Genomic DNA, 56,615 nt, shown 5'->3' with positions numbered 1-56,615 from the left:
CTGACCCGCCTGTACGCCGCCCGTGGTGTGCAAAGTGCTGCAGAGCTGGATAAAAGCCTGGCGCGGTTGCTGCCTTTTCAGGAACTCAAAGGCATCGACGCGGCGGTTGACCTGCTGGTCGACGCCCTGGCCGAGCGCCAGCGTATTCTGATCGTTGGCGACTTCGATGCCGATGGCGCCACCGCCAGTACCGTGGGGATGCTGGGTTTGCGCCTGTTGGGCGCGGCGCATGTCGATTACTTGGTGCCCAACCGCTTCGAATACGGCTACGGCCTGACACCTGAAATTGTTCAGGTTGCGCTTGAGCGCCAACCCCAGTTGTTGATCACCGTCGATAACGGCATTTCCAGCGTCGAGGGTGTGGCGGCGGCCAAGGCTGCCGGGCTCAAGGTGCTGGTGACTGATCACCACTTACCGGGGCATGAGTTGCCGTTGGCTGATGCCATCGTCAACCCCAACCAGCCGGGGTGCGCCTTCCCAAGCAAGGCGCTGGCGGGCGTTGGGGTGATTTTCTATGTGTTGATGGCCTTGCGTGCGCGTTTACGCAGCCTCGGGCACTACGACAACAGACCACAACCCAACATCGGCGAATTGCTCGACCTGGTGGCCTTGGGCAGCGTGGCGGATGTGGTGCCATTGGACGCCAACAACCGCATTCTGGTGCATCAGGGCCTTGAGCGGATCAGGGCAGGGCGGGCGCGGCCCGGGCTCAAGGCAATCCTTGAAGTAGCCCGCCGCGACCATTCGCGGATCACTTCCACCGACCTGGGCTTTATTCTCGGGCCGCGGCTCAATGCCGCCGGGCGCCTGGACGACATGAGCCTGGGCATTGAGTGTCTGCTCAGTGACGACCCGAATCTGGCGCGGGAAATGGCCGGGCAACTGGATGAGTTGAACCAGGACCGTAAATCCATCGAGCAGGGCATGCAGCGCGAGGCGCTGGCCCAGCTCAAGGACCTGCCCGTGGAGTCGATGCCGTTCGGCCTGTGCCTGTTCGAGCCAGACTGGCATCAGGGAGTGATCGGCATTCTTGCTTCGCGCCTGAAGGAACGCTATCACCGGCCGACCATTGCTTTTGCCGATGCCGGCGAAGGCATGCTCAAGGGCTCGGCCCGATCGGTGCCAGGCTTTCATATCCGTGATGCCCTGGATGCCGTAGCGGCACGTCACCCGCAGCTGATCAGCAAGTTCGGTGGCCATGCCATGGCCGCTGGCCTGTCGCTGCCTGCCGACAACTTCCCGGCCTTTGCCCAGGCCTTCGATGAAGAAGTACGCAGGCAATTGCGTGAAGACGACCTGACCGGGCGGCTGTTGTCTGATGGCACGCTGGCGGTTGAAGAGTTTCACCTGGAGCTGGCGCGTGCCCTGCGCCATGCCGGCCCCTGGGGGCAGCACTTCCCCGAGCCTTTGTTTCATGGGGTGTTCCAGTTGGTCGAGCAACGAGTGGTGGGCGAGCGGCACCTGAAAGTGGTACTTAAAAGCGAGTGTGGCTCGGTCAAACTCGATGGCATTGCCTTCGGTGTTGATCGGGAAGTGTGGCCCAACCCGACCGTGCGTTGGGTCGAGCTGGCGTACAAGCTCGACGTTAACGAGTTCCGTGGTCAGGAAAGCGTACAACTGATGATCGCGCATATGGAGCCGCGCTGAACCCCGGGGGCAAAGTGGTCTAGGCTCAGAATGATTGGTCGATGAACCTGCGGGGAAGATTCTGTGGTCGGCCGGTCAACCATCTGGAGCCTTACCACTTGATTTGAGAGGTGCCCCATGAGCCTGCTGCTTGCGCCTTACACCCTGCGCCACCTGACCCTGCCCAATCGAATTGCCGTTTCACCCATGTGCCAATATTCCAGTGTCGACGGCTTGGCCAACGACTGGCACCTGGTTCACCTGGGCAGCCGCGCGGTAGGCGGTGCCGGGCTGATTTTCACTGAAGCGACGGCGGTCGTCGCCGAGGGGCGGATCACCGCCCAGGATCTGGGTTTGTGGAACGACGCACAGATCGCGCCGTTGCAACGTATCACCCGCTTCATTACTGCCCAGGGCGCTGTCCCTGGTATTCAACTGGCCCATGCCGGACGCAAGGCCAGCACCCATCGGCCCTGGTTGGGCAAGCCTGGCAGCGTCAAGCCCGACGAGGGCGGCTGGGTGCCGGTAGGGCCTTCAAAAATCGCCTTTGACCCGCAGCACACAGCGCCTGTGGAAATGACCAAGGCCCAGATCGATGAGGTCATCCAGGCCTTTGTCGCTGCTGCGCAGCGTGCGTTGAAAGCGGGCTTCAAAGTGGTTGAAGTGCATGCGGCGCATGGCTATTTGCTGCATCAGTTCCTGTCGCCGTTGAGTAACCAGCGCCGGGATGAGTACGGCAGCAGCTTCGAAAACCGCATTCGCTTGACCTTGCAGGTCACTGAGGCAGTGCGGGAAGTCTGGCCCGAGGAGTTGCCAGTGTTTGTGCGGCTGTCGGCGACAGATTGGGTCGAAGATGGCTGGAACCCAGAGGAGACCGTAGCGCTGGCCAAGCGCTTGAGAACACTGGGTGTGGATCTGATCGATGTGTCTTCTGGTGGTACCTCGGTGAACGCCGAGATTCCGACCGGGCCGGGTTACCAGACGCAGTTCGCCGCCAAAGTACGCGAAGAAGCGGGCATAGCGACCGGAACGGTTGGCATGATCACTGACCCGATGCAGGCCGAAACCATCTTGCGCACGGCGCAGGCCGATATCATCTTCCTGGCGCGTGAATTACTGCGTGACCCTTACTGGCCGTTGCATGCCGATGATGACCTGGGCGGCAACAAGGCGACCTGGCCGGCGCAATATCAGCGTGCGACCAGCCGGGCCAACCCCATTCACGAGTCCGACTTGCGCGATTAACTTTAGAAGCAGGCTTGCTGTGGGAGCGGGCTTGCCCCGCGATTGCGATCCGTCAGGCATATCGCATCGCGGGGCAAACCCGCTCCTACCACCCATCAGGCCGCGTCTGCGTCGTTAATGTTTGAACATCACATGCCGGACGCAGGTGTAGTCCTCCAGCCCGTACATCGACATATCCTTGCCATAGCCAGACAGCTTCTGACCGCCGTGGGGCATTTCGCTGACCAGCATAAAATGCGTGTTCACCCAGGTACAGCCGTACTGCAGGCGTGCAGAAAGCCGGTGAGCGCGCCCGACATCACGGGTCCAGAGTGAAGAGGCAAGGCCATAATCGGAATCATTGGCCCAGCTCAGCGCTTGCTCTTCATCGTCAAAACGGGTGACCGAAACCACCGGGCCGAACACTTCACGGCGGACGATTTCGTCGTCCTGTTGGGCGTCAGCCAGTACGGTTGGCTCGAAGAAGAAACCGTCACCAGGTACCGCCTTGCCGCCGGTGATCAAGCGGATATGCGGCTGGGCAATCGCGCGCTCGACCATGGCAGCCACGCGGTCACGGTGCTGGGCGGTGATCAGCGGCCCGAGTTCGGTGTTCGGATCGTTCTGCAGCCCGTGCCGGATACTGGCCACGGCTTTGCCGAGTTTTTCCACGAACTGATCGTAGATGCCGCTCTGGGCATAAATGCGGCATGCGGCGGTGCAGTCTTGCCCGGCATTGTAGAAGCCGAAGGTGCGGATCCCTTCGACTGCGGCATCAATGTCGGCGTCGTCGAAGATAATCACTGGTGCCTTGCCACCGAGCTCCATGTGCATGCGTTTTACACTGTCGGCGGTGCTGGCAATGATGTTGGCGCCAGTGGGAATCGAGCCGGTCAACGACACCATGCGTACTTTCGGGTGTGTGACCAACGGGGTGCCGACACTCGGGCCACGACCGAAGAGAATGTTGAGTACGCCAGCAGGAAAGATGTCCGCGGCCAGCTGCGCCAGGCGTAACGCGGTCAGCGGTGTTTGTTCTGACGGTTTGAGCACCACGGTGTTGCCGGCCGCCAGGGCCGGGGCGATTTTCCAGGCAACCATCATCAGCGGGTAGTTCCACGGTGCAATCGAGGCGACCACGCCCAAGGGGTCGCGGCGAATCATTGAGGTGTGCCCGTGCAAGTACTCGCCCGCGGCCGAGGACCCCAAGCAGCGGGTGGCTCCAGCGAAAAAGCGGAACACATCGGCAATCGCCGGGATTTCGTCGTTAAGCGCAGCGGCAAAGGGTTTGCCGCAGTTGTCTGACTCCAACCGGGCCAATTCCTCGCCGTGGGCTTCGATGCTGTCTGCCAGTTTCAGCAGCAACAGTGAGCGGTCTTTGGGGGTGGTCTGCGACCAGCTGTCGAAAGCCTGGTCAGCGGCGCGCACTGCAGCATCGACCTGCGACTCACTGGCTTCCTTGACTTCCACCAGCACATTGCCCAGCGCCGGGTTCAGTACCGCCAACGCGTCGCCTTCGCCTGCAACCAGTTGGCCATTAATCAGCAGTCGGGTTTGCATCATTAATTCCTCCTAATGTTATTTGCCGCTGCCGGCAACGCTCTCGCCGCCGCGGGTCAGGTAATAAGCGCCGAGAATCGGCAGCATGGTCACCAGCATCACCAACATGGCGACCACATTGGTCACCGGCACATCCCGCGGCCGGCTGAGTTGGTTGAGCAACCAGATCGGCAGGGTGCGTTCGTGGCCGGCGGTAAAGGTGGTGACGATAATTTCATCGAACGACAAGGCAAAGGCCAGCATGCCGCCAGCCAGCAGTGCCGAACCGAGGTTGGGCAGAATGATGTAGCGAAAGGTTTGCCAGCCATCAGCGCCGAGGTCCATCGACGCTTCGATCAGGCTGTGAGATGTGCGGCGCAGTCGGGCGATGACGTTGTTGTAGACGATCACCACGCAGAACGTCGCGTGGCCCACCACAATGGTGAAAATGCCCGGTTCGATGCCCAGGGTTTTGAACGCTGACAGCAGGGCGATACCGGTGATGATCCCTGGTAGGGCAATCGGCAGGATCAGCATCAGCGAAATGCTTTCTTTGCCAAAAAAACTGCGCCGATACAGCGCTGCCGACGCCAGAGTGCCCAGCACCAGGGCGATCAAGGTTGCAAGGCAGGCTACTTGCAGCGACAGCTTGATGGCTTCCAGTACATCAGGCCGGGAGAAGGCCACGCTGAACCACTTCAGGGTAAATCCCTGGGGTGGGAAGCTGAACGCCGCGTCCTGGGTGTTGAAGGCATACAGAAAGATGATCAGGATCGGGAAGTGCAGGAACACCAATCCGCCCCAGGCCGCCAGGCGCAGGCCCCAGGATGCTTGCTCAGAGTGCATCGAAAGCCCCCAGGCGTTTGACGATGGACAGGTAAATGGCGATCAGCACGATCGGCACCAGGGTAAAGGCGGCGGCCATCGGCATGTTGCCGATGGCGCCTTGCTGGGCGTAGACCATGCTGCCAATGAAGTAGCCGGGTGGGCCAACCAGTTGCGGCACGATGAAATCGCCCAGGGTCAGCGAGAAGGTGAAGATCGAACCCGCAGCAATGCCCGGCACCGACAGCGGCAAAATGACCTGTATGAAGGTTTGCCGGGGCGTGGCGCCGAGGTCTGCCGAGGCCTGCAGCAATGAGGGCGGCAGGCGCTCCAGCGAAGCCTGGATCGGCAGGATCATAAATGGCAGCCAGATGTAGACAAACACCATGAAACGCCCCAGATGCGAGGTCGAAAGGGTGCTGCCGCCGACGCCCGGAATCCCCAGAATGAACTGCAGCACAGGCTCCAGATGGAATTGCTGGACAAACCACTGCGCCACGCCGCCTTTGGCCAGTAGCAAGGTCCAGGCATAAGCTTTGACGATGTAGCTGGCCCACATCGGCATCATTACCGCGATGTAGAAGAAGGCCTTGGTGTTGCCGGTGGTGTAGCGGGCCATGTAGTAGGCAATCGGGAAGGCCAGCATGGCGCTGGCGATTGACACGGCGATGGCCATGCTCAGGGTGCGCAGAATGATGTCGAAGTTCGCTGGGTTGAACAGGGCGGCGAAGTTGGCCAGGGTCAGCGTCGGAGTGACCGCCATGGTGAAGTCGTCAAAGGTGTAGAAACCCTGCCACAGCAGGCTCAGCAACGAGCCCAGGTAAATCGCCCCGAACCAGATCAACGGTGGAATCAACAGTAGCGCCAGGTACAGATTGGGCCGGCGGTACAGTACGTTGGAGAAGTGTCGCAGTGCGAGGCTCATGTTACAGCCCCTCAGCCATGACGGTTTCCTGTAGCGGTGTCATGGCTTCGCGTGCCCAGCGTGCCTGCAAACGTTGCCCGGTTTGCCAGGGCGTAGCCTGGGCCTGCCACTGATTATTGGCCTGGCTGACGCTGAGCAGTTGGCCGTTATCCAGTTTCAGTTCGTAGCGGGTTGCGCTGCCCTGGTACTGGATGTCGTGCAGCAGGCCGCTGACCTGTACGTCGCCGCTGGCCGCATCGTGCTCGCCAAGCAGGATGTGTTCCGGGCGGATCGAGAAAGGTTGCTGGCTGCCGTTCAGCTGGGCCGCCAGTTCACCGCGCAGGACGTTGGAGGTGCCGACGAATTCGGCGACAAAGGTGGTTGCCGGTTTCATGTACAGATTGCGCGGCGTATCGACCTGCTCGATGCGACCGCGGTTGAACACGGCGACGCGGTCAGACATCGACAGTGCTTCGGTCTGATCATGGGTAACGAAGATGAAGGTGATGCCCAATTGGCGTTGCAACTTCTTCAGTTCGCTTTGCATTTGTTCTCGCAGCTTCAGGTCGAGTGCGCCCAATGGCTCGTCGAGCAGCAACACCCGCGGGCGGTTGACCAAAGCGCGGGCCAGGGCCACGCGTTGGCGTTGGCCACCCGACAACTGCACCGGTTTGCGCTGCCCATAGCCTTCCAGGGCCACCATCGCCAAGGCTTCCTCGGCGCGGGCCAGGCGCTCCTGTTTGCCTACTCCCTTGACCTTCAGGCCATAGGCAACGTTGTCGCGCACGTTCATGTGCGGAAACAGGGCGTAATCCTGGAACACCGTATTTACGTCACGTTGGTACGGCGGCAGCCCGGCAGCTTCCGCGCCGTGGATGCGAATGGAGCCAGCGCTGGGTTGTTCAAACCCGGCAATCAAGCGCAGGCAGGTGGTCTTGCCTGAGCCGGATGGGCCGAGCATGGAGAAAAATTCGCCGTCACGGATGTCGATCGACACCCGGTCAACGGCCTTGACCTCACCAAAGCTGCGAGACACTTCGGTGAACTGGACGGCAAGGGTCATGGTGCAATGCTCCCGATGGTGAAATGCATCGCGGGGCAAGCCCGCTCCTACAGTGGGAGCGGGCTTGCCCCGCGAAAGGGCCCTTAACGTCCCCCCATGATCGCAATGTAATCCTGGGTCCAACGGCTATAGGGCACGAACTTGCCACCCTCGGCCTGCGGGGTTTTCCAGAAGGCAATCTTGTCGAAGTTGTCGAAACCATTGGTCTTGCAGCCCTCGGCACCGAGCAACTCGCTGCCGGTGCATGCCGCCGGGACCGCAGGCAGTGAGCCGAACCAGGCCGCTACATCACCCTGGACCTTGGGTTGCAACGACCAGTCCATCCATTTGTAGGCGCAGTTAGGGTGCTTGGCCTCGGCATGCAGCATGGTGGTGTCAGCCCAGCCCGTAGCACCTTCTTTTGGAATGACCGATGACACCGGCTGTTTGTCGGCTTTGAGGGTATTGACCATATAGCCCCAGGAGCTGGAGGCGACCACGCCTTCGTTTTTCACATCGCTCATCTGCACCGTGGCGTCATGCCAGTAACGGTGGATCAGTGGCTGTTGCTGGCGCAGCAGTTCAAGCACGGCTTTGTATTGGGTCTCATTGAGCTCGTAGGGGTTCTGAATACCCAGCTCAGGTTTGGCCGATTTCAGGTACAGCGCGGCGTCGGCGATGTAGATTGGCCCGTCATAAGCTTGAACCCGGCCTTTGTTCGGCTTGCCGTCGGGCAGGTCTTGCGGTTCGAACACCACGCTCCAGCTGGTGGGCGGCTCTTTGAACACGTTGGTGTTGTACAGCAAGACATTGGGGCCCCATTGGTAAGGCGTGCCGTACACCTGATTGTCCACGACATACCAGGCGCCGTCTTTCAGGCGCGGGTCGAGGTTCTTCCAGTTCGGGATCAGCGCGGTGTTGATCGGTTGAATGCGTTTGCCAACGATCAGGCGCAGCGAGGCGTCGCCCGAAGCGGTGACCAGGTCGTAACCGCCTTTGGTCATCAGGCTGACCATCTCGTCGGAGGTGGCTGCCGTTTTGACGCTGACTTTGCAGCCGGTTTCCTTCTCGAAGCCGCTGACCCAATCGTATGCCTTGTCGCTTTCCCCGCGTTCGATGTAGCCAGGCCAGGCAACGATGTCCAGTTGGCCTTCTCCCTCTCCTACAGCCTTCAACGGCTCAGCGGCCTGCAGGCTGGCGCTGGCCAGCAAGACGGTACTCAGGGTGCTGAGCAAGGCGGTTTTGTTCACGAGCATGGTGTTCCCTCTTGTTCAAATTATCATCGGGGGCAGTCATGAAAGCGGTGGCATATCGCTTTAAGCGTAGTGCTGATCTTCGGATCTATTCCAGTTGCTGACCTAGCCATGTCGTTTTTCGTACGTATCGAGCAACATCTGGAAGCAAATGCATTCAGCTTAGCTTCAGCTTGCGGCAGTACTCTTGCGGTTTATTTCCCTGTCCTAGGAGGTGCCCGATGAACACCCGTGGCTTGCTTGATCAACTGCTCAAATCCGGTCAGGAGCTGCTGCAAAACCAGTCTGCTAAAACGTCTTCCGGCAAGTCGGGTGGCAGCGGCGGGCTGGGTGACCTGCTGGGTGGCAAAAGTGGCGGTGGGCTGGGCAGTCTGCTGTCGGGTGCCGGGGGCGGGGCGTTGGCGGCCGGGGCGATGGGGCTGCTGATGGGCAGCAAGAAGGCCCGTAAATACGGTGGCAAAGCCCTGACCTACGGTGGCCTGGCGGCACTTGGCGTGCTGGCATATAAGGCTTACGGCAATTGGCAGGCCAAGCAGGGCGCAGCAGTGCAAGGCGAACCGCAGACCCTCGATCGCCTGCCACCTGCGCAGGTCGAGCAGCATAGCCAGGCGATCCTCAAAGCGCTGGTGGCGGCTGCCAAGTCCGATGGCCATGTCGATGAGCGCGAGCGAGCGCTGATCGAAGGTGAATTCGTCAAGCTGTCCAACGACCAGGAACTGCAGCACTGGCTGCACGCTGAACTTAACAAGCCGCTGGATCCCGCCGACGTCGCGCGCGCCGCAAGAACCCCGGAAATGGCGGCTGAAATGTACATCGCCAGTGTCATGATCGTAGACGAAGAGCATTTCATGGAGCGCGCCTACCTGGATGAACTGGCGCGTCAGCTCAAGCTCGACCCAGCGTTGAAAGTCGAACTGGAAAATCAGGTAAAACAAGCCATCGGCCAATGATTGCGGGCCAGTGGCCAGAGTGCTGGCCATTTGGCCTGATCGAGCCTGCAAGTCAGCCGCAAAACCCCACAGTCCCTAGGCTATACTCTGCGCATTTTTCTGCGCGCGTAGAACACTTGAGGGCTGACTGTGAAAAACTGGACCTTGCGCCAACGGATTCTGGCGAGCTTCGCCGTGATTATCGCCATCATGCTGTTGATGGTGGTGGCCGCCTATTCAAGGCTGGTGACGATCGAAGCCGGTGAGGAAGAAGTTCGTACCGACAGCATTCCCGGGGTCTACTACAGTTCGATGATTCGCAGTGCCTGGGTCGACAGTTACGTGTTGACCCAGCAACTGGTGGGTTTGAGCGACGACCGTGAACTCACCTCGGCCGACATGGAGCTTTACAAGAGCTACGAAGCGCGCTTGAAGCAGCACATGGCCAGCTATCAGAGGACTATTCGCGACCCGCAGGATCAAGCCAGTTTCGTTGAGTTCGAACGTTTCGAAGAAGGTTACATCAAGGCCATCGAAACCGTTCTCGATGCTTACCGCCAAAAGCAGTACAGCGAAGCCGATCGGCTGATCAAAGAAGTGCTGACTCCGGCCTGGACAGCTGGGCGCAATCACTTGAACAGTGTGATCGAACGTAACCGGCAAGCGGCAACCGCAGCAGCAGATTCGATTTCTGAAGCCGTGGTCACGGCTAAATTCAGCATGATCATTTCGTTGGTTCTGGCCGTCATCGCTGCCGCCATTTGCGGCCTGCTGCTGATGCGCGCCATTACTGAACCGATGCAACGTATCGTGCATGCTCTGGACAAACTCAGTGGCGGCGACCTCAGCGTGCGCATGAACCTGGAGCGCAAAGATGAATTCGGCGCGGTGGAGACCGGTTTCAACGACATGATGGGCGAACTGACCAGCCTGGTGTCTCAGGCCCAGCGCTCTTCGGTACAGGTCACCACCTCGGTGACCGAGATCGCAGCCACCTCCAAGCAGCAGCAAGCGACCGCCACGGAAACCGCCGCTACTACCACGGAAATCGGCGCTACCTCGCGGGAAATCGCAGCCACTTCGCGTGACCTGGTGCGGACCATGACCGAAGTGACCTCCGCCGCCGATCAGGCCTCGATCCTCGCCGGCTCCGGCCAGCAGGGCCTGGCACGCATGGAAGAAACCATGCATCAGGTGATGGGCGCTGCCGACCTGGTCAACAACAAGCTGGCGATCCTCAATGAGAAGGCCGGCAACATCAATCAGGTGGTGGTCACCATCGTCAAGGTGGCCGACCAGACCAACCTGCTGTCGCTCAACGCGGCCATCGAGGCAGAGAAAGCTGGTGAATACGGCCGCGGGTTCGCCGTGGTTGCCACTGAAGTCCGACGCCTTGCCGACCAGACCGCAGTGGCCACTTATGACATTGAGCAGATGGTTCGTGAAATTCAGTCGGCGGTGTCTGCTGGGGTCATGGGCATGGACAAATTCTCCGAAGAAGTGCGCCGGGGCATGTTCGAGGTGCAGCAGGTCGGTGAGCAACTGAGCCAGATCATCCATCAGGTTCAAGCTCTGGCGCCGCGGGTGTTGATGGTCAACGAGGGCATGCAGGCCCAGGCCACCGGTGCCGAGCAAATCAACCACGCCCTGGCGCAGTTGGGTGATGCCAGCAGCCAAACGGTGGAATCGCTGCGCCAGGCCAGCTTTGCCATCGACGAATTGAGCCAGGTCGCCAGCGGCCTGCGTGGCGGCGTGTCGCGGTTCAAAGTCTGATCCACCGATGAACGACCTTCAGCCCCGCTACAGCCAGCGCACAAGTTCCCATGGGATCTTGCACCTGTTGTTCAGAATCGCTGAGCAGCGCTTCGCCCTTGACGTTCATGAAGTCGCCGAGGTGCTGCCGCGCTTGCCGCTCAAACCCATCGCCCAGACGCCAGAGTGGGTGGCCGGGGTGTTGGCGCATCGCGGTGCGTTGGTGCCGGTGATTGATATCGGTGCCTTGAGTTTTGGTTTGCCGGCCCCCGTGCGCACCAGCACACGGTTGGTGTTGGTGCATTATCGGGTGGATCCGCAGCGGCCGGATTTGTTGTTGGGGCTGATTCTGGAGCAGGCCACTGACACCTTGCGTTGCCAGCCCGATGAATTTCAGCCGTATGGTTTGGACAATCAGCAGGCGCCGTACCTGGGGCCGGTGCGTGAGGATGCCCATGGCCTGGTGCAGCGCATCCGCGTGCAGGATCTGCTCAGCGAACCGGTGCGAGCGCTGCTGTATCCCTTGCCTGAAGAACCGGCTGAAGGTGTGGCGCAGCCATGAGCAGTCAACAGCGATTTTTTCGTTTCTTGCAAGAGCGTATCGGCCTGGATGTCGCTTCGATCGGTGCGCCAATGGTTGAGCGCGCGTTGCGCCAACGCTGCACCGCAGTGGATGCCTTCGACCTGGATGACTATTGGCTGCGCTTGCAGCAATCGGCTGAAGAACAACAGGCGCTCATCGAAGCCGTGATTGTTCCCGAGACGTGGTTCTTTCGCTATCCGGAGTCGTTCACAGCCCTGGCGGGCCTGGCCAGCAAGCGTCTGGCCGAGCTGGCAGGGTCACGTCCCCTGCGCATTCTCAGTTTGCCGTGCTCGACCGGTGAAGAACCTTATTCCATTGCCATGACCTTGCTGGATGCCGGTATTGCCGGGCAGTCGTTTCGCGTCGAAGGTATCGATATCAGCCCGATTTCCATCCATCGTGCTGAACAAGGGCGGTATGGGCGCAACTCCTTCCGGGGTGCGCACCTGGCGTTTCGTCAGCAGCATTTTGACCTCGTTGATGACGGCCATGTGGTGCACGAGCGAGTCCGCCAGCAGGTCAAACTGCAGGTCGGTAACGTGCTAGACCCGGCACTGAAAGAGCGTGCAGGCAGTTATGATTTTGTCTTCTGCCGCAATCTGCTGATCTACTTCGATGTACCGACCCAGCAACGGGTGTTCGAGGTACTCAAGAGCTTGATCCATGAGCAGGGTGTGCTGTTTATCGGGCCGGCCGAAGGCAGTCTGCTGGCGCGCATGGGCATGCGCCCGTTGGGTGTTCCCCAGTCGTTTGCCTATGTACGCCAGACCGACGCGGAACCTGTTTTTGTCAGTAAGCCACTGGGCATGGCACCCATACCGCCGGCGCCCAGCCCTGCGCCGCGGCCGATGCCAGTACCGCTGCGTAAACCCCGGGTGGCTTCACCACCTCGTGCTGTCGCCGACGCTCAGGACACCAGTGCCGAACTGCTGGCGCAAATCGCCCAGTTGGCCAACGCCGGCAACAGCGCCGAGGCCAAGGCGGCCTGCGCGCGTTACTTGCAGCAGTACCCGCCCCATGCCCAGGTCTTCTATTGGCAAGGGCTACTCAGTGACATTGCGGGCCAGTCCAGTGAGGCGCTCAGCCATTACCGCAAAGCCTTGTACCTTGAGCCGCAACACGCCGAAGCCTTGGCGCACCTCGCGGCCCTGCTTGAGGCGCAGGGCGATAGCGCAGGTGCTCGGCGCTTGCAGGAGCGCGCTGCACGTCAAGCTGATCGGGGGGCTGAACAATGATCGCAGATGATCGGGTGAGCGTGGTTGCCACGGATGCCACCAGCATTGATGACTGCTGGAACCGCATTGGAATCCGCGGTGACAAAAGCTGCCCGTTGCTGGTTGAACACATACATTGCCGCAATTGCGATACCTATGCACATGCCGCCACGCGTCTGCTGGATCGTTATGCACTGGCTCAGGATGCACACGAGCAGGCGCAGGTTCAGCAGGAGCGATCAGGTCGTTCGATGTTGCTGTTTCGCCTGGGTGAGGAGTGGTTGGCGCTGGCCACCCGCTGCCTGGTAGAAGTCGCTACGCTGCAGTCGGTTCACTCTTTGCCTCATCAACGTTCGCGAGTACTGCAAGGTGTCGCCAATGTACGTGGGGCGCTGGTGCCGTGCTTGTCGCTGAGCGAACTGCTCGGCCTGGAAACGTCCGTCACGGGCAGCACCTCGAACCGGGTTACGCCGCGCATGCTGATTCTGGCGGCCCCCGGTGGGTCGGTGGTGGTACGCGTCGATGAAGTCGATGGTATTCACGGCCTGGAGCCTGAGCGCCTGCTGCATGAGCAGGGGGAAGCGCAGTTCACCGCTGCGGTGTTGCAGTGGCGTGGGCGCAATGTGCGCGTACTGAATGAAGAACAGCTGCTGGCGGCTGTGAACCGGAGCCTTTCATGACCCCAGAGCAAATGCGGGATGCGTCGTTGCTCGAATTGTTCGGTTTGGAGGCTGAGGCTCAGACCCAGGTGCTCAGTGCGGGCTTGCTGGCGCTGGAGCGCAACCCGACCCAGGCCGATCAGTTGGAAGCCTGCATGCGTGCCGCCCATTCCCTGAAGGGGGCGGCGCGGATCGTGGGCGTCGATGCCGGGGTGAGTGTTGCCCATGTGATGGAAGATTGCCTGGTAGGTGCCCAGGAGGGTCGGATACTGCTGCGTGCGGAGCATATCGACGCGCTGCTGCAAGGCACTGATTTGCTGATGCGTATCGCCACACCGGGAGATGCATCACTGGAGCCTGCCGTTCAGGCATTTCTATTACAGATGGCCACGCTGCTGGACACTGCCGCGACGCCGGCAGCAGGCGGCTCTCGTGCCCCTGCGCCGCTACCGGTCAGCGAGCCTTTGCCGGTGATGGCAGAGCCGGTGATTGAGCCTGTCGTACCGGACGTCGAGCCCGAAGCACCCACGCCGCGCAAAGGGGCGCGCAAAAAAGAGGGCGGCGAGCGCGTTTTGCGGGTAACCGCCGAGCGCTTGAACAGTTTGCTTGACCTGTCGAGTAAGGCCTTGGTCGAAACGCAGCGTTTCAAGCCCTACCTGGCCACCTTGCAGCGTCTCAAACGCATGCACAATCAAAGCATTCAGGCGCTCGACGGGCTGCAGGGGCAACTGCAAGCCAGTGCTCAGAGCCCGGAAGTTCATGAAGCCCTGGCCCAGGCTCAACAGTTGTTGCGCCAGACCCAACAGATGCTGCTGCAACAGGTCAGCGAGCTTGATGAGTTCGGCTGGCAGGCGAGTCAGCGTGCGCAATTGCTGTACGACACTGCACTGGCGTGCCGTATGCGGCCGTTTGCCGATGTGTTGACCGGGCAAAGCCGCATGGTCCGCGACTTGGGCCGTTCGTTGGGCAAACAGGTGCGCCTGGAGATTGAAGGCGAGAACACTCAGGTGGATCGCGATGTCCTGGAAAAGCTCGAAGCACCGCTGACCCACTTGCTGCGCAATGCCGTCGACCATGGCATCGAACTGTCCGAGCGCCGTTTGTTGGCGGGTAAGCCACTGGAGGGGCAGATCCGCTTGCGTGCATCGCATCAGGCCGGCCTGCTGGTGTTGGAACTGAGCGATGATGGCGCTGGTGTCGACCTGCAGCGGGTACGCCAAAGCATCATCGAGCGCCAGCTGTCGCCTGCAGAAACCGTGGCCCAGATGAGCGAAGCTGAGTTACTGACGTTCCTCTTCCTGCCCGGCTTCAGCTTGCGCGATCAAGTCACCGAGGTGTCTGGTCGCGGTGTTGGCCTGGATGCTGTGCAGCATATGATTCGCCAGTTGCGCGGCTCTATCGTTATGTCCCAGGCCCGTGGCCAAGGCAGCAGTTTCCACCTGGAGGTGCCGCTGACACTGTCGGTGGTGCGCAGTCTGGTGGTTGAAGTCGCTGACGAGGCTTATGCCTTTCCGCTGGCGCATATTGAACGCACGCTGGAGCTGTCGACGGACGCCATTGTGCAGATCGAGGGGCGTCAGCACTTCTGGCATGAAGGCCGGCACATCGGCCTGGTCGCCGCGAGCCAGTTGCTCAATCGCCCCCCGCGTGAGGCTGCCGGCCAGTCAATCAAGGTAGTGGTCATCCGCGAGCGCGACATGCTCTACGGCGTGGCGGTCGAGCGCTTGATCGGTGAGCGAGTGCTGGTGGTGATGCCGCTGGACCCGAGGCTGGGCAAGGTGCAGGACATCTCCTCGGGGGCATTGCTCGATGATGGCAGCGTCGTATTGATCATCGACGTTGAAGACTTGCTGCGCTCGGTCGATAAACTGCTTAGTACCGGGCGCCTGGAGCGCATCGAACGTGGCCAGCGTAATGTCCGTGAGGCGGCGCGCAAACGCATTCTGGTGGTCGATGATTCGCTCACCGTGCGCGAGCTGCAGCGCAAGTTGCTCAGCAACCGTGGGTATGACGTTGCGGTCGCTGTCGATGGTATGGACGGTTGGAACGCCTTGCGTGGAGAGGATTTCGACTTGTTGATCACCGATATTGATATGCCGCGCATGGATGGTATTGAGTTGGTCACCTTGTTACGCCGTGACAGCCGCTTGCAAACCTTGCCGGTCATGGTGGTTTCCTACAAGGATCGGGAAGAAGATCGTCGTCGTGGACTAGACGCCGGAGCCGACTACTATTTGGCCAAGGCCAGTTTCCATGATGACGCCTTGCTGGATGCTGTGGTCGAGTTGATCGGGGGAGCGCAGGGATGAAGATCGCTATCGTCAACGACATGCCCATGGCTGTGGAGGCGTTGCGTCGCGCGTTGGCATTCGAGCCAGCGCATCAGGTGGTCTGGGTGGCCAGCAATGGCGCCGAGGCAGTAAAACGTTGCGCTGAACAGACACCTGACCTGATCCTCATGGATCTGATCATGCCGGTCATGGACGGTGTCGAGGCCACGCGCCGGATCATGGCCGAGACGCCTTGCGCCATCGTGATCGTGACGGTGGACCGCCAGCAGAATGTTCACCGTGTGTTCGAAGCCATGGGCTACGGCGCGCTGGACGTGGTCGATACACCGACCCTGGGCGCGGGCGACCCGAAAGAGGCGTCTGCACCGTTGTTACGCAAGATCCTCAACATCGGCTGGTTGATTGGCCAGCAGCGCAGCAATGCCCCGCGCCCGATTGCGGCGCCGTTGCGTGAGGTGGCGCAACGTCAGGGCCTGGTGGCCATCGGCTCATCTGCCGGTGGTCCGGCAGCGCTTGAGGTCTTGCTGAAAGGGCTGCCGCAAGCGTTTCCTGCTGCCATCGTGCTGGTTCAGCACGTTGATCAGGTGTTTGCCGCCGGGATGGCCGAATGGCTCAGCAGCGCGTCCGGCCTGACGGTGCGGCTGGCCTGTGAGGGGGAGCCGCCGCAAGCCGGGCAGGTGCTGCTGGCTGGGACCAACCATCACATACGCCTGCTCAAAAGCGGTAACCTGGCGTACACCGCCGAGCCGGTCAACGAGATCTACCGGCCTTCGATCGATGTATTTTTTGAAAGCGTGGCCCGCTATTGGAGCGGCGACGCCGTGGGCGTGCTGCTGACCGGCATGGGGCGCGACGGTGCCCAAGGCCTGAAGCAGATGCGCCAACAAAATTTCCTGACCATTGCTCAGGACCAACACAGCAGCGCCGTTTACGGCATGCCCAAGGCCGCAGCGGCGATCGACGCGGCCATGGAGATTCGTCCTTTAGAACGAATCGCTGCACGATTGATGGAAATTTTTCCAAAATGACGATATGTATTGTGCCACGCCGGCCATCCGGCAGTGACCAGGTGACAGCGTATGAATGAATTACCGCTCGACGGTTTCCCGGCCACGAATGAAAATTCGGCGATGGTCCTGTTGGTCGACGATCAGGCCATGATCGGTGAGGCGGTGCGACGCGGCCTGGCTCACGAAGAGAACATCGACTTCCACTTTTGTGCCGACCCGCACCAGGCGGTGGCCCAGGCGATACGGATCAAGCCAACGGTGATCCTGCAAGACCTGATCATGCCCGGGCTCGACGGCCTGACGCTGGTGCGCGAATACCGCAACAACCCTGCCACTCAGGACATCCCGATCATTGTCCTGTCGACCAAGGAAGACCCTCTGGTCAAAAGTGCGGCCTTTGCCGCCGGGGCCAACGATTACCTGGTCAAGTTGCCGGACAACATCGAACTGGTGGCGCGCATTCGCTACCACTCGCGTTCCTACCTGACCCTGCTGCAACGCGACGAAGCCTACCGTGCCCTGCGCGTCAGCCAGCAGCAGTTGCTCGACACCAATTTGGTGCTGCAACGTCTGATGAACTCCGATGGCTTGACCGGGTTGTCGAACCGTCGGCATTTCGATGAGTACATGGAGCTGGAGTGGCGTCGGGCGATGCGTGAGCAAACGCAACTGTCGCTGCTGATGATCGATGTCGATTACTTCAAGTCGTTCAACGACACCTTCGGCCACCTGGCGGGTGACGAAGCCCTGCGCAAAGTGGCTGAGGCCATCCGCAACTCCTGCGCACGCCCAAGCGACCTGCCGGCCCGTTACGGCGGCGAGGAGTTCGTGCTGATCCTGCCGAATACGTCGCCGGGTGGTGCGCGCCTGGTAGCGGAAAAACTGCGTCAGAGCGTGGAGGCGATGAACATCGCCCATGACATGCCCCAGCCCAACTCCCACCTGACGGTCAGTATCGGCCTGGCTACCCAGACTCCGACCATCGGCAGCCATTGCCGGCAACTGATCTCGGCGGCAGACAAAGGCTTGTACCTGGCCAAGAACAATGGGCGTAATCAGGTCGGGGTGGCCTGACCGCAGCCCCAAGCGACAAGCTTCAAGCCGCAAGACAAAGCTGCAGCGCTCGACATCTCTCCGGCCTCTTGTCGCTTGTTGCTTGCCGCTTGAAGCTGTAACTCAGCTATACTCTCCGGCTTTTCTACCGATTCCGCACGAGAGTTGCCCGCCCATGGAAATCCAACCGATCCTGAATACCATCAAGGACCTCACCGAGCGTTCCCAGTCCATTCGGGGGTATCTTTGACTACGATCAAAAAGCTGACCGCCTGATCGAAGTCAACCGCGAACTGGAAGACCCTGCCGTCTGGAACAAGCCCGAGTACGCTCAGGGGCTGGGCCGTGAGCGCGCCCTGTTGGCGCAGGTCGTGGAGACCCTGGACAAAATGTCCGGTGGCCTGGCCGACTGCAAAGACTTGCTCGACATGGCTGTCGAGGAGAATGACGAAGGCGCCGTAAGCGACGTCGTGACCGAGCTGCAGAGCCTTGAAGAACACCTGGCCCAGCTTGAGTTCCGTCGCATGTTCAGCGGCGAAATGGACATGAACAACGCCTACCTGGATATCCAGGCCGGCTCCGGTGGTACCGAAGCTCAGGACTGGGCCAACATCCTGCTGCGCATGTACCTGCGCTGGGCCGACAAGCGCGGCTTCGACGCTACCATCATCGAGCTTTCCGAAGGTGACGTCGCCGGCATCAAGGGTGCCACCGTGCACATCAAGGGCGAGTACGCGTTCGGCTGGCTGCGCACCGAGATTGGCGTTCACCGCCTGGTACGCAAGAGCCCGTTCGACTCCGGCGCCCGCCGCCATACCTCGTTTTCGGCGGTGTTCGTCTCGCCTGAGATCGACGACAAGGTCGACATCGAAATCAACCCGTCCGATCTGCGCATCGACACCTACCGCTCCTCGGGTGCCGGTGGTCAGCACGTAAACACCACCGACTCGGCAGTACGTATCACCCACGTGCCGACCAACACTGTGGTGGCCTGCCAGAACGAACGTTCCCAGCACGCCAACAAAGACACCGCCATGAAAATGCTGCGGGCCAAGTTGTATGAGCTGGAAATGCAAAAGCGCAACGCCGCCTCGCAAGCCCTGGAAGACAGCAAGTCGGACATCGGCTGGGGCCACCAGATCCGTTCTTACGTGCTCGATGACTCGCGCATCAAGGACCTGCGTACCGGCGTCGAGCGCAGCGATTGCCAGAAGGTGCTGGACGGTGACCTCGACCAATACCTGGAAGCCAGCCTAAAACAGGGGCTGTAAGCATTTACGCCGTGGTGGGCCCGTGGGAGCGGGCTTGCCCCGCGATCCCTCATCCGCGAGGGGCAACGAACACCTGATGGAAAGAATGACGACATGAGCGACCTAAAACTCGACCCGCAAGACCTGCAACAGGAAGAAAACACCCTGATCGCGCTGCGCAAGGAAAAGCTTGCTGCCGAGCGCGCCAAGGGCAACGCCTTCCCCAACGACTTCCGCCGTGACAGCTACTGCAACGACCTGCAGAAACAGTATGTCGACAAGACCAAGGAAGAGCTGGAAGCTGCAGCGATTCCGGTCAAGGTTGCTGGCCGCATCATGCTCAACCGTGGCTCGTTCATGGTGATCCAGGACATGACCGGTCGCATCCAGGTCTACGTCAACCGCAAAACCCTGCCGGAAGAAACCCTGGCGGCGGTGAAAACCTGGGACCTGGGCGACATCATCGCCGCTGAAGGTACCCTGGCGCGTTCCGGCAAGGGCGACCTGTACGTCGAAATGACCAACGTGCGCCTGCTGACCAAGTCGCTGCGCCCGCTGCCCGACAAGCACCACGGCCTGACCGACACCGAGCAGCGCTACCGTCAGCGCTACGTCGACCTGATGGTCAACGAAGAAGTCCGCGACACCTTCCGCGTGCGCTCGCAGGTCATCAACCACATCCGTAACTTCCTGATTCAGCGTGACTTCCTGGAAGTCGAAACGCCGATGTTGCAGACCATCCCTGGTGGTGCTGCAGCCAAACCGTTCGAAACCCACCACAACGCCCTGGACATGGCCATGTTCCTGCGTATCGCGCCGGAGCTGTACCTCAAGCGTCTGGTGGTCGGTGGTTTCGAGAAAGTCTTCGAGATCAACCGCAACTTCCGTAACGAAGGCGTTTCGACCCGGCACAACCCTGAGTTCACCATGCTCGAGTTCTACCAGGCCTACGCTGACTACGAAGACAACATGGACCTGACCGAAGAGCTGTTCCGTGAGCTGGCACAGCTGGTGCTGGGCAGCACCGACGTGCCGTACGGTGACAAGGTGTTCCACTTCGGCGAGCCGTTCGCCCGCCTGTCGGTGTTTGACTCGATCCTCAAGTACAACCCTGAGATCACCGCAGCCGACCTGCAAGACATCGACAAGGCCCGCGAGATCGCCAAGAAAGCCGGCGCCAAGGTTCTCGGCTTCGAAGGCCTGGGCAAGCTGCAAGTGATGATTTTCGAAGAGCTGGTCGAGCACAAACTGGAACAGCCGCACTTCATTACCCAGTACCCGTTCGAAGTCTCGCCGCTGGCCCGTCGCAACGACGAAAACCCGAACGTCACCGACCGCTTCGAGCTGTTCATCGGTGGCCGCGAAATCGCCAACGCCTACTCCGAGCTCAATGACGCGGAAGACCAGGCCGAGCGTTTCATGGCCCAGGTGGCAGACAAGGATGCGGGCGACGACGAAGCCATGCACTACGATGCCGACTTCGTACGTGCCCTGGAATACGGCATGCCGCCAACCGCCGGTGAGGGTATCGGTATCGACCGCCTGGTGATGCTGCTGACCAACTCGCCATCGATTCGCGATGTGATCCTGTTCCCGCACATGCGTCCACAAGCCTGACCGTATTGCACAAGCCGCCTTTCGGGGCGGCTTTTTGTTGCAGGTAGGAGCGGGCTTGCCCCGCGATCCGATGTGCCTGACACACCGCAATCGCGGGGCAAGCCCGCTCCTACAGCACCTTCCAGCCATCTCCACTCACCAATAACACCTTAGGGGTGAATCAGCTGTGACTCCTGCAATGGCCCAACAAGGCGCCGCCGGTGTAGCTAACACCGTGGCCGAGAGTGTTCAGTATCAGGGCCGCAAGGCCAGTCGCCAGGGCAGTGAACAGCGCCGTCAGGACATTCTCGATGCCGCCATGCGTATTGTCGTACGCGAAGGTGTTCGCGGTGTGCGTCATCGTGCGGTAGCCGCTGAAGCCGGTGTGCCACTGTCGGCAACGACCTACTACTTCAAAGACATCGAAGACCTGCTCACCGACACCTTCGCTCAGTATGTAGAGCGCAGCGCTGCCTACATGGCCAAGTTATGGGAGCACAGCGAGATCGTCTTGCGCCAGTTGCTCTCCCAGGGCGATCAAAGCCCGCAGTGTCGGGCGCGTCTGGCCGATGAAATTGCCAGAATGACCGCTGATTATGTACAGCGGCAACTGCATAACCGTCGTGACTTCCTGATGGCCGAGCAGGCCTTTCGCCAGGAGGCGTTGTTGTGCCCGCGCCTGGCCGAACTGGTCAAGCTGCACGAGCAGATTCTTCTGCGTGGCGCGTGTCAGATGCTTCAGGTCTTGGGCTCGCGCCAGCCGCAGCAAGATGCGCTGGTGTTGACGGCGATTATCGAGCAGATGGAATATCAGGGCCTGCTCGACGGCTCACAGGCCGATGCGCAAGCACAGATGCTCGCTATCCTTACCCGGTACATGCATCTGGTACTGGCGGCCGTGTGAGGCGCGACTCTTTTCAAGGAGAACCCGATGAAAGCCAGAAGTCTGCTGTTGGCGTTGTCGTTTTTGCTGCTGGGTGGTTGTTTGGTGACCTTCAATGAGCCGATACCGGTCAACGAAGCGGCACCCAAAGCCCTGTTGGGTAAATGGTCCAGCAAAGACGCCTGGGGTGAGCCACTGAGCCTGACCATCAGCCGCAGCGGCGGCAATGCCTACAAGGCAGTGGCGGTCGGCAAGGACAAGAAGCGCGATGAGTACGCCTTTACCGTATCGAAACACGGCAATCGCTGGTACCTGTCGGCGGGCGTGCCCAAACGCCTGGGCGGTAACTTCCTGATCGGTGGGTTCGATGTTATCGACGGTAAGGAATTGGTGATCTACAACCTCGATGTTGAGCAGATCAACCAGGCCGTGGAGAAAAAAGAGCTGAGCGGGCGAACTTATGAAGTCCCCGAAGACAACGGTGAGGGCGTGCTGATCGATAGCCCGGCCGAGCGGGTGCTGGCTTACCTGGATGACCCGGCCAACTCCGACCTGTTCATCGAAGTGGCCTGCTTCCAGCGCGCCGGTAAGTAGCCAAGGCAAGTTATACAGACCATTCAAGGAGTCTAGGGTGGACGAGTACCAGCAGACAATTCGTGCCCTGTCTGATCGCATTGTCCTGGCGCAAACGCCCATTCGCGTGCTTGATGCGGTGAAGTGGGACGACAGCATCCGCCAGGGCTTTCTCAAGAGCAAAGGCAAGGAGCCACCAGCGGTGGACCGCGCCTATTATCAGGCCAGGCCGCTGTCGTTCGATTCCAGTGCGGTGAAGCTTGAGTTCCAGAACATTGAGCGTGACATCACCCGCCAACTGGGCCAGTTCAACCCAGTCGGGCAGATCATGCGGCGCATGTGCAAGGAGTACCGCATGGTGGTGCGCATGCTCGAAGCACGTGGCACCGAAGATTTCGGCCTGATCTCCCAAGAGCTGTACGGTGCAGCATCGGATGCCTTTCATGCCGGTGACCCGACCCTGGCCGATCTGGGCCTGATGCTCTCCGACTATCTGAACAACATCGATGGCCGGGGTGACCTGAAAGACGAGCCGAAGAACCTCACCGCCAAGCAAGCGGTGGAGATGCTGCAGCGCCGCCTGAACAAAGTGTTCAACGAAGCCGAGGACACCATCCGGGTGTTCGAGTCCGATGGCATCGTCGCCGACGCAGCGGCGGGTGCCGACTACATCAAAATCCGCGCCGACGCCATGTTCAACAGCCGCGATGTCCGTGCCCTGGAAGTGCATGAAGGGCTGGTGCATGTTGGCACCACCCTCAATGGTCTGAACCAGCCAATCTGCACCTTCCTGGCCAAGGGCCCGCCCTCGTCGACCGTGACCCAGGAAGGCCTAGCGATTCTTATGGAGGTGATTGCCTTTGCCTCCTACCCGAGCCGCTTGCGCAAGTTGACCAACCGTACCCGGGCCATTCACATGGTCGAAGAAGGCGCCGACTTCATGCAGGTCTATGAGTTCTTCCGCGCTCAAGGCTTCGGCATGCCGGAAAGCTATGGCAATGCCAGTCGGGTGTTCCGTGGCTCGGTGCCCAATGGCTTGCCATTTACCAAGGACTTGTCCTACCTCAAGGGCTTCATCATGGTTTACAACTATATTCAGTTGGCCGTGCGCAAAGGCAAGCTTGAGCAGATTCCGTTGCTGTTCTGTGGCAAGACCACCCTTGAAGACATGCGGACCTTGCGCCAGTTGGTGGATGAGGGCCTGGTCGAGCCGCCCAAGTACCTGCCGGAGCAGTTCCGCGACCTCAACGCGCTATCGGCCTGGATGTGTTTCTCCAACTTCCTCAACCACCTGAGCCTGGACCGGATTGAAGCCGATTACTCGAACATTCTCTAACACATGGCGCGGGCTGATTGGCCTGCTGCTGGTGTTGGTGAGTCTGGGCGGCTGCAGTTCACTGTTGTTCTATCCCGAGCCTGGCCAACCGTTTACCCCACAAAAGGCCAAGCTGGAGTACCGTGACGTCACCCTTACGGCCGCCGACGGTACACGCTTGCATGGCTGGTGGCTGCCGGCCAAGCCGGGAGTGGCGGTCAAGGGCACGGTGCTGCACCTGCATGGCAACGGTGGCAACCTGGCATGGCACTTGGGCGGCAGTTGGTGGTTGCCCAAGCAGGGCTATCAGGTGCTGTTGCTGGACTACCGTGGTTATGGTTTGTCCCAGGGCACCCCGGCGTTGCCGGAGGTTTATCAAGACATCGGCGCCGCGCTGGACTGGCTGGATCACGCGCCTGAGGTACAGGGCAAGCCGCAAGTGCTGCTGGGGCAAAGTCTGGGCGGTGCCATGGCCATTCATTATCTGGCCCAGCACCCTGAACAGGCCAAGCGCTTCAAAGCCTTGGTGTTTGACGGCGTACCTGCCAGCTACCGTCAGGTGGGGCGTTTTGCTCTGAGCAATTCCTGGATGACGTGGCCGTTTCAAGTGCCGCTATCGTGGCTGGTGCCTGACGGCGACAGCGCGATCCACTCGATAGGCCAGCTCAAAGCGCCACCTAAACTGTTTTTCCACAGCATCGATGATGCCATCGTGCCGCTTGCCAATGGCATTCAGCTGTACCAGGCAGCGCCACCTCCACGGGTACTGCAACTGACTCGTGGCGGTCATGTGCAGACCTTTGCCGACCGGACCTGGCGCAAGGTCATGCTGCGCTTTCTGGACGACCCGGAACATTTCAATGGATTGCGGCGTTTGGCCGAGGTCCCTAATTACCCTGACGAGACGTCACAATGAGTGAAGAACGTAATGCTATTCCCCTGATCATCACTGGTGTTTGCAGCATCATCGGTACGGTGGGCGCCCTCTGGTACTACGGCTACCTGCACTTCGCCAAGCCTGAAGATGCGCTGTTGCTGTCGGATTTCACCATGCTCAAGACTGTACCGGGGGAGGACTACAAGATCTCGCTGAAACCGGCCAACCAAGTGGCCCAGTGTGTTGATGGCGTACTGGTGTTGTTCGATACCTCGCAAAAAGGCCTGACCGGAGTGCTGGTGGACAGTAAGAAACAGGCGGTTCGTTGCCTGGGGCAGGAAACGCCGCAGCAGGTTCAAGAGTAAAAGCATCGCGGGGCCGGTGGGAGCGGGCTTGCCCCGCGAGGCGGTGTGGCCGATGAACCGCTATCGCGGGGCAAGCCCGCTCCCACAGGTGATCAATCAATGCGCCTGACTAACCGTGCGCGGTGCCACCGGCTGGTTGTCATTGGAAATGGTCACTTCCACCCGGCGGTTCTGTGCTCTGCCTGAGTTACTACCGTTGTCGGCCACCGGGAACTCCTTGCCATAACCTTGGGCAACAATGCGCATTGGATCGACTCCGGCACGCACTAGCGCCGCACGTACAGAGTTGGCACGGCGCTCAGACAGCGACTGGTTATAGTTGGCGCTGCCTTTACTGTCGGTGTAACCCTCGACAATCACCTTGCGATCAGGGTTTTCCTGGAGGTAGCGGGCGAGGGTAGTGATGTTGGGCAAGGCACTGCTTTTCAGGGTCGCCTTGTCGAAGTCGAACAGCACATCGCCAAAGGTCACCAGGGTGCCACGGTCGGTCTGCTTGGCATTGAGGCTGTCTTGCAGTTTCTTGATCTGCGCGTCGCGTGCATCCAGCTGCGCTTTGGCGCGCTGGGCAGAGGCGTTATGCAGGTTGGCTTCAGCGGTGCGCAAGGCGATGGTCTGTTTGGCCACCTCGATGCGCTGGTTGGTCAGGTAAGCCAACTGATCGACTTTTTCCTGGTCCTCTTTGTTCATGTACGCCGTATCGGTCTTGTTCAACCAGTCCTGGGCGTCTTTGGTTTCAAGGGCGGCGACTTTGCTCGCCTGCGGGTTGCTCTGCAGGCTGGAGAAGTTAGTACGGGCCGACTCCAGATTGGCATTCGGTTGGGTAGAGCAGGCAGCCAGACCGACGCTCAGGGCCAGCAGGGCGGGAATCATCATGTGGGTGCGCATAAGGGTCATCCTTTGATCAATTACAAGAACGCGGAAGCGGCAACACAGCGTCATTGAGCGCTGCGCATGCCTTCCTCACGCAAGTCCTGAACACCCTGATGGGCATCCTGCAGCGCCTTTTCGGCCTTGGCTGCCTGCGCCTTGCGCTCAGCTACCCGGGCATCCCACTCAGCCTGCTCGGCGAGGCGCTTGGCATCGGCGTAGTGCTTGTCATGCATGGCGATTTCCGCCTGCTTGAGTTTGTCCTGGGCCGCTTTCATTTCCACGGCGGCGAACTCGGTACCACCGGCGCTGACAGCCGAGTTGACTGCCGATTGGCTGACGGCGTACTGCTCGGAGGGTGGATTGCCGGCACAACCTGCCAGCACCAGGCCGCTACCCAGTGCCAGCACTGTCAGCTTGAGCCCGCGCAAGTGAGAGGATGAGGTGTTAACGGTACGGGTCTTCATAGTGGTCAGCTCCTTTGGATCACTCCTGATGAACAGCGAATTCCGTAACAGTCCATAGGCTTCCCGTTGCCGTGAGGCGAAAGGAAATTGCCGTGATGGCTACTGGCTGTGACCCAGGCGTTTTTTCGATAGTTCAGAAAAAATTTGCCGCAGAATCGCGGTTTTTACTGACCGATTGGTCAGTCGTTTTTTTCGGAACTTCTGAGCGTGGCCGCGGTACGCGGGCGCCTGCGCAGGCGCCCGTTATCGGCTCTGGAGAAGGGGGGTCAGTGAGTTGATTCGTCTGTTCGGCTGTTCATGTCTTGCAGGTAACGGCGTGACAGCGCCAGGAAGCGTGGCGTTGGGCCGATGTCTTCGTAGAGTGGATCGCCTTCTTCATCGGTGGCAATCACATGCTGGCCCTGGATGTACGGGAAGCTCGCTTCCAGCTCCTCGAGCGCCGCCCCGAGCAATTCGCCCAGCAGCTCTTCAGGCCGGCGCTTGGGGTACATTTCGGCCAGAGCAGCCAGGCGTGCAGCCGACTCCATATCCAAATGCAGAACGTGACCAGTCGGGCTGAGGCGGCCTTTGGCGTTGTGTTCCCAGTACTTGGCAAGTTCGCGAATTTTCATGGTGACCTCATCAATCCACGGGGATCTGATATCAGCGTAGCTACTGTGAAGGCTTTGGTCTGCCTTGAAAGCATGACCGGTACTGGGGCACTCTGAAGCCAGAGCGGTTTTCCAGGAATGCCGGAGACGAAGGCTGATGACTGATATCGATGTGCGCTTGCGTGAAGATGTTCATTTGTTGGGCGAGTTGTTGGGGGACACCATTCGTGAACAACACGGAGAGGCGTTCCTGCAGAAGATCGAAGACATTCGGCGCAGCGCCAAGGCTGACCGCAGCGGGGCTGGCGAGCAATTGAGTTCGACCCTCAATGACTTGGCCGAGGACGAACTGTTGCCTGTGGCGCGGGCATTCAACCAGTTTCTGAACCTGGCCAACATTGCCGAGCAGTATCAGTTGATTCGCCGCCGCGACGCTGATCAAGCTGCACCGTTTGAATCCCGGGTGTTACCTGAACTGCTGGCACGCCTCAAGGCGGCCGGCCACAGCGATGACGCCCTGGCACGCCAAGTCGGCAAACTGAATATCGAGCTGGTGTTGACCGCCCACCCCACCGAAGTGGCCCGCCGCACCCTGATCCAGAAGTACGATGCCATCGCCGCGCAGCTGGCGGCGCAAGATCACCGCGACCTGATTCCGGCCGAGCGCGAGCAAATCCGTGAGCGCCTGCAGCGCTTGATCGCCGAAGCCTGGCACACCGAAGAAATCCGTCGGACCCGACCTACACCGGTGGATGAGGCCAAATGGGGCTTTGCAGTGATCGAGCATTCGCTCTGGCACGCCATTCCTCATCATTTGCGTAAAGTCGACAAGGCGTTGCATGACGCCACTGGCCTGCATTTGCCGCTTGAAGCCGCGCCAATCCGCTTTGCCTCCTGGATGGGCGGTGACCGTGACGGCAACCCCAATGTCACCGCTCCGGTAACCCGCGAGGTGCTGTTGTTGGCGCGCTGGATGGCCGCCGACCTGTTCCTGCGCGACATCGAATCGCTGGCTGCTGAATTGTCCATGCAGCAAGCCAGCGAGGCGCTCAGGGCCAAGGTAGGCGATGTTGCCGAGCCGTACCGCGTGCTGCTCAAACAGTTGCGTGACCGCCTGCGCGAAACCCGCACTTGGGCTCAAAGTGCCTTGAAGTCGCCGCAGGCGCCTTCAGCGCTGGTGTTACATGACAACCATGAGTTGTTCGAACCGTTGCACCTGTGTTTCGAGTCGTTGCATGCCTGTGGAATGGGGGTGATCGCCAATGGCCCGTTGCTCGACTGCCTGCGCCGGGCGGTGACCTTCGGCTTGTTCCTGGTGCGTCTGGACGTGCGCCAGGATGCAGCCCGGCACACCGCAGCGCTGAGCGAGATCACCGAGTACCTCGGGCTGGGGCGCTACGCCGACTGGGATGAAGACGCCCGCATTGCGTTCCTTGCGCAGGAACTCAACAGCCGTCGTCCACTGTTGCCGGGTTACTTCAAACCACAGGCCGATACCGCCGAAGTGCTGGCCACCTGTCGCGAGATTGCCGCGGCGCCTGCGGCATCGTTGGGGTCTTACGTGATCTCTATGGCGGGTGCGGCTTCTGATGTGCTGGCTGTACAGTTGCTACTCAAAGAGGCCGGCGTTCAGCGGCCGATGCGGGTGGTGCCGCTGTTCGAAACCCTGGCCGACCTTGATAACGCCGGCCCGGTGATGGAACGCCTGCTCGGGCTACCGGGCTACCGCAGTGCGTTGCACGGCCCGCAGGAAGTGATGATCGGCTATTCCGACTCGGCCAAGGATGCAGGCACGACCGCCGCGGCCTGGGCACAGTACCGGGCACAGGAGACGCTGGTGCGCATCTGTCGCGAACAGCAGGTCGAACTGTTGTTGTTCCATGGTCGTGGCGGCACGGTCGGGCGCGGCGGTGGCCCAGCGCATGCGGCGATTCTGTCGCAGCCGCCGGGATCAGTGGCCGGGCGTTTCCGCACCACTGAACAAGGCGAGATGATCCGCTTCAAGTTCGGCTTGCCGGACATCGCCGAGCAGAACCTGAACCTGTACCTGGCTGCGGTGCTGGAAGCGACCTTGCTGCCGCCGCCACCGCCGCAGCCCGCCTGGCGTGCGCTGATGGACGAGCTGGCGGCTGATGGCGTCCAGGCCTACCGTGGCGTGGTGCGCGACAACCCTGAGTTCGTCGAGTATTTCCGCCAGTCCACGCCGGAACAGGAGTTGGGGCGCCTGCCGTTGGGCAGCCGCCCGGCCAAGCGCCGCGCTGGTGGTATTGAAAGCCTGCGGGCGATTCCGTGGATATTCGGTTGGACGCAAACCCGCTTGATGTTGCCCGCCTGGCTGGGTTGGGAAGCTGCCCTGAATAACGCCTTGAAACGCGGACAAGGCGAGTTGTTGGCCGAGATGCGCGAGCAATGGCCGTTCTTCCGCACCCGTATCGACATGCTGGAAATGGTCCTGGCCAAGGCTGATGCCGATATCGCCCGCTCCTACGACGAACGTCTAGTGCAACCAGAACTGCGACCTTTGGGTGCGCATTTGCGCGACCTATTGTCGCAGGCGTGCCAGGTGGTGTTAGGCCTGACAGGGCAGCCGGTGTTACTGGCACATAGCCCGGAAACCCTGGAATTCATCCGATTGCGTAACACCTACCTGGACCCGCTACATCTATTGCAGGCTGAGTTGCTGGCACGTTCGCGCAAGCAGGAAGCCGCTCTGGACAGCCCGCTGGAGCAGGCCCTGCTGGTCACTGTGGCCGGTATCGCGGCCGGCTTGCGCAATACCGGTTGAGGTCAAGTGCAACGCCATCAAGCGTTGCTGCAAGAAAGGGAGAATGCTTGCAAAGCAATGGGTTGCGCTCAGCGCAACCTGTGCTTTATTCGGCACAGTTGTGTGGTTTTTTCCAACTTTCGACCGCTTGTGTGGCTCGAAGGCGCTGTGTATCTTGAGCAGCCTTTTGACTGATTTGTAGTCATCACCCCAATTCCGGACTTGGCCCTCTGCGCCGACTCCATTGATTTGCTTACAAAAATGAGGAGCACAATATGCGCGTGATTCTGCTGGGAGCTCCCGGGGCCGGTAAAGGTACTCAGGCAAAGTTCATCACCGAAAAATTCGATATTCCACAGATCTCCACCGGCGACATGCTGCGTGCTGCGGTCAAGGCAGGCACCCCGTTGGGTCTGGAACTGAAGAAAGTCATGGACGCCGGTCAGCTGGTCTCCGATGAGCTGATCATCAGTCTGGTCAAGGAGCGTATCGCCCAGCCAGATTGCGCCAATGGCTGCCTGTTCGATGGTTTCCCGCGCACCATTCCCCAAGCGGAAGCAATGGTTGCCGCTGGTGTCGATATCGATGCCGTGGTCGAGATCGCCGTGGACGACGAAGAAATCGTTGGCCGCATGGCCGGTCGTCGTGTGCACCTGGCTTCGGGCCGCACCTACCACATCCAGTACAACCCGCCGAAAGTTGAAGGCAAGGACGATGTCACTGGCGAAGACCTGATTCAGCGCGACGACGACAAAGAAGAAACCGTGCGTCATCGTCTGTCGGTTTACCACAGCCAGACCAAGCCGCTGGTCGACTTCTACCAGAAGCTGTCGGCCGCCAATGCCGGCAAACCGAAGTACAGCCACATCGAAGGCGTCGGTTCGGTTGAAGCCATCACCGCCAAGGTGCTGGCTGCACTGAGCTGATCGACGTTTGATACGCAGACAACGGCCCGCTTGCGGGCCGTTGTTGTTTATAATGCCGCACTTTTTAATTTCGCCTGGATACCCCGATGACCACCTTGTTGGCCCTGGATACCGCCACTGAAGCCTGCTCTGTCGCCTTGCTGCATGACGGTAAGGTTTCCAGCCATTACGAGGTGATTCCGCGCCTGCATGCACAGAAACTGCTGCCCATGATTCAGCAGTTGCTAGCCGATGCCGGCACCACCCTGGCCGCCGTCGACGCCATCGCCTTCGGGCGTGGGCCAGGGGCGTTCACCGGGGTGCGTATTGCCATTGGTGTGGTGCAAGGCCTGGCCTTCGCACTGGAGCGTCCGGTACTGCCGGTGTCGAACCTGGCGGTGTTGGCTCAGCGTGCCCTGCGTGAACAGGGTGTGAGCCAGGTAGCGGCCGCCATCGATGCGCGCATGGATGAGGTGTACTGGGGTTGCTATCAGGCGGTCGACGGTGAAATGCGCTTGCTCGGTAACGAAGCCGTTCTGCCACCTGAGCGCGCTGTTCTGCCAGAAGGCACCAGTGGCGAGTGGTTTGGCGCTGGCACCGGTTGGGGTTATGCCGAGCGCATCCCAGTGGCCCTGAGCGGCCAGGATGCCAGCCTGCTACCGCATGCCGAAGACCTGCTGACCCTGGCCACGTTTGCCTGGCACCGAGGCGAGGCGATTGCTGCTGACCAGGCCCAACCGGTTTACCTGCGCGATAACGTGGCAACTCCGAAGGCGCGGTAGCACCCGGTAGGAGCGGGCTTGCCCCGCGATTGCGATCTGACTGACAGAACGCAATCGCGGGGCAAGCCCGCTCCTACTCGTCTATTATTCCAAGTACAAATAAAACCTTTCGCTCGAACTGTGGTCCAGTTATCAGTCGGGCATTAGCGAAGGAATACTGATGCTGCTAAATTGCCATCATTACTCCTGAGAAGATCGCCATGCGCATCGACGGTTTTTCCTCACAGTCTTACCCAATCAAGCGGGCCCCGCGCAAAGCGCCGGTTCGTAACGATGATGTGGACGAGGACCTGCCTGGCGAGTTCGAAGTACAGCCTCAGGCCAGCAGTGGCCAAGCTCGCACCGCTGGCTTGCCAGCGCGTCAGCAAGACATGATCTTTCCCCGCGCGCGCAACAAACGCACCGCCCAGGCCCTGGCCAGCTACCTGACCACTGCAGGTTTCGTTGACTGGGAGATGGAAGTGCTGGGGCTGGACCTGTACATTTGATGGATGAGTCTGTCCACGCTTCCCTATTTTCTTGGTTGCCCTTCCTGGAGTGAAAACGCCTGGCGTGAGTACCTCTACCCAGCGGATGCCAAAACCAGCGATTTTCTTGGGCTCTACAGCCAGGTGTTCAATGCTGTAGAAGGCAACACCACGTTCTATGCCCGCCCGGCACCGGCCACGGTTGAGCGCTGGGCGCAAACCATGCCCGCGCATTTTCGCTTCACTGCCAAGTTTCCCGGCGATATCAGCCACGCCGGTGACTTGCGCGAACAATTACCGGCGGCGCACTCCTTCATCGAATTGCTCAAGCCACTGGGCGCGCGCGTGGCGCCGTTCTGGTTGCAACTGCCCTCGGCGTTTGGCCCGGCGCGGATGGGCGAGCTGATCGCCTTTCTGAATGAGGTCGATGCGCCGATTGCCGTGGAAGTGCGCAACCGTGCGTTCTTCGCCAAGGGTGATGAAGAACGTTTGCTCAATCGGCTGCTGCAAGGGCGGGGTGTTGAGCGTATCTGTCTCGACCCGCGCGCCTTGTTCAGCTGTGCTTCGGATGACCCCGGTGTTGTTCATGCCCAGGCAAAAAAGCCACGGGTACCGCCACGACCCACTGCCTTCAGCCAGCATCCCCAGGTGCGGTTTATTGGTCATCCGGAGTTGGAAGCCAATGAGCCGTTCCTGTTGCCGTGGCTGGACAAAGTCGCTGCCTGGATTGAGGAAGGGCGCAGCCCCTATGTTTTCCTGCATACTGCCGATAACCGCTTGGCCGCTGCGCTGGCGCAGCGCTTTCACCGTGGCTTGATGGAGCGCCTGCCTGGCTTGCCGGCTTTGCCTGAACTGGACAGAGCGCCTGAGGCCGAACAACTCGGCCTGCTCTGAACGCGCCCTGCCGCCTGCCCGGGAGCCGTGATCATGGATGTACAAACCCTGCGAGCCGAAGCTTTCAAAGCCTTGCATGAGCGCGAAGGCGCTTTTGTCATTCCCAACCCGTGGGACGCCGGCTCGGCCAAATTATTGGCCAGCCTGGGCTTCGAGGCGCTGGCTACCACCAGTGCCGGGTTGGCTTTTTCCCTTGGCCGGCCAGATGCCGAAGGTGCGATGTCGCTGGATGAGACTCTGGCCAACGCTCGCGCCATTGTCGACGCCACGGCCTTACCGGTAGCGGCAGATCTGGAAAACGGTTTCAGCGATGATCCCAGCGGCTGCGCCGAAGCCATTATGCAGGCTGCGCAGGCAGGGCTGGTTGGCGCTTCCATCGAAGATGCCAGTGGTAACCCTGACACACCCATCTACAGCTTTCACCACGCAGTGGAGCGGGTCGAGGCTGCAGTGGCCGCCGCTCGCAGTCTGGATTTCCCGTTCATGCTCTGTGCCCGTGCCGATAATCTACTGCATGGCCAGCAGGACCTGGATGACACCATCGTCAGGCTGCAAGCCTTTGCCGAAGCCGGGGCCGACGTGCTGTACGCCCCCGGGCTGCGCACCGCGCAGGAGATCCGCCGTGTAGTGCAGGCAGTGGCGCCCAAACCTGTGAATGTCTTGATGGGCATCAGTGGCGTGACGCTCAGCTTTGCAGACGTGCAGGCGCTGGGCGTCAAGCGCGTCAGCGTTGGCTCATCCTTGGCCAGGCTCGCCTATGGTGCGTTCTTGCGCGCCGCTCAAGGGATACATGACGGCGGCCGTTTCGACTATGCCGACCAGGCGCTGCCGTTTGCAGAACTCAACCAGTTGTTCAGGCGTTGAGCAGGATGCGCAAAGCTGTTGCCGTACTGGTTTGTCTTTTAGTGGTAGCGATTCTGGTGACGGCCTGGCAGTGGGGCTGGCGCCTGCCGGCGGCCTGGAACCCCTGGGCGGCTCTGGATGTGCAAGATCCTCCCAATCTGTTGACGCCCTATAAGCTCAGCCGCTTGCGTGATAATCCGCAGCTGTGTGCACAAGCGTTGGCGACGTCGGGCTTGCGTTATCGCAAACAGGCCGACAGCCCGGCTGATGTGCCGTGCCCGCTGGAAAACGTGGTGCGTGTCGAGGGTTCCTCGGTACGCCTGAGCAGTAGCTTTGTCGCCAGTTGCCCTTTGGCGGTGGCATATGCCCTGTTTGAACGGCATGCATTGCAACCTGCGGCGCAACGCGCGTTTGCGCAGCCGGTGGTGCAAGTCGATCATCTGGGCAGCTTTGCCTGTCGCAACATGTACAACCGCAAAGTAGGGCGTCTTAGTCAGCACGCTTCGGCCAACGCTCTGGACATCGCCGGCTTTCGCTTGGCTGATGGTCAGCGCATTCAGTTGCTCAAGGACTGGCCAGGGGAGGGGCGCAAAGCACAGTTTTTACGGGATGTGCACGCCAGCGCCTGCGACAGCTTCAATACGGTGTTGGGGCCGGACTACAACGCCGCCCACCGTAATCACTTTCATCTGGACATGGGGTTCTGGCAGATCTGCCGCTGAACGTCAGGCGGCGATACGCACGTTGTTCAGCACCACTGGGCGCGCCCAACGAGTGTCGAAGTCCAGCGCCGATTGCTGGGCCACCAGGGTTGGCTCGTCGAAGGGCTCAGGCGCGGGGTCCAGCAGGCCCATCTCGAATTCAGCGATGGGCAGGAACAGCGCTTTGGGCGAAGGCCCAGGGCCAGGTTCAGGAATCGGATGGCCCTGGCTCATGACCACAGGGCGGACCCAGGTGTTGCTGATGTCCAATTGACGCTGTTGTTCGATCAACTCGGCATCGCTGTAGGGCGGTGCAAGCTTTTCCAAAAGTTCGGGTTCGAACTCGGCAATCGGCAGGAACAATGGCTCGGGTGGAGCAACTTCGGTGTCTTGAACATTGCACAAGCGCTGACGATTGATATGTGCCAGTACCTGGCTGCCGCCCACCGGCTCGCCAGTGACTTCATCGACGGCGTCGATGGCGAAGTCCTCGGTTTCGGCACCTTCAGTGCCTTGCTGCTCAGCCAGGGCGCGGGCAAAAAAGTCCTGCCACAGGTGGCTGACGCCGCCCAGTGCTTGGGTGTTGTGCCGGCCGTAGTTGCCTACGGTCGAGATATAACCTGAGCTGAGCTGAAGAATGTCGGTCATGGCAGTCGCGGGCCGTGAAGGTCTGGCAAAATAGCGAATACTTCGTATATCGGCCGTGGCCGACGATCATTTAATTTTTTTGAGAACAGGATTTGAGCGTGGAGCAACTGGCGGACGGCGGTATCCGGGTCGAGGCGTTGACAGCCGATTATCAGGCTTCGGCCCAGGCATGGGCTCAGCGCCTGAGCCTGCCGCTTTCGGATGACAGCGCAGCGTTTGCCGTGCAAGTGGGCGCCAGCGGGCTGCAAATCCAGCAGCTCGGCCCACAGGCGCCAGGGCCAGTGCGTGTGGACTTTGTCGAAGGGGCAGCAGCTCACCGGCGGGTGTATGGCGGTGGCAGCGGGCAGATGATCGCCAAGGCGGTGGGTATTGCGCAGGGGGTGCGCCCGCAGGTGCTCGATGCCACGGCCGGGCTGGGCAAAGATGCCTTTGTTCTGGCCAGCCTGGGCTGCCAGATGACCTTGATCGAGCGTCAGCCACTGATTGCCGCGCTACTCGAAGATGGCCTGGTCCGCGCCGCCGCTGACGGTGAAGTCGGCCCGATTGTCGCGCGCATGCAATTGCTCACCGGCAATGCCATTGAACGTATGCGTAACTGGCAAGGCGAGCCACCGCAGGTAATCTACCTCGATCCGATGTTCCCGCACCGGGACAAGAGCGCCCTGGTGAAAAAGGAAATGCGCGTGTTTCGCCCGCTGGTGGGTGACGATCTGGATGCACCCGCGTTGCTTGAAGCTGCGCTGGCACTGGCCAGCCATCGGGTGGTGGTCAAGCGCCCGCGCAAGGCGCCGATCATCGACGGCCCGAAGCCGAGTCACAGCCTGGAAGGTAAATCGAGCCGCTACGATATCTACCCGAAAAAAGCCCTCAAGGCGTGATCAGGTGCGATAGGCGCGCAGGAACATGCTGACCACTTCCTCGACATGGGCCCGGGCCTCCTCGGCATCCAGCGCCGGGGCATAGCCGAGCAGCAATCGATAATTCGGCGCCCCCTTGAGCAGGCAAAAAAAGTGTTCTGCCGCGCGGTCGGGGTGCTCGATACGTAGCAAGCCGCGCTGATCGACACGCTGCAGCAGCACCTCCATTTCACGCAACACCCGCAACGGGCCGGCTTCGAAGAATATCTGGCTGAGTTTGGGGTCTTGAGCACCGAGGGTCATGATCAGCCGGGTCAGTTGTATGGACTGGTCGCTGCTGATCAATGCCTGGAAACCACAGCCGATGTTGAGCAGCACCTGCTCCAGTGGCACGCCGTCGGGCAGTTCGAAAATCAGCTCCGGCAACTGTGCGGTGCAGGTGGCGTAGATCGCCGAACTGAATAACGTCTCTTTGTCGGTGAAGTGGCTGTAGACCGTCAGTTTTGACACACCTGCCGCTGTAGCGACCGCATCCATGCTGGTGCTGGCATAACCAAGCGTCAAAAACAGCTGCTTGGCCGCCTCGAGAATGGCCTGGCGCTTGGCCAGGTCCTTGGGCCGGCCGGGGCCGACGGGAGCGGTTAGATCGTTGGGCATGGGTGATTTATACAGATTTCGTTGAGTGACCATGGTACATCGGCAGCCCGCAACGAGCTGTCAGATATCGTCATAATAAAAGTGTGTTAAGACGTTTTTTCTCTTGGGCGCATGCTTCCCCGGGTGGAGTCGCTGATTTAATATACTCGCCAGTATAAATATTCAAAGCGCCACTCGCGAAAGGTCATTCATCATGTTGCGCCATGCCTTGCCCCTCGCTCTGCCTGTCGGTCTTGCCTTGTTGCTCACTGCCTGTGGGCAGGAAAGCGCACCGCAGACAACCCTGCGCCCCGCCATGGTGGTACAGCCGCAACCGGCCAGTGCTGCCGCTGACAGTTATCCGGGCGAAGTGCATGCGCGCTTTGAACCGGAGCTTGCGTTCCGCATTGGCGGTAAGGTCAGCAAGCGCCTGGTAGAAGAGGGCCAACGGGTCAAGGCCGAGCAGCCGTTGGCCGAACTGGACCCGCAAGATGTGCGCCTGCAACTGGAGGCCAGCCGTGCGCAACTGGCGGCCGCCGAAGCCAACCTCAACTTGGTCAAAGCCGAGCGTGACCGCTACAAAACCTTGTTGGAGCGGCAGATGGTCAGCCGCTCCCAGTACGACAACGCTGAAAACCTTTACCGTGCCGGCCTGGCCCGGCTCAAGCAGGTACGGGCCGAGTTCGATGTAGCCGGCAACCAAACCGAATACGCCGTGCTGCGCGCCTCTCAGGACGGAGTGATCGCCAAGCGTCAGGTTGAAGTCGGGCAAGTGGTTGCCGCAGGCCAGACTGTGTTCACCCTGGCAGCCGATGGCGAGCGGGAAGTGCTGATCGGTTTGCCAGAGCAGCAATTCGGGCGCTTCAAGGTCGGTCAGCCAGTGTCGGTCGAACTGTGGTCGCAACCGGATCAACGCTTCAACGGGCGCATTCGCGAGCTGTCGCCGTCGGCTGATCCGCGCTCACGCACCTTTGCCGCGCGCATCGCTTTCACTGCTGGTTCGGTACCGGCAGAGTTGGGCCAAAGCGCCCGGGTCTACATCCAGCAAGCTGAGCAGGTGCCGTTGTCGGTACCGCTGTCGGCGCTTACCGCCGAGAACGGCCAGACCTACGTCTGGCGCGTCGACGCCGACAACACGCTCAAGCGCGTTGCGGTGCGGGTGGGAGCGTATGGTGAAAACAGCGTACCAGTGCTCGAAGGCCTCAACGCTTCGGACTGGGTAGTGGCGGCAGGCGTGCATGTGCTCCAGGAGGGGCAACAGGTGCGTCCGGTAGATCGTTCCAATCGTGTGGTGAATCTGGCGGCCAAGGAGTAAGTCCGATGGGTTTCAACCTTTCCGCCTGGGCCTTGCGCAACCGGCAGATTGTGCTGTTCCTGATGATTCTGTTGGCGCTTGTTGGCGCCTTGTCTTACACCAAACTGGGGCAGAGTGAAGATCCACCTTTCACCTTCAAGGCCATGGTGATCCGGACCATTTGGCCGGGCGCCAGTGCTGAAGAGGTGTCGCGCCAGGTGACTGAGCGCATCGAAAAGAAGCTGATGGAGACTGGTGAGTACGAGAAGATCGTTTCGTTCTCCCGCCCGGGTGAATCCCAGGTTACCTTCATGGCACGTGACTCGATGCATTCGAAGGATATCCCCGAACTGTGGTACCAGATCCGCAAGAAGGTTGCGGACATTCGCCACACCCTGCCGCCCGGCATTCAGGGGCCGTTTTTCAATGACGAGTTCGGCACCACCTTCGGCAACATCTATGCGCTGACCGGCGAAGGCTTCGACTATGCCGTGCTCAAGGATTACGCCGACCGCGTGCAGATTCAACTGCAGCGGGTCAAGGACGTGGGCAAGGTCGAGCTGATCGGGCTGCAGGACGAAAAGATCTGGATCGAGCTGTCCAACCTCAAGCTGGCCACCCTTGGGTTGCCCCTGGCTGCTGTACAGCAAGCCCTTGAGGAGCAGAACGCGGTCAGTACCGCCGGCTTCTTTGAAACTCCCAGCGAGCGCTTGCAGCTTCGTGTGAGCGGTCGCTTCGATACGGTCGAGCAAATTGAGCAGTTCCCGATTCGGGTCGGTGATCGTACCTTCCGTATCGGTGATGTGGCCCAGGTACGTCGCGGCTTCAACGATCCGCCCGCACCGCGCATGCGCTTCATGGGCCAGGATGCTCTCGGCCTCGCCGTGTCGATGAAACCTGGCGGTGACATTCTGGTACTGGGCAAGGCGCTCGAGGCCGAATTCGCCCGCATTGCCAACAATCTGCCAGCGGGTATGGAGCTGCGTAAGGTTTCCGATCAGCCAGCCGCAGTAAAAACCGGTGTGGGTGAGTTTGTCCGGGTTCTGGTCGAGGCGCTGGCGATTGTGTTGCTGGTGAGCTTCTTCTCGCTGGGCATGCGCACGGGGCTGGTGGTGGCTCTGGCCATTCCACTGGTGTTGGCGATGACCTTCGCCACCATGTATTACCTGGGCATCGGCCTGCACAAAATCTCCCTCGGGGCCTTGGTGCTGGCCCTAGGGCTGCTGGTGGACGATGCGATCATTGCCGTTGAAATGATGGCCATCAAGATGGAGCAGGGCTTCGACCGTATCAAAGCGGCCAGCTACGCCTGGACCAGCACCGCGTTCCCGATGCTTACCGGCACGCTGATTACCGCCGCCGGCTTTTTGCCGATTGCCACGGCGCAGTCGAGTACCGGCGAGTACACCCGTTCGATTTTCCAGGTGGTGACCATCGCGCTGGTGGCTTCGTGGATTGCCGCCGTGGTGTTTGTGCCTTATCTGGGGGAGCGCCTGTTGCCCGACCTGGCCAAACTGCATGCAGCCAAACACGGCGCCGCAGAAGGCGGCCCGGACCCTTACGGTACGCCGTTCTACCAGCGGGTACGACGCGTGGTGGGCTGGTGCGTGGAACGGCGTAAAACCGTGATCGTTGCGACCATAGCCCTGTTCATCGGTAGCATCGTGTTGTTCCGTTTCGTTCCCCAGCAATTCTTCCCGGCCTCCGGGCGTCTGGAACTGATGGTTGATCTGAAACTGGCCGAAGGCGCCTCGCTCAGCAACACTGCCGATCAGGTCAAGCGCCTGGAGGCAATGCTCAAGGAGCGTGCGGGAATCGACAACTACGTGGCCTACATCGGCACCGGCTCGCCACGTTTCTACCTGCCGCTGGACCAGCAACTGCCCGCCGCCAGTTTCGCCCAGTTCGTGGTGCTGGCCAAGACCATCGAAGAGCGTGAAGCCTTGCGCAGTTGGTTGATCAGCACGCTGAATGAGCAGTTCCCTGACCTGCGCTCACGGGTAACGCGCCTGGAGAACGGCCCGCCAGTGGGTTACCCGGTGCAGTTCCGGGTTACTGGTGAGCACATCGAAGAAGTCCGTGCGCTGGCGCGTAAGGTGGCGACCAAAGTGCGCGAGAATCCGCATGTGGTCAACGTGCACCTGGACTGGGAAGAGCCGAGCAAAGTGGTGTACCTCAACATCGACCAGGACCGCGCCCGTGCGCTGGGAGTGAGCACGGCCAACCTGGCCAAGTTCCTGCAAAGCTCGCTGACCGGCTCTTCGGTCAGCCAGTTCCGGGAAGACAACGAACTGATCGAGATCCTCCTGCGTGGCACTCAGCAGGAGCGAACCGAGCTTGCTAGCCTGCCGAGCCTGGCGGTGCCGACCGACAATGGCCGCAGTGTGGCGCTGTCGCAGGTGGCCACGTTGGAGTACGGCTTTGAAGAGGGGATCATCTGGCATCGCAACCGTCTGCCGAGCGTCACCGTGCGTGCCGATATCTATGGCAAGGAGCAGCCGGTCACCCTGGTCAAACAGATCCTGCCGACCCTGGAGCCTGTGCGCGCTGAACTGCCGGATGGCTATTTGCTGGAGGTGGGTGGCACAGTAGAAGACTCTACCCGTGGGCAAAAATCGGTTAACGCCGGTGTGCCGCTGTTCATTGTCGTGGTACTGACCCTGCTGATGCTACAACTGCGCAGCTTCTCGCGCACGGTGATGGTGTTCCTCACCGCACCGTTGGGCTTGATCGGTGTGACCTTGTTCCTGCTGGTGTTCCGCCAACCCTTTGGCTTCGTTGCGATGCTGGGAACGATCGCGCTATCGGGGATGATCATGCGCAACTCGGTGATTCTGGTCGATCAGATCGAACAGGACATTGCTGCCGGGCTGGACCGCTGGCAGGCGATTATCGAGGCAACAGTCAGACGTTTCCGGCCGATCGTACTGACCGCGCTGGCGGCGGTGCTGGCGATGATCCCGCTGTCACGCAGCGTGTTCTTCGGGCCGATGGCGGTGGCGATCATGGGGGGCTTGATCGTGGCTACAGCGTTGACGCTGCTGTTCTTGCCGGCGCTGTATGCCGCTTGGTTCAGGGTGAAGAAGGGCTGAATCGCGGGGCAAGCCCGCTCCCACAGTGTCTACTGATCTCCAGTGGGAGCGGGCTTGCCCCGCGAAATTGTTTTACAGCGCGCCAAACACCTTCTTGGCCAATCCGGTGGCGGCTGCCGCCGGATTCTGGCGAATGGTTTCTTCCTGCTTGGCAATCATGTCGAACAGGCCGTTGAGCGCCTGCTCGGTTACGTAACCTTCGACATTGGCGTTCTTGGCATCCAGCACGCCCAGCGTCGCGGCTTGCCCGGCGAAGCTGTTGTATTGCTGGGCCAGGCCAACTTGGTCAGTGGCTTTTTTGACAATCGGCAGGAACTTGGCGCGCAGCTGTTCGCGGCTGGTTTTGTTGAGGTACTGAGTGGCCGAGTCGTTGCCGCCAGCGAGAATGCCTTTGGCATCATCGACGGTCATCTTCTTCACCGCATCGACCAGCAGCGCTTGGGCCTGGGGCACGGCCGCTTCAGCGGCTTGGTTCATGCTGGTTTCCAGCTGTTCAACCTGGGCGCCCATACCGAACTGCTTCATTTTCTTCGCCACTTTGCCGAGGTTACCCGGCAGTTCGATGCGCACTTCAGGGTTGTTGCTAAAACCACCGGGCGTACCCAGTTGCTTGACGGCCACCTGGGCGCTTTGGGTCAGGGCATCTTTGAGGCCGCCCGAGGCGTCTTTTTGCGACAAGTCGCTGAGCGACAGTGCCAATGCGTTGGCCGAGAGCAGCACGCCGGCGCACAGGCCGGTGAAGGTAAGAGCAGAGCGGAGCATGGCAGCTTCCTTATCTAGAGTCAGAACGACATTCAGCGAACCGCATCAACCTTGATGCGCACGGGTTGCGAGTCGGTGCCGTCGAGTTTCACACCGTGGTGTTCGGTATTGATGAACAGCAGCTTACCGTCCAGCTCGATACGCGCACTAACGGCGTAGCGGTGGCCGGGCTTGACCTGAGCCGGGTCGTAGCTGAGGTGGAAGGGCAGTGGCACGTTACCTTTGATCGGGCCATTCTGGCTGGCTAGGGTCACGGCTGGGGCATCCATTAGCGAAACGTCCTGCAGGCTGACGCTCAGGGTGGCGGCAGGCGGCAGGGCGATGCGTTGCAGGTAGAACACTTCCCCGTCGAGGCTGGCCTTGGAAGGCTCAGAGGTGCTGCTGCAAGCGGCCAACAGGCTGCCAAGCAGGATCACGGACAGTTTTTTCATCGGTAACTCCTTTATGCCGGGGATTCGGTGACGTCTTCACTGCGATGCAGGGCCACTTGGCGAATCGACAGGCGAACCTCCGCCGACAGCACCCGCTTGGCCGCCCCTTCGGCCAGTTCGCTGAGTTTTTCATGGTAGCCGAGCTTGCCTTGGGTATCCGGGCGCAGTACGCCCTGCTCGATCTGGGTCTGAATGAAATGGCGGAACAAGGTTTTGTCGAAAAATTCTGGCGCGTTGAGCCCATGCAGAATCGACAGGCGCTGGGCCATGACCACGCACAAGTCTTCCAGTTCTTCAGCACTCAGTGTGTGCTGGCCGCTGTTGAGCAGCAGTGCCGTGGCCATGTAGAAGCGCTGCAGGGTTTGGGTGATGGCGCGTGCCAGTAAGGTCAGCAGCACGAACTGGCGTGAGCTTGGCGCCGGACGCATGTAAACGCCGTTCTCGTAGCGCAGCAGGCCTTGTTCGACAAAAGCCTCCAGCCATTGGTCTATGACCGCATCGAGTTCGTCGAGCTCCCAGCGAATGAACAGCTCCGATTGCAAGTACGGGTATAGCGCGCGGGTGTATTGCAGGATCAGTTCGCGGCTCATGCGCGAACTGCTCTGGAAGAAGCTCGCCAGCAAGGCGGGCAGGGCAAAGATGTGCAGCACGTTGTTGCGGTAGTAGGTCATCAATACCGCGTTTTGCTCGTCCAGATAGAGGATCTTGCCCAGCGCATCGCTCTGCTCGGCCAACAGGTCCATGCCTTTGACGTGGCTGATCAAGGCCAGGCCGTCACCGTCCGGCAACGTGGTGTGCGGCGAGTAGGGTACTGTGCGCAGCAACGCCAGGTACAGGTTCAGGATCCGCGCCAGGGCACGCTCATCCAATGCCAGGCGGCTGGTGGACAGCAGCGCCAGGGCCACCAGGTTGACCGGGTTGATCGCTGCCGCTTCATTCAGATGGCGGGCGACTTTCTCACCCAGGCGCGAGGTGGTTTCATTGAGCCAGGCGGGGCGGAACTGCGGGGCGTGCGTCTGTTCACGCCAGCCAGGCTGTTGCTGGTCGAGGAAGGCACCGAGGCGAATCGGTTCGCCGAAGTTCACCGCGACTTGGCCGAAACGCTGTTTCAACGCGCCGACCACTTTGAAAATGTCGAAAATTGACTCTTTCTTCTTGCTCGCTCCGCGCAATTCGCCCAGGTATGTGCGGCCTTCAAGCACACGCTCGTAGCCAATGTACACCGGTACAAAGACAATCGGCGTACGCGATGAGCGCAGGTAGCTGCGTAGCGTGATAGCCAGCATGCCGGTCTTCGGCTGCAGCATGCGCCCGGTACGCGAGCGGCCGCCTTCGACGAAATATTCCACCGGGAAACCCTTGGTAAACAGGGTGTGCAGGTATTCGTTGAACACGGCGGTGTACAGCGGGTTGCCCTTGAAGGTGCGGCGCATGAAAAACGCCCCGCCCCGGCGTAGCAAGCCACCGATTACGGGCATGTTCAGGTTGATGCCGGCGGCAATGTGCGGCGGAGTCAGACCATTGCGAAACAACAGATAGGAGAGCAGCAGGTAGTCCATATGGCTGCGGTGGCAGGGCACGTAAATGACTTCGTGGCCTGGCGCGATGCTTTGCACCTGTTCAATGTGATTAACCTTGATGCCGTCGTAGATCTTGTTCCAGAACCAGCTCAGCACCACTTCGAGGAAACGAATGGCGGTGTAGGTGTAGTCTGAGGCGATTTCGTTGCCATAGCGCAGGGCTTGGGCTTCGGCTTTGGCCAAGGGGATTTTCTCGCGCTCAGCCTCGTCGGCAATGGCCTGACGTACCAGCGGGTCGTGGACCAGGCCTTTGACCAGGTTGCGGCGGTGCGAGATGTCCGGACCGATAACGGCGGACTTGAGGTTGCGAAAATGCACCCGCAGCATGCGTTGGGCCATGCGCACGGTCCGTTCGTGGCCTTTGTTGTGCTGTACCAGCTCGCGCACATGAATCGGTGCAGAAAACTGAACGCGGGTTTTACGCCCCAGAATCAGCACTGTCAGCAGCCGGCGCAAGCGGCCGGTCACTGCCCAGCTGTCGGCAAACAATAGCTTCCACGGGCTGGACTCACTGGCTGGTGACTGGCCCCAGAACACGCTGACCGGGATGATCTGAGCGTCTTCCTCAGCATGCTGGCTGACCGCACTGACCAGCCGCGACAAGGTCGGTGGTGCGCCGCGTTTGTCCTGGCGGCCCAACCAGTCGGGTTCGGGGGTCAGGTAGAAAAATGCTGCTGGCTCCTGCAGGGCGCCGATGGTCACGGGCAGAACTGGGCGTGGCAGCCCGGCTTTGGTGCATTCGCGGTCGAGCACCGCCAGGTCGGTCAGTGACGGTGACTGCAAGGCATAGAACACCGGTCGGCTACGGTCCAGGTTCAGGGTAAAGGAAGACTGATTGATAGTCTCGGAGCGCACCCACAGGTACAACAGGCGACGCAGAGCGCCAAAGATCAAGCGGCGCAGGGGAGAACGGGTCATACAGTGTGTGCTCTGGGTGAATTTTTTCGAGTGATTGCTCAGTCGGTTAGTGTGACGTATCTGCGCAAGTTCAGCAAAATGCACGCTCGTCATAAAAATTATTTCAAGCCTGACATATACTCGGTCCGCAGCTTGCAGGAGTAATCCTCAAGCTGTGTCGGCGGAGGCAGGTGATCCTCTGCTAACAAGGCGATTCCAAAATAAAAACCCGGAGTAGTTCAGATGTCGTCTCGTGAGACTGGAAGTGTGAAGTGGTTCAATGACGCTAAAGGTTATGGCTTCATTCAGCGTGAAGGTGGCGCCGATGTGTTCGTTCACTATCGTGCCATTCGGGGTGAGGGGCATCGCACGCTGATCGAAGGGCAACAGGTTGAATACAGTCTCACGCAAGGTCAGAAAGGCCTGCAGGCGGAAGACGTAATCGGGCTGTAAGCGCTTTAGATCGCTAGTTTGAGGCTACAAGCTGCAAGCCGGCCGTGCCAGGTTTGTAACTTGTAGCTTGCGGCTTGTAGCTTGCAACCTGCAGTTGTTACTGCGTTCGCCAGGTGATTTCTTCTTCGCCGTCGGCGCTGATGCGGATCCAGCGATCAGCATCTTCTTCACCTTCTTCCTCTACCCAACTGCCGGGTGCGCAGCGCACCTCGACATTCAGCGCAGCGAAAGCGGCACGCGCGCAAGCGATGTCATCTGCCCAAGGCGTCTGATCGCTTTCCAGGTAAAGACTGTTCCATTTGCCTACAGCCTTCGGTAACCAGGTAACTGGAATGTTACCGGCCTTGCACTTGTAGGTCTGACCTTTTTGCTGCCATTCGCTGCACGGGCCCAGTGTTTCGCTGAGCCAGGCGGCGATCTGCTTGTGGTCGACGTCGGCGTCTTTGAGATAAATCTCGATATCGGGTTGGCGCATGGGGGCTCCGGGTGTGCTCAGTCTTGGCGCACAAAATAATCGTAACGCATCGATACCGTGACCTCGAAAGGTTCGGCCTGTTCAATGACACGCGCGCGTTTTTCCGCGCTGGCGCGCCAACCATGAGGTGTCATGGCCAGCAGGTCGGCGCGGGACTTGCCATCGACCAGGCTCAGACGAAAGGTCAGGGTTTCGCTGTGGGCATGCTGCATGCCCGCCGGAACCAGCGCCAGGTGCTTGTCGTCGGCATAGTCACGCACTTCATCATAGAGCTTGTGACGCAGCTCGATCAGATGGTCGTTGGTGGGGCCGACACGCATCAGGCCACCGCCCGGGGCCAGCAGGCGCAGGGCCTCCTGCCAGTCGAGCGGGCTGAACACACTAGCGAGGAACTGGCAACTGGCATCGGCCAGCGGAACCCGCGCCATGCTGGCTACGAGCCAGGTCAGTGCCGGGTTGCGCTTGCACGCGCGCTTGACCGCCTCGCGCGAGATGTCCAGGGCATAGCCATCTGCCGCTGGCAGCGCCTGGGCGATCTGCGCGGTGTAGTAGCCCTCGCCGCAACCGATATCCAGCCAGCGTGCCGGGGCGCGCTCGGCGGCAAGTTCAGCCAGGCGTTGGGCTACCGGGGCGTAATGCCCGGCATTGAGAAAGTCGCGACGTGCCTCGACCATTGCCTGGTTGTCGCCGGGGTCGCGGCTGTTCTTGTGCTGCACCGGCAGCAGGTTCAGGTAGCCTTGGCGGGCCCGGTCGAAACGGTGCCCGGCCGGGCAGGCCACACCGTTGTCGACCGTATTCAGCGCTGCGCTGCAGATAGGGCAGATGAGCATCAGGCGAGCAACCGGGTCAGGGTCTGGTAGTAGATTTCGGTCAGCACGTCGAGGTCGCTGGCCAGGATGCGCTCGTTGACCTGGTGGATGGTAGCGTTGACCGGGCCCAGCTCGACCACCTGAGTACCCAGGGTGGCAATGAAGCGACCGTCGGACGTACCACCGCTGGTCGAGGGCTGGGTTTCACGGCCAGTGACGGCCTTGATGCTGGCGGCCACTGCGTCGAGCAGGTCGCCCGGCTCGGTCAGAAACGGCAGACCGGACAGTGCCCAGTCCACATGCCAGTCGAGTTGATGCTTGTCGAGGATCGCCGCAACGCGGGCCTGCAGGCCTTCAACGGTCGACTCGGTGGAGAAACGGAAGTTGAACAGCGCCGTCAGTTCACCGGGTACCACGTTGGTAGCGCCGGTGCCCGAGTTGAGGTTGGAGATCTGAAAGCTGGTTGGTGGGAAAAAGGCGTTGCCTTCGTCCCAATGCTCGGCTGCCAGTTCGGCCAGCGCTGGGGCGGCGAGGTGGATCGGGTTTTTGGCCAAGTGCGGATAGGCCACGTGGCCCTGCTTGCCACGTACGGTGAGTTTGGCGCCGAGCGAGCCGCGGCGACCGTTCTTGACCACGTCGCCGACCAGGCTGGTGCTCGACGGTTCGCCGACGATGCACCAATCAAGACGCTCTTTGCGCGCTGCAAGACGCTCGACCACAGCCTTGGTGCCGTGGTGGGCCGGGCCTTCTTCGTCGCTGGTGATCAGGAACGCCACCTTGCCACGGTGATTCGGGTAATCGGCCACGAAGCGCTCGGTGGCCACCACCATGGCCGCCAGGCTGCCTTTCATGTCGGCAGCACCACGGCCGCAGAGCATGCCATCGGCGTCGATCAGGGCATCGAACGGATCGTTCTGCCAGGCCTGCACCGGGCCGGTTGGCACCACGTCGGTGTGGCCGGCAAAGCACAGCACCGGGCCTTCCTGGGTGCCATGGGTCGCCCAGAAATTGTCAACGTCTTCGATTCGCATGGGTTCCAGCATGAAACCGGCATCGCCCAGGCGCTGCATCATCTGTTTCTGGCAATCGGCATCGACCGGAGTCACCGAGGGGCGACGAATCAGGTCGCAGGCCAGTTGGAGGGTAGGCGAAAGGTCGGCTGGGGCCGTCATTGGGGGAACTCCGGGGGCAAGGCAGGGCACGAATTCGAGGGGCGTTATCTTATAGCAAATCAATCAGATGAGGGTGACCGGTGGGAGCAGGCTTGCTGTAGGAGCGGGCTTGCCCCGCGATTGCGATTTATCAATCAACATCGCATCGCGGGGCAAGCCCGCTCCCACAGCAAGCCTGCTCCACCGGAAGGTTGTCAGGCCTGGGCTGGCTGGGCAGCGTCCACTGGCTTGGGCAGCGACGACAGCATCGCCATGATCAGTGCCGCCAGGTACGGCAGCGACTGCACCAGCAACATGGTTACCCAGAAGCGCATGTCATTGCTCGGCAGGCCCTGCACCAGGTAAATGCCGGCGGCGGCCCCCCATAGCAGCAACATGATGAACAACTCTTCGCGGGCTTCGGAAAGTGCCACCATGAAACCATGGCTGTCGGCATTCTTCGGCGTACGGAAGAACGGAATACTACTGGTGAAGAAACCGTACAGCACTGCCTTGGCAATGGTATGCGACAGCGCAAGGCCGGCCAGGGCTGCAGCAAAGGCATCCTTGAGGTTGACCCCGACTGCTCGACGGTACAGGAACACGATCTTGCCGACCTTGAATACGAACAAGGCCAAAGGTGGGATAGCGAAGATCAGCAGTGGTGGATCAACCCGTTGCGGCACGATGATCATCGCCGCCGACCAGAGCAGAGCACCTACGGTGAAGAAGATGTTCATGCCATCGGCAATCCACGGCAACCAGCCGGCCAGGAAGTGATAACGCTGGCCACGGGTGAGTTCGGTGTCCTTGCCGCGCAACAGGCTGGCGGTGTGACGCTTGATGATCTGGATGGCGCCGTAGGCCCAGCGGAAGCGCTGCTTCTTGAAGTCAATGAAGGTGTCGGGCATCAGGCCCTTGCCATAGCTTTCGTGGGAATAGGCGGCCGAATAGCCCTTTTCGAACACCCGCAGGCCGAGTTCGGCGTCTTCACAGATGCACCAGTCCGCCCAGCCCAGCTCTTCGAGTACCGAGCGTCGGGTCATGGTCATGGTGCCGTGCTGGATGATCGCGTCACGATCGTTACGGGTAACCATGCCGATGTGGAAGAAGCCCTTGTACTCGCTGTAGCACAGCTTCTTGAAGGTACTTTCGTTCTGGTCGCGGTAGTCTTGCGGCGATTGCACCACGGCGATTTTCGGGTCGGCGAAGTGCGGCACCATGTGCTTGAGCCAGTTACGGTCCACGCAATAGTCCGAGTCGATCACCGCGATCACTTCGGCATCTTTGGCGGTGTGCGGGATCAGGTAGTTCAGCGCGCCGCCTTTGAACCCGGCCAAAGGCGAGACATGGAAGAACTTGAAGCGCTCGCCGAGCAGTTCGCAATGCGCCTTGATCGGCTCCCAGACCGCCGGGTCTTTGGTGTTGTTGTCGATGATCAACACTTCGTAGTCCGGATAATCCAGGGCAGCCAGGGCATTGAGGGTCTGTTTGACCATCTCCGGCGGCTCGTTGTAGCACGGCACATGCACCGAGACTTTAGGGCGATAGGCGCTGTCGGCCTGTACGGGCAAGAACTCCCGGCGCCGTTTGTGAATCCACACCGCCTCGGCCAGTTCATGGGCTTCGGTCAGCAACACGATGAACACCCCGAGCGCCCCAAGGGCGAGCAAGAAGCCCACCGTCAGGCTGAACCAGGTGCTGTACTGCTGGCTGTAGTCGTAACCGATCCAGACCAGCACCGAACCACACAGGAAGGCGATAAAGGTCAGGAAGGTACGGCCACGCTGGCGCAGTGCCGAGCCATCGATCAGCAGCAAGGTCAGCGAGAGCATCGCCAGTACCACCGAGCCCACGGCCAGCACGCGCCATTGTGGAATGGCCACTACCGGGCCTTCAAAGTTGAATTTTTGCTGACGCTCGGCGTTGAACACACCCCAGTAGGCGCCAACTGAACCTTCGTCGCTGGCCTTCCACGGTTGGTCATAGGCTTCAATGACGAAGTAGTTGTAGCCCCGGCGGTTAAGCTGGTTGACCAGCGTGCGCAGGTAGATGGCCTGGTCAGCCGGGGTGGCATCAGCACCGCCGCGCATGCGCCCGTTGCTCGGCCAGCCCACTTCCGACAGCAGCAGCGGCTTGCGCGGGAACAATTGCTTGAGGTCGCGGGCACGGTCCAGTACGAACTGGCCGGCGTCTTTCATCGGGATGAACTCCCAGTACGGCAGAATGTGCGCCGCAATCAGGTCGACGTGCTTGGCCAGTTCCGGATGTTCTTTCCAGATATGCCACTGTTCACTGGTGGTGACTGGCACTTTCACTGCGGCACGCACCCGGTCCAGGTACTGGATCAGCGCTTCAGGGGTGATCTCTTCACGGAACAGCGCTTCGTTGCCGACCATCACCCGAACGACACTGCGCGAGCTATTGGCGAGTTCGATGGCTTTCTGGATTTCCCGCTCGTTGCGCTCAAGGTCCGGGCTGATCCACACACCCAGGGTAACCCGCAGGCCGAACTCTTCGGCCAGGCGTGGAATCTCGGCCTGAGTGCCTTCGACGGTATAGATACGAATGCTGTCGGTCAGCTTGCTCAGCTGCTCAAGATCCTGGCGTAGCTCGTCTTCCGTCGGGTATTGGCCCTTTTGTGGGCTTTCACCGAGGCGAAATGGCGAATAGGAGAAGCCAGAAATCTGCTCTGGCCAGTTGGGGGCGGAAACCGGGCGATTGATCAGTGCCCAGAACCCGGTGAATAGCGCGGCGATTGCCATGACTATTACCAGGTTGATACCAAATTTACGCGATGACATAGAGAGTTCGGGTTCCGAAAGGTGGAACGGGCGGGCGCCGAAGGGCGCGGTTTCTGCGCTTTGTCCGCCTATGCTGTGTAAGAGCATTGTGGCGGCAATGGTTAGATTGACTTCAGGTGCTGAAGTTCGAAGGCCCGTGCTGTTGTCGTCCAGGACTAGGAATTGCGTAGGACATTAAAGCAGGATTAAGGCTTACTTTACTAATCCATACAGGGTTGCGGGTCTGAAGCAGGATGGCATCGGGCTGCAACAGGCCTATAATGCGCGCCGGTTTTTTCGGGGTATGGCCATGAGTACAGATGATCCACGCTTTGCCGGTGTTGCCCGGTTATACGGTGACAACGGCCTGCAGCGCCTGCGCGACGCCCATGTGGCAATCGTCGGCATCGGTGGTGTCGGTTCCTGGGCGGCTGAAGCGATGGCGCGAAGCGGCGTGGGCGAGATCTCTCTGTTCGACCTCGATGATGTCTGCGTCAGCAACACCAACCGTCAGTTGCACGCCCACGAGGGCAACATCGGTCGCGCCAAGGCTGAAGTGATGGCTGAACGCCTGCGTGCGATCAATCCGTCGTGCAAGGTGCATGCGGTTGTGGATTTCGTCACCAAGGAGACTTTGCCCGAGTACATCGGTGAAGACATCGACTGCGTGATTGACTGTATCGATAGCGTCATGGCCAAAGCGGCGTTGATTGGTTGGTGCAAGCGGCACAAGGTCACCATCATCAGTACCGGTGGTGCTGGCGGGCAGATCGATCCGACTCAGATCCGTGTTGCCGACTTGAACAAAACCTTCAATGACCCGTTGGCTTCGCGGGTGCGTTCAACCCTGCGGCGCGACTACGGTTTTTCCCGCACGGTTACTCGCAACTACAGCGTGCCTTGTGTGTTCTCGACCGAGCAGCTGCGTTACCCGAAGGGAGACGGCAGTGTTTGCCTGCAAAAGAGCTTCGTCGGTGAAGGCGTCAAGCTCGACTGTTCCGGCGGCTTTGGTGCAGTAATGATGGTGACGGCAACCTTCGGCATGGTCGCCGCCAGCAAGGCGATAGAGAAGCTGGTGGCAGGTGCCCGTCGGCCTTCCGAGCGCAAAGCCAAGGCTCAGCTGCCTGCGGCTAGCTGAGCCATACGCTGTAGTACGGCGTTCAGGCCGTTGCTGCGTGAAGGGGACAGTTGACGGCCCAGGCCCAGCTGGTTGAACCAGGCGGGCAGGTCCAGTTGCTGCAAGTCAGCACTGGACAAACCTTCGACACGAACGAACAGCAGCGCCAGCAAACCCCGGATGATCCGTGCATCACTGGCGCCTTTGAAGTGCCATTGACCGTCCCGTTGTTCGGCTACCAGCCACACCTGGCTTTCACAGCCGTGCACGCGGTTGGCGTCGGACTGTTCTTCCTCGCTCAACGGGGCCAGGCGCTCACCCCATTGCATCAGCAGGCGCGCCCGTTGCTCCCAGCCTGACGCCTGTTCGAAGCTGTTCAGCGCATTTTGCGCGTTCGCCGGTAAGTTCATCGCAGCAGCTCCAGGGCTTGATCCAGTGCCTCGAAGAATCGCTGCAGGTCGTCGGCGTCGTTGTACAGTGCAAGGGAAACCCGTATCGCACCCTCAAGCCCCAGGCTTTTCAGCAGTGGCATGGCGCAGTGGTGCCCGGCGCGCACCGCGATGCCTTGCTCTGTGAGCATGTGCGCAAGGTCGGCATTGTGCACGCCTTCAACCACGAAGCTGGCCAGGGCCAGCTGCGGCTGGCCGAGCAGGCGAATACCTTCGCGGTCATTGAGGCCGCACAGCAGGTAGCGGTGCAGGCCGGCTTCGTGCTCGGCGACGGCGTTGGCATCGAGCCCTGCCAGGTAGTCGAGGCTGGCGCCGAGGCCGATCACGCTGGCAATCGGCGGGGTGCCGGCTTCGAAGCCCAGTGGTGCCGGGCGGAAGCTTGCGCTGTGATAGTCAGCGATCTGCACCATTTCGCCACCGAACTGCCAGTGACGCAGACGTGCCAGCGCTTCGCTGCGGCCATACAGCACACCGACACCGTCCGGGCCATAGAGCTTGTGACTGGAGAAGACGTAGAAGTCGCAGCCCAGTTGCTGCACATCATGACGGCCATGGACCACACCTTGGGCGCCATCGATCACCGTCAGAGCGCCTTGGGCCTGGGCGTGAACCAGCAAGGGCTCCAGAGGTTGCCAGGCGCCCAGTACATTCGACAGCTGGCTTACCGCCAACAGACGGGTGCGTGGGCCAATCAATTGCAGGGCCGTTTCCACATCGATCAAGCCACGGTTGTCCAGTGGCAGAATCACCAGTTTTAATTGACGACGCTGCGCCAGTTGCTGCCAGGGCAGCAGGTTGGCGTGGTGCTCCAGCGCACTGACGGCGATTTCATCACCTGCTTCGAACTGCCATTCCAGCCCGTAGGCCAGCAGGTTCAACGCTGAGGTGGCGCCGTGAGTGAAAACGATCTGTTGGGTGTCGTTGGCATTGAGCCAGCCAGCGACTTTCTCCCGGCTGCGTTCAAAGGCCTGGGTAGCCAGGGCACCCGGAAGGTGTTGGGCACGATGCACATTGGCAGCACCGTGGCCGTAATAGTGGCTCAGGGCATCGAGCAGTAACTGAGGTTTTTGCGTGGTAGCAGCGTTGTCCAGGTAGGTCTGGTGCTGCCGTTGCAGGGCGGCGATGGCCGGAAAATCGGCGCGCCACGGGGAGGGCTGGAACATGATGATTGGACCTGAGTATCGGGCCTGGCGGTAGGCCAGACCCGATGGTACCACTTAGGCTCAGTACGAAATATGCCTGCGCGACGCTCATGCTGCGTTGAAAACAGGCTCGGAATCCTCAGTTACAACCCGTAAACTCGGCTTCCTCGCCTGTTTTCGCCTTGCCTGACCGCCGCTCGGCGATATTTCGTGCAGACCTTAGTTGTGAGCGTGCAGCGCTTCGTTCAGCTCGATGGCCGACTTGTGGGTTTTGCACTCCACGGCGCCGTTCAGCGAGTTGCGGCGGAACAGCAGGTCGGTCTGACCAGCCAGGTCGCGGGCCTTGACCACTTTGACCAGTTGGTTGTTCTCGTCCAGCAGGTTCACCTTGGTACCGGCGGTGATGTACAGACCGGCTTCAACGGTGTTGCGATCGCCCAACGGAATACCGATACCGGCATTGGCGCCGATCAGGCAGCCTTCGCCGACCTTGATCACGATGTTGCCGCCACCGGACAGGGTGCCCATGGTCGAGCAACCGCCGCCCAGGTCCGAGCCCTTGCCAACGAATACACCGGCCGAAACGCGGCCTTCGATCATGCCAGGGCCTTCGGTGCCAGCGTTAAAGTTGACGAAGCCTTCGTGCATGATGGTGGTGCCTTCGCCGATGTAGGCGCCCAGGCGCACACGGGCGCTGTCGGCGATACGCACGCCGGCAGGCACAACGTAGTCGGTCATTTTCGGGAACTTGTCGACCGAGAACACTTCCAGCAGTTCGCCTTTGAGGCGGGCTTCCAGTTGTTGTTCGGCCAGCTCGGCCAGGTCGACTGCACCCTGGCTGGTCCAGGCTACGTTTGGCAGCAGCGGGAAGATGCCGGCCAGGCTCAGGCCATGAGGCTTGACCAGACGGTGCGAGAGTAGGTGCAGCTTCAAGTAGGCTTCCGGGGTGGAGCTCAGGGCTGCATCTTCGGCCAGCAGGGTCGCGACCAGTGGCTTGTTGCTTTCTGCCAGACGGGTCAGCAGGGCCGCTTGGGCCGCGTCAACGCCCTTGAGGGCATCGGCCAGCTGTGCAGCTTGCGCGTTGCTGAAGGCAATGGCCTGGTTGCCACCTTCGTAACCCAGCACGGGGGCGACGGCTGCAACCAGCTCGGCGCTCGGGTTGATCAGGGGTTGTGCGTAGAAAACTTCCAGCCAGGCGCCTTGACGGTTCTGGGTGCCGACACCGAAAGCCAGGCTGAACAGGGTAGTGGACATGCAGTTACCTCTTGCGAAATTGAGTGAAAGCGGGGCGCCGCGTTATTTCAGGGCGGCGGCGTACAGGTCCGGTTTGAAGCCGACCAGCGTCCGCTCGCCGAGATCCAGCACGGGGCGCTTGATCATCGAAGGTTGGGCCAGCATCAATTCGATGGCCTTGGCCTGATCGAGGTCGGCCTTCTGGGCGTCTTCGAGTTTGCGGAAGGTCGTGCCGGCGCGATTGAGCACCGTTTCCCAGCCGTGCTCGTCGCACCAGCGGGTCAGGCTCGCACGGTCGATACCCTGGGTTTTGTAGTCGTGAAAGTCGTAGGCCAGGCTTTTGTCTTCCAGCCAGGTACGGGCCTTCTTCATGGTATCGCAGGCTTTGATTCCATAAAGGTGCAATGGCGTGTCGCGTTTGGTCATGTCTTGCCCCTCCTGGGAAAAAATGGTGAAGGATTATGCCACGGTCGACCGCTTTGGGTTGGTCTCGCCGATGCACTTTGTAGCATTGTGTTACAGGTTTCGAAGCGGCCTGCGACTTTTGTGCAGCGGCGCGGCAGCATCCTGACCGTCTACTATGTCGATTCAATGGCAATGCCCGGCAACGGGCAACAGGAGTGCTGTTGACTGTCTGAATCGAAGGGTACACGCCGTATGCAATCAGCCTACACCGTTCTCATCCTGCTGATGCTGGTGAGTGTCTCCAAACTGGTTGGCCGGGTAATCCCGTTGCCCTTGCCGCTGGTGCAGATTGGCGCCGGGGCGTTGCTGGCCTGGCCGACCCTGGGGCTGCATGTGGCCCTGGACCCGGAATTGTTTCTGTTTCTGTTCTTGCCACCGCTGTTGTTCGCCGATGGCTGGCGCATGCCCAAGCGCGACCTTTGGCGCTTGCGTGGCCCGATTCTGACCCTGGCGGTGGGCCTGGTGTTGTTTACCGTGGTCGGGGCCGGTTACTTCATTCATTGGATTTTGCCGAGCATCCCGTTGCCTGTGGCGTTTGCCTTGGCTGCGGTACTGTCGCCCACCGACGCCGTGGCGGTATCGGCCATTACTCAGGACCGTCTGCCGACCCCTTTGATGCATATGCTTCAAGGTGAAGCATTGATGAACGATGCCACGGGCCTTGTGACCTTCAAGTTTGCACTGGTTGCAGCCATCACCGGCGCGTTCTCGTTGGCGGAAGCCAGCGCCACTTTCGTGTTGGTAGCCCTTGGTGGCCTGGCTACCGGGGTCGCCCTGAGCTGGCTGGTAGGGCGCCTGCGGGCCTGGATGATCGCGCGTGGCTGGGACGACCCAGCCACTCACGTGGTGTTCATGTTGCTGCTGCCGTTCGCCGCTTACGTGCTGGCTGAGCGCCTGGGGGCTTCGGGGATTCTCTCGGCAGTTGCCGCCGGGATGATGCAAAGCTGGCTTGACCTGTTGCCCCGGCAGACCAGTACCCGTTTGCTCAATCGCAGTGTCTGGTCGCTACTGGAGTTCAGCTTCAATGGCTTGATCTTCCTGCTGTTGGGTCTGCAGTTGCCTGACATCATCAAGGCGGTTACCAGTCATGAAGCGACGTTGATGCCAACCTTGCTGTGGCGCTGCTTGGATGTGGTGGCGATATTTGCCGTGCTGGTGGTGTTGCGGTTTGTCTGGGTACAGAGCATCTGGCGATTGATCGGGGTGATTCGTCGTTGGCGCGGCAAGGCAGATCTGGTGGTGACACCCAATGCCCGTTCGTGCTGGTTATTGACCATCGGTGGGGTGCGTGGGGCGGTGACCTTGGCTGGCGTCATGTCGGTACCTTTGCTGATCAGCGCGGGTAAAGCCTTTCCCGAGCGAGACCTGCTGATTTTCATTGCCGCCGGGGTGATTCTGTTATCACTGGTAACGGCCTGCATTGCGTTGCCTCTGTTGTTGCGAGGCGTAAGCAAAAGCCCGGACGACGCCTTGCGCCAGGAAGCCAAGGACGTCTGGCGTCAGACTGCGGAAGCGGCGATTCATGCGTTGGAAGCCGAAGAGCTGATTGAGCCAGGTGCCACTCAGGATGCCGCTCAGGCGGCTTTAGCGGCAGAGTTGAAAGCACGTTTGATGGCTGAGTATCGTCATCAACTGGAGAGTTTCAACGACACGGCAGAAGCTCAAGCCTTGGCCGAACAGATGGATTTACTGGAGCGACGTCTGCGCTTGCGAGCACTGCGCGCCCAGCGCCTGGAACTGTACAAGCTGCACCGCCATCACCAGGTTGGGGATGATGTGGTGCGCCAGGTGTTGGAAGAGCTCGACCTGAGCGAGGCCAATCTGGGGGCAGTAAAGTAGGGGTATTGTCGCGGGGCAAGCCCGCTCCCACCGGCCGAATCTGTGGGAGCGGGCTTGCCCCGCGACGCGAACTTAGCCTTTCAAAAACTCGCGAATCCGCTCGGCCGCTTCCACACACTCGGCCAGTGGCGCAACCAGCGCCATGCGTACACGCCCGGCACCCGGGTTAATGCCATTTACCTCGCGCGACAGGTAGGAGCCTGGTACCACGGTCACGTGCTGGTTTTCAAACAGCCCACGGCAGAACTCAGCGTCATCACCCGGTACCTTGGCCCACAGGTAGAAACCACCGTCTGGGCGCTGTACATCAAGTACTGGTGCCAGAACATCCAGCACAGCGTCAAATTTCTCACGGTACAGGTCGCGGTTGGCCAGTACGTGGGCTTCGTCGTTCCAAGCCGCGATGCTCGCAAGTTGGGTTTGTACCGGCATGGCGCACCCGTGATAGGTGCGATACAG

Annotated in this window: 52 protein-coding genes (2 of these 52 only partly in view); 30 read left to right on the top strand and 22 right to left on the bottom strand. The window is 60.4% G+C overall.

From position 1 onward, the window contains the following. Nucleotides 1-1,647, top strand: partial view of a single-stranded-DNA-specific exonuclease RecJ gene (recJ, locus tag E1573_RS23675; protein ID WP_133216966.1) — the 3' portion only. 63 nt of this gene lie to the left of the window's left edge; only the last 1,647 of its 1,710 coding nucleotides appear in the window; its start codon lies off the left edge, out of view; its stop codon occupies nt 1,645-1,647. Nucleotides 1,648-1,764: 117 nt separating this feature from the next. Then, on the top strand, nt 1,765-2,871 hold the full coding sequence (locus E1573_RS23670) for an NADH:flavin oxidoreductase/NADH oxidase (protein ID WP_133216965.1): 1,107 nt from the start codon (nt 1,765-1,767) through the stop codon (nt 2,869-2,871). Nucleotides 2,872-2,985: 114 nt separating this feature from the next. Here the strand turns inward: E1573_RS23670 and E1573_RS23665 are convergent, their stop codons facing one another. The 5 genes from E1573_RS23665 to ydcS form a co-directional block, all read right to left on the bottom strand. Continuing rightward, entirely contained in the window at nt 2,986-4,410 is a 1,425-nt protein-coding gene (locus E1573_RS23665; protein WP_133216964.1) for a gamma-aminobutyraldehyde dehydrogenase, read from the bottom strand. A gap of 18 nt (nt 4,411-4,428) precedes the next feature. Then, on the bottom strand, nt 4,429-5,235 hold the full coding sequence (locus tag E1573_RS23660; protein ID WP_133216963.1) for an ABC transporter permease: 807 nt from the start codon (nt 5,233-5,235) through the stop codon (nt 4,429-4,431). Then, nucleotides 5,225-6,139, bottom strand: a complete 915-nt coding sequence (locus E1573_RS23655) for an ABC transporter permease (RefSeq protein ID WP_133216962.1) — start codon at nt 6,137-6,139, stop codon at nt 5,225-5,227. The genes E1573_RS23660 and E1573_RS23655 overlap by 11 nt, the downstream gene beginning before the upstream one ends. A gap of 1 nt (nt 6,140) precedes the next feature. Continuing rightward, entirely contained in the window at nt 6,141-7,181 is a 1,041-nt protein-coding gene (locus E1573_RS23650; protein ID WP_133216961.1) for an ABC transporter ATP-binding protein, read from the bottom strand. Between the two features lie 83 nt (nt 7,182-7,264). After that, on the bottom strand, nt 7,265-8,416 hold the full coding sequence (gene ydcS / locus E1573_RS23645; RefSeq protein WP_133216960.1) for a putative ABC transporter substrate-binding protein YdcS: 1,152 nt from the start codon (nt 8,414-8,416) through the stop codon (nt 7,265-7,267). A gap of 218 nt (nt 8,417-8,634) precedes the next feature. Here ydcS and E1573_RS23640 point away from each other — a divergent pair, with 218 nt between their 5' ends. The 15 genes from E1573_RS23640 (at nt 8,635) to E1573_RS23570 (ending at nt 24,763) form a co-directional block, all read left to right on the top strand. Then, nucleotides 8,635-9,363: a tellurite resistance TerB family protein gene (locus tag E1573_RS23640; protein WP_133216959.1), complete on the top strand. Its 729-nt coding sequence runs from the start codon at nt 8,635-8,637 to the stop codon at nt 9,361-9,363. Nucleotides 9,364-9,492: 129 nt separating this feature from the next. After that, on the top strand, nt 9,493-11,115 hold the full coding sequence (locus E1573_RS23635) for a methyl-accepting chemotaxis protein (protein WP_133216958.1): 1,623 nt from the start codon (nt 9,493-9,495) through the stop codon (nt 11,113-11,115). 7 nt (nt 11,116-11,122) lie between these two features. Then, nucleotides 11,123-11,656, top strand: coding sequence for a chemotaxis protein CheW (locus E1573_RS23630; protein WP_133216957.1), 534 nt, complete (start codon nt 11,123-11,125; stop codon nt 11,654-11,656). After that, a complete protein-coding gene (locus E1573_RS23625) occupies nt 11,653-12,912 on the top strand; it encodes a protein-glutamate O-methyltransferase CheR (protein ID WP_133216956.1) in 1,260 nt (419 codons plus the stop codon). The genes E1573_RS23630 and E1573_RS23625 overlap by 4 nt, the downstream gene beginning before the upstream one ends. Then, nucleotides 12,909-13,571 carry a chemotaxis protein CheW gene (locus tag E1573_RS23620; protein ID WP_133216955.1) on the top strand — a complete coding sequence of 221 codons (663 nt, stop codon included), beginning with the start codon at nt 12,909-12,911 and terminating at the stop codon, nt 13,569-13,571. Before E1573_RS23625 ends, E1573_RS23620 begins: the two co-directional genes overlap by 4 nt. Then, nucleotides 13,568-15,859, top strand: coding sequence for a hybrid sensor histidine kinase/response regulator (locus E1573_RS23615; protein ID WP_133216954.1), 2,292 nt, complete (start codon nt 13,568-13,570; stop codon nt 15,857-15,859). The genes E1573_RS23620 and E1573_RS23615 overlap by 4 nt, the downstream gene beginning before the upstream one ends. Continuing rightward, nucleotides 15,856-16,869 (top strand): chemotaxis response regulator protein-glutamate methylesterase, encoded by a 1,014-nt coding sequence (locus tag E1573_RS23610; protein ID WP_133216953.1) that lies wholly within the window; start codon nt 15,856-15,858, stop codon nt 16,867-16,869. The genes E1573_RS23615 and E1573_RS23610 overlap by 4 nt, the downstream gene beginning before the upstream one ends. Nucleotides 16,870-16,920: 51 nt before the next feature. After that, nucleotides 16,921-17,925 (top strand): PleD family two-component system response regulator, encoded by a 1,005-nt coding sequence (locus tag E1573_RS23605; protein ID WP_133216952.1) that lies wholly within the window; start codon nt 16,921-16,923, stop codon nt 17,923-17,925. A gap of 154 nt (nt 17,926-18,079) precedes the next feature. Further along, nucleotides 18,080-19,175, top strand: a protein-coding gene (gene prfB / locus E1573_RS23600; protein WP_133216951.1) for a peptide chain release factor 2 whose coding sequence is annotated in 2 segments (ribosomal slippage) — nt 18,080-18,151 and nt 18,153-19,175 — 1,095 coding nt in all. Because the reading frame shifts where the segments join, the coding sequence is not laid out codon by codon here. A 93-nt stretch (nt 19,176-19,268) separates the two neighbouring features. After that, complete coding sequence (gene lysS / locus E1573_RS23595) at nt 19,269-20,771, top strand: lysine--tRNA ligase (RefSeq protein ID WP_133216950.1); 1,503 nt, start codon at nt 19,269-19,271, stop codon at nt 20,769-20,771. 178 nt (nt 20,772-20,949) lie between these two features. Next, nucleotides 20,950-21,654, top strand: a complete 705-nt coding sequence (locus E1573_RS23590; protein ID WP_133216949.1) for a TetR/AcrR family transcriptional regulator — start codon at nt 20,950-20,952, stop codon at nt 21,652-21,654. A 27-nt stretch (nt 21,655-21,681) separates the two neighbouring features. Continuing rightward, nucleotides 21,682-22,227, top strand: a complete 546-nt coding sequence (locus E1573_RS23585; protein ID WP_133216948.1) for a hypothetical protein — start codon at nt 21,682-21,684, stop codon at nt 22,225-22,227. Between the two features lie 37 nt (nt 22,228-22,264). Continuing rightward, nucleotides 22,265-23,542, top strand: coding sequence for a flavohemoglobin expression-modulating QEGLA motif protein (locus E1573_RS23580; RefSeq protein WP_133216947.1), 1,278 nt, complete (start codon nt 22,265-22,267; stop codon nt 23,540-23,542). Beyond that, nucleotides 23,514-24,437 (top strand): alpha/beta hydrolase, encoded by a 924-nt coding sequence (locus tag E1573_RS23575; protein WP_133216946.1) that lies wholly within the window; start codon nt 23,514-23,516, stop codon nt 24,435-24,437. Before E1573_RS23580 ends, E1573_RS23575 begins: the two co-directional genes overlap by 29 nt. After that, a complete protein-coding gene (locus tag E1573_RS23570; protein WP_107026051.1) occupies nt 24,434-24,763 on the top strand; it encodes a hypothetical protein in 330 nt (109 codons plus the stop codon). Before E1573_RS23575 ends, E1573_RS23570 begins: the two co-directional genes overlap by 4 nt. A gap of 96 nt (nt 24,764-24,859) precedes the next feature. Here E1573_RS23570 and E1573_RS23565 read toward each other — a convergent pair whose 3' ends face one another. The 3 genes from E1573_RS23565 to E1573_RS23555 form a co-directional block, all read right to left on the bottom strand. Next, nucleotides 24,860-25,648: an OmpA family protein gene (locus tag E1573_RS23565; RefSeq protein ID WP_133216945.1), complete on the bottom strand. Its 789-nt coding sequence runs from the start codon at nt 25,646-25,648 to the stop codon at nt 24,860-24,862. Nucleotides 25,649-25,698: 50 nt separating this feature from the next. After that, nucleotides 25,699-26,097: a DUF4398 domain-containing protein gene (locus E1573_RS23560; protein WP_133216944.1), complete on the bottom strand. Its 399-nt coding sequence runs from the start codon at nt 26,095-26,097 to the stop codon at nt 25,699-25,701. Nucleotides 26,098-26,363: 266 nt separating this feature from the next. Beyond that, nucleotides 26,364-26,708: a pilin assembly protein gene (locus tag E1573_RS23555; protein WP_133216943.1), complete on the bottom strand. Its 345-nt coding sequence runs from the start codon at nt 26,706-26,708 to the stop codon at nt 26,364-26,366. A gap of 136 nt (nt 26,709-26,844) precedes the next feature. Here E1573_RS23555 and ppc point away from each other — a divergent pair, with 136 nt between their 5' ends. The 7 genes from ppc (at nt 26,845) to E1573_RS23520 (ending at nt 34,064) form a co-directional block, all read left to right on the top strand. Beyond that, nucleotides 26,845-29,472, top strand: coding sequence for a phosphoenolpyruvate carboxylase (gene ppc, locus E1573_RS23550; protein ID WP_133216942.1), 2,628 nt, complete (start codon nt 26,845-26,847; stop codon nt 29,470-29,472). Nucleotides 29,473-29,726: 254 nt separating this feature from the next. Next, nucleotides 29,727-30,377 (top strand): adenylate kinase, encoded by a 651-nt coding sequence (adk, locus tag E1573_RS23545; protein ID WP_133216941.1) that lies wholly within the window; start codon nt 29,727-29,729, stop codon nt 30,375-30,377. Nucleotides 30,378-30,463: 86 nt separating this feature from the next. Then, a complete protein-coding gene (gene tsaB / locus E1573_RS23540) occupies nt 30,464-31,138 on the top strand; it encodes a tRNA (adenosine(37)-N6)-threonylcarbamoyltransferase complex dimerization subunit type 1 TsaB (protein WP_133216940.1) in 675 nt (224 codons plus the stop codon). 200 nt (nt 31,139-31,338) lie between these two features. Beyond that, a complete protein-coding gene (locus E1573_RS23535; RefSeq protein ID WP_133216939.1) occupies nt 31,339-31,626 on the top strand; it encodes a hypothetical protein in 288 nt (95 codons plus the stop codon). Nucleotides 31,627-31,629: 3 nt separating this feature from the next. Then, nucleotides 31,630-32,499, top strand: coding sequence for a DUF72 domain-containing protein (locus E1573_RS23530; protein ID WP_133216938.1), 870 nt, complete (start codon nt 31,630-31,632; stop codon nt 32,497-32,499). A gap of 33 nt (nt 32,500-32,532) precedes the next feature. Then, entirely contained in the window at nt 32,533-33,363 is an 831-nt protein-coding gene (locus tag E1573_RS23525) for an oxaloacetate decarboxylase (RefSeq protein ID WP_133216937.1), read from the top strand. A gap of 5 nt (nt 33,364-33,368) precedes the next feature. Further along, nucleotides 33,369-34,064 (top strand): extensin family protein, encoded by a 696-nt coding sequence (locus E1573_RS23520; protein ID WP_133216936.1) that lies wholly within the window; start codon nt 33,369-33,371, stop codon nt 34,062-34,064. A 3-nt stretch (nt 34,065-34,067) separates the two neighbouring features. Here the strand turns inward: E1573_RS23520 and E1573_RS23515 are convergent, their stop codons facing one another. Beyond that, the gene (locus E1573_RS23515) at nt 34,068-34,691 is read right to left on the bottom strand and encodes an energy transducer TonB (protein WP_133216935.1); all 624 of its coding nucleotides are present in this window, start codon (nt 34,689-34,691) and stop codon (nt 34,068-34,070) included. A gap of 98 nt (nt 34,692-34,789) precedes the next feature. Between E1573_RS23515 and E1573_RS23510 the strand changes: the two genes are divergently transcribed. Then, nucleotides 34,790-35,569, top strand: coding sequence for a class I SAM-dependent methyltransferase (locus E1573_RS23510; protein ID WP_165957382.1), 780 nt, complete (start codon nt 34,790-34,792; stop codon nt 35,567-35,569). Here the strand turns inward: E1573_RS23510 and E1573_RS23505 are convergent, their stop codons facing one another. Continuing rightward, nucleotides 35,570-36,205: a TetR/AcrR family transcriptional regulator gene (locus E1573_RS23505; protein WP_133216934.1), complete on the bottom strand. Its 636-nt coding sequence runs from the start codon at nt 36,203-36,205 to the stop codon at nt 35,570-35,572. Nucleotides 36,206-36,398: 193 nt separating this feature from the next. On the opposite strand from E1573_RS23505, the gene E1573_RS23500 reads away from it, so the two are divergent. Both E1573_RS23500 and E1573_RS23495 read left to right on the top strand, forming a co-directional pair. Beyond that, the gene (locus E1573_RS23500; RefSeq protein ID WP_133216933.1) at nt 36,399-37,499 is read left to right on the top strand and encodes an efflux RND transporter periplasmic adaptor subunit; all 1,101 of its coding nucleotides are present in this window, start codon (nt 36,399-36,401) and stop codon (nt 37,497-37,499) included. A 5-nt stretch (nt 37,500-37,504) separates the two neighbouring features. Continuing rightward, nucleotides 37,505-40,570: an efflux RND transporter permease subunit gene (locus E1573_RS23495; protein WP_133216932.1), complete on the top strand. Its 3,066-nt coding sequence runs from the start codon at nt 37,505-37,507 to the stop codon at nt 40,568-40,570. Nucleotides 40,571-40,642: 72 nt separating this feature from the next. Here the strand turns inward: E1573_RS23495 and E1573_RS23490 are convergent, their stop codons facing one another. From E1573_RS23490 to plsB, 3 genes are read right to left on the bottom strand one after another with little or no spacing between them, the layout of a single operon-like run. Beyond that, on the bottom strand, nt 40,643-41,332 hold the full coding sequence (locus E1573_RS23490) for a DUF4197 domain-containing protein (RefSeq protein ID WP_133216931.1): 690 nt from the start codon (nt 41,330-41,332) through the stop codon (nt 40,643-40,645). Between the two features lie 32 nt (nt 41,333-41,364). After that, nucleotides 41,365-41,763 (bottom strand): YbaY family lipoprotein, encoded by a 399-nt coding sequence (locus E1573_RS23485; RefSeq protein ID WP_133216930.1) that lies wholly within the window; start codon nt 41,761-41,763, stop codon nt 41,365-41,367. A gap of 11 nt (nt 41,764-41,774) precedes the next feature. Continuing rightward, nucleotides 41,775-44,261, bottom strand: a complete 2,487-nt coding sequence (plsB, locus tag E1573_RS23480; RefSeq protein WP_133216929.1) for a glycerol-3-phosphate 1-O-acyltransferase PlsB — start codon at nt 44,259-44,261, stop codon at nt 41,775-41,777. 222 nt (nt 44,262-44,483) lie between these two features. Here plsB and E1573_RS23475 point away from each other — a divergent pair, with 222 nt between their 5' ends. Next, nucleotides 44,484-44,693: a cold-shock protein gene (locus tag E1573_RS23475; RefSeq protein WP_028942973.1), complete on the top strand. Its 210-nt coding sequence runs from the start codon at nt 44,484-44,486 to the stop codon at nt 44,691-44,693. Between the two features lie 97 nt (nt 44,694-44,790). Here E1573_RS23475 and E1573_RS23470 read toward each other — a convergent pair whose 3' ends face one another. The 4 genes from E1573_RS23470 to E1573_RS23455 form a co-directional block, all read right to left on the bottom strand. Continuing rightward, complete coding sequence (locus E1573_RS23470; RefSeq protein ID WP_133216928.1) at nt 44,791-45,168, bottom strand: hypothetical protein; 378 nt, start codon at nt 45,166-45,168, stop codon at nt 44,791-44,793. Between the two features lie 17 nt (nt 45,169-45,185). Beyond that, on the bottom strand, nt 45,186-45,998 hold the full coding sequence (locus E1573_RS23465; RefSeq protein WP_133216927.1) for a putative RNA methyltransferase: 813 nt from the start codon (nt 45,996-45,998) through the stop codon (nt 45,186-45,188). Beyond that, a complete protein-coding gene (gene dapE, locus E1573_RS23460) occupies nt 45,998-47,149 on the bottom strand; it encodes a succinyl-diaminopimelate desuccinylase (protein WP_133216926.1) in 1,152 nt (383 codons plus the stop codon). Before dapE ends, E1573_RS23465 begins: the two co-directional genes overlap by 1 nt. Nucleotides 47,150-47,343: 194 nt before the next feature. Beyond that, entirely contained in the window at nt 47,344-49,932 is a 2,589-nt protein-coding gene (locus E1573_RS23455; RefSeq protein WP_133216925.1) for a glycosyltransferase, read from the bottom strand. Nucleotides 49,933-50,221: 289 nt separating this feature from the next. Between E1573_RS23455 and tcdA the strand changes: the two genes are divergently transcribed. Continuing rightward, complete coding sequence (tcdA, locus tag E1573_RS23450) at nt 50,222-51,049, top strand: tRNA cyclic N6-threonylcarbamoyladenosine(37) synthase TcdA (protein WP_165957381.1); 828 nt, start codon at nt 50,222-50,224, stop codon at nt 51,047-51,049. Here tcdA and E1573_RS23445 read toward each other — a convergent pair. The 4 genes from E1573_RS23445 to E1573_RS23430 all read right to left on the bottom strand — a co-directional run bounded on the left by E1573_RS23445 (nt 51,028) and on the right by E1573_RS23430 (nt 54,278). Further along, nucleotides 51,028-51,438 carry a SufE family protein gene (locus tag E1573_RS23445; protein ID WP_133216923.1) on the bottom strand — a complete coding sequence of 137 codons (411 nt, stop codon included), beginning with the start codon at nt 51,436-51,438 and terminating at the stop codon, nt 51,028-51,030. The genes tcdA and E1573_RS23445 overlap by 22 nt on opposite strands. Next, a complete protein-coding gene (locus tag E1573_RS23440; RefSeq protein ID WP_133216922.1) occupies nt 51,435-52,640 on the bottom strand; it encodes an aminotransferase class V-fold PLP-dependent enzyme in 1,206 nt (401 codons plus the stop codon). The genes E1573_RS23445 and E1573_RS23440 overlap by 4 nt, the downstream gene beginning before the upstream one ends. Nucleotides 52,641-52,838: 198 nt before the next feature. Then, the gene (gene dapD, locus E1573_RS23435) at nt 52,839-53,873 is read right to left on the bottom strand and encodes a 2,3,4,5-tetrahydropyridine-2,6-dicarboxylate N-succinyltransferase (RefSeq protein WP_133216921.1); all 1,035 of its coding nucleotides are present in this window, start codon (nt 53,871-53,873) and stop codon (nt 52,839-52,841) included. A 42-nt stretch (nt 53,874-53,915) separates the two neighbouring features. Further along, nucleotides 53,916-54,278 (bottom strand): ArsC family reductase, encoded by a 363-nt coding sequence (locus tag E1573_RS23430; RefSeq protein WP_133216920.1) that lies wholly within the window; start codon nt 54,276-54,278, stop codon nt 53,916-53,918. Nucleotides 54,279-54,509: 231 nt separating this feature from the next. Between E1573_RS23430 and E1573_RS23425 the strand changes: the two genes are divergently transcribed. Then, complete coding sequence (locus E1573_RS23425) at nt 54,510-56,156, top strand: Na+/H+ antiporter (RefSeq protein ID WP_133216919.1); 1,647 nt, start codon at nt 54,510-54,512, stop codon at nt 56,154-56,156. 72 nt (nt 56,157-56,228) lie between these two features. Here E1573_RS23425 and dapC read toward each other — a convergent pair whose 3' ends face one another. Beyond that, nucleotides 56,229-56,615, bottom strand: the end of a protein-coding gene (gene dapC / locus E1573_RS23420) for a succinyldiaminopimelate transaminase (RefSeq protein ID WP_133216918.1). The gene runs 807 nt beyond the window's last position; the window shows 387 of its 1,194 coding nt (coding positions 808-1,194); its start codon lies off the right edge, out of view; the stop codon is at nt 56,229-56,231.

The organism is Pseudomonas sp. H9, assembly GCF_004353925.1.
Taxonomy (GTDB): Bacteria; Pseudomonadota; Gammaproteobacteria; order Pseudomonadales; family Pseudomonadaceae; genus Aquipseudomonas.
Note: the sequence above shows the minus strand (reverse complement) of the source record. Positions and strands in the feature narration are given on the sequence as shown.

Coding starts and splice junctions, on each gene's coding strand:
- E1573_RS23670 (WP_133216965.1), top strand. CDS start 1,765: ATGAGCCTGCTGCTTGCGCCTTACACCCTGCGCCACCTGACCCTGCCC.
- E1573_RS23665 (WP_133216964.1), bottom strand. CDS start 4,410: ATGCAAACCCGACTGCTGATTAATGGCCAACTGGTTGCAGGCGAAGGC.
- E1573_RS23660 (WP_133216963.1), bottom strand. CDS start 5,235: ATGCACTCTGAGCAAGCATCCTGGGGCCTGCGCCTGGCGGCCTGGGGC.
- E1573_RS23655 (WP_133216962.1), bottom strand. CDS start 6,139: ATGAGCCTCGCACTGCGACACTTCTCCAACGTACTGTACCGCCGGCCC.
- E1573_RS23650 (WP_133216961.1), bottom strand. CDS start 7,181: ATGACCCTTGCCGTCCAGTTCACCGAAGTGTCTCGCAGCTTTGGTGAG.
- ydcS (WP_133216960.1), bottom strand. CDS start 8,416: ATGCTCGTGAACAAAACCGCCTTGCTCAGCACCCTGAGTACCGTCTTG.
- E1573_RS23640 (WP_133216959.1), top strand. CDS start 8,635: ATGAACACCCGTGGCTTGCTTGATCAACTGCTCAAATCCGGTCAGGAG.
- E1573_RS23630 (WP_133216957.1), top strand. CDS start 11,123: ATGAACGACCTTCAGCCCCGCTACAGCCAGCGCACAAGTTCCCATGGG.
- E1573_RS23625 (WP_133216956.1), top strand. CDS start 11,653: ATGAGCAGTCAACAGCGATTTTTTCGTTTCTTGCAAGAGCGTATCGGC.
- E1573_RS23620 (WP_133216955.1), top strand. CDS start 12,909: ATGATCGCAGATGATCGGGTGAGCGTGGTTGCCACGGATGCCACCAGC.
- E1573_RS23615 (WP_133216954.1), top strand. CDS start 13,568: ATGACCCCAGAGCAAATGCGGGATGCGTCGTTGCTCGAATTGTTCGGT.
- E1573_RS23610 (WP_133216953.1), top strand. CDS start 15,856: ATGAAGATCGCTATCGTCAACGACATGCCCATGGCTGTGGAGGCGTTG.
- E1573_RS23605 (WP_133216952.1), top strand. CDS start 16,921: ATGAATGAATTACCGCTCGACGGTTTCCCGGCCACGAATGAAAATTCG.
- lysS (WP_133216950.1), top strand. CDS start 19,269: ATGAGCGACCTAAAACTCGACCCGCAAGACCTGCAACAGGAAGAAAAC.
- E1573_RS23590 (WP_133216949.1), top strand. CDS start 20,950: ATGGCCCAACAAGGCGCCGCCGGTGTAGCTAACACCGTGGCCGAGAGT.
- E1573_RS23585 (WP_133216948.1), top strand. CDS start 21,682: ATGAAAGCCAGAAGTCTGCTGTTGGCGTTGTCGTTTTTGCTGCTGGGT.
- E1573_RS23570 (WP_107026051.1), top strand. CDS start 24,434: ATGAGTGAAGAACGTAATGCTATTCCCCTGATCATCACTGGTGTTTGC.
- E1573_RS23565 (WP_133216945.1), bottom strand. CDS start 25,648: ATGCGCACCCACATGATGATTCCCGCCCTGCTGGCCCTGAGCGTCGGT.
- E1573_RS23560 (WP_133216944.1), bottom strand. CDS start 26,097: ATGAAGACCCGTACCGTTAACACCTCATCCTCTCACTTGCGCGGGCTC.
- E1573_RS23555 (WP_133216943.1), bottom strand. CDS start 26,708: ATGAAAATTCGCGAACTTGCCAAGTACTGGGAACACAACGCCAAAGGC.
- ppc (WP_133216942.1), top strand. CDS start 26,845: ATGACTGATATCGATGTGCGCTTGCGTGAAGATGTTCATTTGTTGGGC.
- adk (WP_133216941.1), top strand. CDS start 29,727: ATGCGCGTGATTCTGCTGGGAGCTCCCGGGGCCGGTAAAGGTACTCAG.
- tsaB (WP_133216940.1), top strand. CDS start 30,464: ATGACCACCTTGTTGGCCCTGGATACCGCCACTGAAGCCTGCTCTGTC.
- E1573_RS23535 (WP_133216939.1), top strand. CDS start 31,339: ATGCGCATCGACGGTTTTTCCTCACAGTCTTACCCAATCAAGCGGGCC.
- E1573_RS23530 (WP_133216938.1), top strand. CDS start 31,630: ATGAGTCTGTCCACGCTTCCCTATTTTCTTGGTTGCCCTTCCTGGAGT.
- E1573_RS23525 (WP_133216937.1), top strand. CDS start 32,533: ATGGATGTACAAACCCTGCGAGCCGAAGCTTTCAAAGCCTTGCATGAG.
- E1573_RS23520 (WP_133216936.1), top strand. CDS start 33,369: ATGCGCAAAGCTGTTGCCGTACTGGTTTGTCTTTTAGTGGTAGCGATT.
- E1573_RS23515 (WP_133216935.1), bottom strand. CDS start 34,691: ATGACCGACATTCTTCAGCTCAGCTCAGGTTATATCTCGACCGTAGGC.
- E1573_RS23505 (WP_133216934.1), bottom strand. CDS start 36,205: ATGCCCAACGATCTAACCGCTCCCGTCGGCCCCGGCCGGCCCAAGGAC.
- E1573_RS23500 (WP_133216933.1), top strand. CDS start 36,399: ATGTTGCGCCATGCCTTGCCCCTCGCTCTGCCTGTCGGTCTTGCCTTG.
- E1573_RS23495 (WP_133216932.1), top strand. CDS start 37,505: ATGGGTTTCAACCTTTCCGCCTGGGCCTTGCGCAACCGGCAGATTGTG.
- E1573_RS23490 (WP_133216931.1), bottom strand. CDS start 41,332: ATGCTCCGCTCTGCTCTTACCTTCACCGGCCTGTGCGCCGGCGTGCTG.
- E1573_RS23485 (WP_133216930.1), bottom strand. CDS start 41,763: ATGAAAAAACTGTCCGTGATCCTGCTTGGCAGCCTGTTGGCCGCTTGC.
- plsB (WP_133216929.1), bottom strand. CDS start 44,261: ATGACCCGTTCTCCCCTGCGCCGCTTGATCTTTGGCGCTCTGCGTCGC.
- E1573_RS23475 (WP_028942973.1), top strand. CDS start 44,484: ATGTCGTCTCGTGAGACTGGAAGTGTGAAGTGGTTCAATGACGCTAAA.
- E1573_RS23470 (WP_133216928.1), bottom strand. CDS start 45,168: ATGCGCCAACCCGATATCGAGATTTATCTCAAAGACGCCGACGTCGAC.
- E1573_RS23465 (WP_133216927.1), bottom strand. CDS start 45,998: ATGCTCATCTGCCCTATCTGCAGCGCAGCGCTGAATACGGTCGACAAC.
- dapE (WP_133216926.1), bottom strand. CDS start 47,149: ATGACGGCCCCAGCCGACCTTTCGCCTACCCTCCAACTGGCCTGCGAC.
- E1573_RS23455 (WP_133216925.1), bottom strand. CDS start 49,932: ATGTCATCGCGTAAATTTGGTATCAACCTGGTAATAGTCATGGCAATC.
- tcdA (WP_165957381.1), top strand. CDS start 50,222: ATGAGTACAGATGATCCACGCTTTGCCGGTGTTGCCCGGTTATACGGT.
- E1573_RS23445 (WP_133216923.1), bottom strand. CDS start 51,438: ATGAACTTACCGGCGAACGCGCAAAATGCGCTGAACAGCTTCGAACAG.
- E1573_RS23440 (WP_133216922.1), bottom strand. CDS start 52,640: ATGTTCCAGCCCTCCCCGTGGCGCGCCGATTTTCCGGCCATCGCCGCC.
- dapD (WP_133216921.1), bottom strand. CDS start 53,873: ATGTCCACTACCCTGTTCAGCCTGGCTTTCGGTGTCGGCACCCAGAAC.
- E1573_RS23430 (WP_133216920.1), bottom strand. CDS start 54,278: ATGACCAAACGCGACACGCCATTGCACCTTTATGGAATCAAAGCCTGC.
- E1573_RS23425 (WP_133216919.1), top strand. CDS start 54,510: ATGCAATCAGCCTACACCGTTCTCATCCTGCTGATGCTGGTGAGTGTC.